General features: G+C 46.8%; 44 protein-coding genes, 1 pseudogene and 1 riboswitch (2 of these 46 running past the window's edge). Of the genes and pseudogenes, 36 read left to right on the top strand and 9 right to left on the bottom strand.

What is annotated here, in order from left to right; all coding sequences use genetic code 11:
* The 8 genes from ppc to ACFQZE_RS14530 all read left to right on the top strand — a co-directional run.
* On the top strand, positions 1–2,087 hold the 3' portion of the coding sequence (gene ppc, locus ACFQZE_RS14565) for a phosphoenolpyruvate carboxylase (RefSeq protein ID WP_379358150.1). Its footprint begins 718 nt before the window's first position; the window shows 2,087 of its 2,805 coding nt (coding positions 719–2,805); its start codon lies beyond the left edge, outside the window; it ends in the stop codon at positions 2,085–2,087.
* A 225-nt stretch (positions 2,088–2,312) separates the two neighbouring features.
* Positions 2,313–3,398: a S1C family serine protease gene (locus ACFQZE_RS14560; protein ID WP_379358147.1), complete on the top strand. Its 1,086-nt coding sequence runs from the start codon at positions 2,313–2,315 to the stop codon at positions 3,396–3,398.
* A gap of 382 nt (positions 3,399–3,780) precedes the next feature.
* The gene (gene sigW / locus ACFQZE_RS14555) at positions 3,781–4,347 is read left to right on the top strand and encodes an RNA polymerase sigma factor SigW (protein ID WP_379358145.1); all 567 of its coding nucleotides are present in this window, start codon (positions 3,781–3,783) and stop codon (positions 4,345–4,347) included.
* 107 nt (positions 4,348–4,454) lie between these two features.
* The gene (locus ACFQZE_RS14550) at positions 4,455–5,093 is read left to right on the top strand and encodes a zf-HC2 domain-containing protein (protein WP_379358142.1); all 639 of its coding nucleotides are present in this window, start codon (positions 4,455–4,457) and stop codon (positions 5,091–5,093) included.
* A 174-nt stretch (positions 5,094–5,267) separates the two neighbouring features.
* The gene (cdaA, locus tag ACFQZE_RS14545; protein ID WP_379358140.1) at positions 5,268–6,101 is read left to right on the top strand and encodes a diadenylate cyclase CdaA; all 834 of its coding nucleotides are present in this window, start codon (positions 5,268–5,270) and stop codon (positions 6,099–6,101) included.
* Positions 6,102–6,105: 4 nt separating this feature from the next.
* A complete protein-coding gene (locus tag ACFQZE_RS14540) occupies positions 6,106–7,587 on the top strand; it encodes a CdaR family protein (RefSeq protein WP_379358138.1) in 1,482 nt (493 codons plus the stop codon).
* A gap of 80 nt (positions 7,588–7,667) precedes the next feature.
* The gene (glmM, locus tag ACFQZE_RS14535) at positions 7,668–9,008 is read left to right on the top strand and encodes a phosphoglucosamine mutase (protein ID WP_379358136.1); all 1,341 of its coding nucleotides are present in this window, start codon (positions 7,668–7,670) and stop codon (positions 9,006–9,008) included.
* 308 nt (positions 9,009–9,316) lie between these two features.
* A complete protein-coding gene (locus tag ACFQZE_RS14530) occupies positions 9,317–13,756 on the top strand; it encodes an S-layer homology domain-containing protein (RefSeq protein WP_379358134.1) in 4,440 nt (1,479 codons plus the stop codon).
* A gap of 147 nt (positions 13,757–13,903) precedes the next feature.
* Here ACFQZE_RS14530 and ACFQZE_RS14525 read toward each other — a convergent pair whose 3' ends face one another.
* Complete coding sequence (locus tag ACFQZE_RS14525; RefSeq protein ID WP_379358132.1) at positions 13,904–15,085, bottom strand: NAD(P)/FAD-dependent oxidoreductase; 1,182 nt, start codon at positions 15,083–15,085, stop codon at positions 13,904–13,906.
* A 733-nt stretch (positions 15,086–15,818) separates the two neighbouring features.
* Here ACFQZE_RS14525 and glmS point away from each other — a divergent pair.
* On the top strand, positions 15,819–17,651 hold the full coding sequence (glmS, locus tag ACFQZE_RS14520) for a glutamine--fructose-6-phosphate transaminase (isomerizing) (protein WP_379358130.1): 1,833 nt from the start codon (positions 15,819–15,821) through the stop codon (positions 17,649–17,651).
* A gap of 444 nt (positions 17,652–18,095) precedes the next feature.
* Positions 18,096–18,455 (top strand): DUF7674 family protein, encoded by a 360-nt coding sequence (locus ACFQZE_RS14515; protein ID WP_379358128.1) that lies wholly within the window; start codon positions 18,096–18,098, stop codon positions 18,453–18,455.
* A 534-nt stretch (positions 18,456–18,989) separates the two neighbouring features.
* Here the strand turns inward: ACFQZE_RS14515 and ACFQZE_RS14510 are convergent.
* Together ACFQZE_RS14510 and ACFQZE_RS14505 are read right to left on the bottom strand one after the other, a co-directional pair.
* Positions 18,990–19,769: an alpha/beta fold hydrolase gene (locus ACFQZE_RS14510; RefSeq protein ID WP_379358126.1), complete on the bottom strand. Its 780-nt coding sequence runs from the start codon at positions 19,767–19,769 to the stop codon at positions 18,990–18,992.
* A gap of 372 nt (positions 19,770–20,141) precedes the next feature.
* Positions 20,142–20,744, bottom strand: a complete 603-nt coding sequence (locus ACFQZE_RS14505; RefSeq protein WP_379358239.1) for an FMN-binding negative transcriptional regulator — start codon at positions 20,742–20,744, stop codon at positions 20,142–20,144.
* 527 nt (positions 20,745–21,271) lie between these two features.
* On the opposite strand from ACFQZE_RS14505, the pseudogene ACFQZE_RS14500 reads away from it, so the two are divergent.
* Positions 21,272–21,696: pseudogene (locus ACFQZE_RS14500) on the top strand (dihydrofolate reductase family protein).
* 311 nt (positions 21,697–22,007) lie between these two features.
* Here the strand turns inward: ACFQZE_RS14500 and ACFQZE_RS14495 are convergent.
* Entirely contained in the window at positions 22,008–22,925 is a 918-nt protein-coding gene (locus ACFQZE_RS14495) for an SRPBCC family protein (protein ID WP_379358124.1), read from the bottom strand.
* A gap of 4 nt (positions 22,926–22,929) precedes the next feature.
* Complete coding sequence (locus tag ACFQZE_RS14490; protein ID WP_379358122.1) at positions 22,930–23,445, bottom strand: MerR family transcriptional regulator; 516 nt, start codon at positions 23,443–23,445, stop codon at positions 22,930–22,932.
* A 323-nt stretch (positions 23,446–23,768) separates the two neighbouring features.
* Positions 23,769–23,868: riboswitch (purine riboswitch) on the top strand.
* 58 nt (positions 23,869–23,926) lie between these two features.
* Here ACFQZE_RS14490 and ACFQZE_RS14485 point away from each other — a divergent pair.
* The 5 genes from ACFQZE_RS14485 (at position 23,927) to ACFQZE_RS14465 (ending at position 34,961) form a co-directional block, all read left to right on the top strand.
* On the top strand, positions 23,927–25,261 hold the full coding sequence (locus ACFQZE_RS14485) for a 5'-deoxyadenosine deaminase (RefSeq protein ID WP_379358120.1): 1,335 nt from the start codon (positions 23,927–23,929) through the stop codon (positions 25,259–25,261).
* A 75-nt stretch (positions 25,262–25,336) separates the two neighbouring features.
* Complete coding sequence (locus ACFQZE_RS14480) at positions 25,337–25,699, top strand: VOC family protein (RefSeq protein ID WP_379358118.1); 363 nt, start codon at positions 25,337–25,339, stop codon at positions 25,697–25,699.
* 65 nt (positions 25,700–25,764) lie between these two features.
* Positions 25,765–26,235 carry an ASCH domain-containing protein gene (locus ACFQZE_RS14475; protein ID WP_379358116.1) on the top strand — a complete coding sequence of 157 codons (471 nt, stop codon included), beginning with the start codon at positions 25,765–25,767 and terminating at the stop codon, positions 26,233–26,235.
* A 279-nt stretch (positions 26,236–26,514) separates the two neighbouring features.
* On the top strand, positions 26,515–30,798 hold the full coding sequence (locus ACFQZE_RS14470) for a discoidin domain-containing protein (RefSeq protein WP_379358114.1): 4,284 nt from the start codon (positions 26,515–26,517) through the stop codon (positions 30,796–30,798).
* Between the two features lie 35 nt (positions 30,799–30,833).
* Positions 30,834–34,961, top strand: coding sequence for a DUF4855 domain-containing protein (locus ACFQZE_RS14465; protein ID WP_379358112.1), 4,128 nt, complete (start codon positions 30,834–30,836; stop codon positions 34,959–34,961).
* Positions 34,962–35,057: 96 nt separating this feature from the next.
* On the opposite strand, the gene ACFQZE_RS14460 is transcribed toward ACFQZE_RS14465, so the two are convergent.
* Entirely contained in the window at positions 35,058–35,420 is a 363-nt protein-coding gene (locus tag ACFQZE_RS14460; protein ID WP_379358110.1) for a hypothetical protein, read from the bottom strand.
* A gap of 632 nt (positions 35,421–36,052) precedes the next feature.
* Here ACFQZE_RS14460 and ACFQZE_RS14455 point away from each other — a divergent pair.
* The 9 genes from ACFQZE_RS14455 to ACFQZE_RS14415 all read left to right on the top strand — a co-directional run bounded on the left by ACFQZE_RS14455 (position 36,053) and on the right by ACFQZE_RS14415 (position 43,966).
* Positions 36,053–37,390, top strand: a complete 1,338-nt coding sequence (locus ACFQZE_RS14455; RefSeq protein WP_379358108.1) for an ABC transporter substrate-binding protein — start codon at positions 36,053–36,055, stop codon at positions 37,388–37,390.
* Between the two features lie 50 nt (positions 37,391–37,440).
* Complete coding sequence (locus tag ACFQZE_RS14450) at positions 37,441–37,644, top strand: hypothetical protein (RefSeq protein ID WP_379358106.1); 204 nt, start codon at positions 37,441–37,443, stop codon at positions 37,642–37,644.
* Positions 37,614–38,495 (top strand): carbohydrate ABC transporter permease, encoded by an 882-nt coding sequence (locus ACFQZE_RS14445; protein ID WP_379358104.1) that lies wholly within the window; start codon positions 37,614–37,616, stop codon positions 38,493–38,495. The genes ACFQZE_RS14450 and ACFQZE_RS14445 overlap by 31 nt, the downstream gene beginning before the upstream one ends.
* Complete coding sequence (locus ACFQZE_RS14440; RefSeq protein WP_379358102.1) at positions 38,492–39,310, top strand: carbohydrate ABC transporter permease; 819 nt, start codon at positions 38,492–38,494, stop codon at positions 39,308–39,310. Before ACFQZE_RS14445 ends, ACFQZE_RS14440 begins: the two co-directional genes overlap by 4 nt.
* Positions 39,311–39,349: 39 nt before the next feature.
* Entirely contained in the window at positions 39,350–41,113 is a 1,764-nt protein-coding gene (locus ACFQZE_RS14435) for a sensor histidine kinase (protein WP_379358100.1), read from the top strand.
* Positions 41,088–42,731, top strand: a complete 1,644-nt coding sequence (locus ACFQZE_RS14430) for a response regulator (protein WP_379358098.1) — start codon at positions 41,088–41,090, stop codon at positions 42,729–42,731. The genes ACFQZE_RS14435 and ACFQZE_RS14430 overlap by 26 nt, the downstream gene beginning before the upstream one ends.
* 213 nt (positions 42,732–42,944) lie before the next feature.
* The gene (locus tag ACFQZE_RS14425; protein WP_379358237.1) at positions 42,945–43,253 is read left to right on the top strand and encodes a PadR family transcriptional regulator; all 309 of its coding nucleotides are present in this window, start codon (positions 42,945–42,947) and stop codon (positions 43,251–43,253) included.
* Positions 43,250–43,597, top strand: a complete 348-nt coding sequence (locus tag ACFQZE_RS14420; protein ID WP_379358096.1) for a DUF1048 domain-containing protein — start codon at positions 43,250–43,252, stop codon at positions 43,595–43,597. The genes ACFQZE_RS14425 and ACFQZE_RS14420 overlap by 4 nt, the downstream gene beginning before the upstream one ends.
* A gap of 9 nt (positions 43,598–43,606) precedes the next feature.
* A complete protein-coding gene (locus ACFQZE_RS14415; protein ID WP_379358094.1) occupies positions 43,607–43,966 on the top strand; it encodes a DUF1048 domain-containing protein in 360 nt (119 codons plus the stop codon).
* Between the two features lie 77 nt (positions 43,967–44,043).
* On the opposite strand, the gene ACFQZE_RS14410 is transcribed toward ACFQZE_RS14415, so the two are convergent.
* Entirely contained in the window at positions 44,044–44,544 is a 501-nt protein-coding gene (locus ACFQZE_RS14410; protein WP_379358092.1) for a hypothetical protein, read from the bottom strand.
* Between the two features lie 357 nt (positions 44,545–44,901).
* On the opposite strand from ACFQZE_RS14410, the gene ACFQZE_RS14405 reads away from it, so the two are divergent.
* Positions 44,902–47,004: a TerD family protein gene (locus tag ACFQZE_RS14405; RefSeq protein WP_379358090.1), complete on the top strand. Its 2,103-nt coding sequence runs from the start codon at positions 44,902–44,904 to the stop codon at positions 47,002–47,004.
* Between the two features lie 515 nt (positions 47,005–47,519).
* The gene (locus ACFQZE_RS14400; RefSeq protein ID WP_379358088.1) at positions 47,520–47,795 is read left to right on the top strand and encodes a hypothetical protein; all 276 of its coding nucleotides are present in this window, start codon (positions 47,520–47,522) and stop codon (positions 47,793–47,795) included.
* 75 nt (positions 47,796–47,870) lie between these two features.
* On the opposite strand, the gene ACFQZE_RS14395 is transcribed toward ACFQZE_RS14400, so the two are convergent.
* On the bottom strand, positions 47,871–48,293 hold the full coding sequence (locus ACFQZE_RS14395; protein WP_379358086.1) for an Lrp/AsnC family transcriptional regulator: 423 nt from the start codon (positions 48,291–48,293) through the stop codon (positions 47,871–47,873).
* Between the two features lie 148 nt (positions 48,294–48,441).
* On the opposite strand from ACFQZE_RS14395, the gene ACFQZE_RS14390 reads away from it, so the two are divergent.
* The 7 genes from ACFQZE_RS14390 to ACFQZE_RS14360 all read left to right on the top strand — a co-directional run bounded on the left by ACFQZE_RS14390 (position 48,442) and on the right by ACFQZE_RS14360 (position 53,632).
* Positions 48,442–49,257 carry an alpha/beta fold hydrolase gene (locus ACFQZE_RS14390; RefSeq protein WP_379358084.1) on the top strand — a complete coding sequence of 272 codons (816 nt, stop codon included), beginning with the start codon at positions 48,442–48,444 and terminating at the stop codon, positions 49,255–49,257.
* Between the two features lie 213 nt (positions 49,258–49,470).
* Positions 49,471–50,229: a DUF6843 domain-containing protein gene (locus ACFQZE_RS14385; protein WP_379358082.1), complete on the top strand. Its 759-nt coding sequence runs from the start codon at positions 49,471–49,473 to the stop codon at positions 50,227–50,229.
* Between the two features lie 131 nt (positions 50,230–50,360).
* Entirely contained in the window at positions 50,361–50,951 is a 591-nt protein-coding gene (locus tag ACFQZE_RS14380) for a flavin reductase family protein (RefSeq protein WP_379358080.1), read from the top strand.
* 182 nt (positions 50,952–51,133) lie between these two features.
* Positions 51,134–51,808 carry an NAD-dependent epimerase/dehydratase family protein gene (locus ACFQZE_RS14375; protein ID WP_379358077.1) on the top strand — a complete coding sequence of 225 codons (675 nt, stop codon included), beginning with the start codon at positions 51,134–51,136 and terminating at the stop codon, positions 51,806–51,808.
* A gap of 81 nt (positions 51,809–51,889) precedes the next feature.
* A complete protein-coding gene (locus ACFQZE_RS14370) occupies positions 51,890–52,306 on the top strand; it encodes a GNAT family N-acetyltransferase (protein WP_379358075.1) in 417 nt (138 codons plus the stop codon).
* 179 nt (positions 52,307–52,485) lie between these two features.
* Positions 52,486–52,995 (top strand): RNA polymerase sigma factor, encoded by a 510-nt coding sequence (locus tag ACFQZE_RS14365; protein WP_379358073.1) that lies wholly within the window; start codon positions 52,486–52,488, stop codon positions 52,993–52,995.
* On the top strand, positions 52,979–53,632 hold the full coding sequence (locus ACFQZE_RS14360; protein WP_379358071.1) for a hypothetical protein: 654 nt from the start codon (positions 52,979–52,981) through the stop codon (positions 53,630–53,632). Before ACFQZE_RS14365 ends, ACFQZE_RS14360 begins: the two co-directional genes overlap by 17 nt.
* Before the next feature lie 208 nt (positions 53,633–53,840).
* On the opposite strand, the gene ACFQZE_RS14355 is transcribed toward ACFQZE_RS14360, so the two are convergent.
* Positions 53,841–56,618: a right-handed parallel beta-helix repeat-containing protein gene (locus ACFQZE_RS14355; protein WP_379358069.1), complete on the bottom strand. Its 2,778-nt coding sequence runs from the start codon at positions 56,616–56,618 to the stop codon at positions 53,841–53,843.
* 360 nt (positions 56,619–56,978) lie between these two features.
* On the opposite strand from ACFQZE_RS14355, the gene ACFQZE_RS14350 reads away from it, so the two are divergent.
* On the top strand, positions 56,979–57,362 hold the full coding sequence (locus ACFQZE_RS14350) for a nuclear transport factor 2 family protein (RefSeq protein ID WP_379358067.1): 384 nt from the start codon (positions 56,979–56,981) through the stop codon (positions 57,360–57,362).
* A 164-nt stretch (positions 57,363–57,526) separates the two neighbouring features.
* On the top strand, positions 57,527–57,671 hold the 5' end (the start) of the coding sequence (locus ACFQZE_RS14345) for a SecDF P1 head subdomain-containing protein (protein ID WP_379358065.1). 371 nt of this gene lie beyond the right edge of the window; 145 of the gene's 516 nt are visible here — the first part of the coding sequence; its start codon is at positions 57,527–57,529; its stop codon lies beyond the right edge, outside the window.

The following is a 57,671-nucleotide window of genomic DNA, read 5'->3' as shown; positions in this document are numbered from 1 at the left end:
AAGAGCTTGAGCGTTGTCTCGGCAAATATTACCCTGAAGAGCGCTGGCATGTGCCGGATTTCTTGCGCTTCGGCTCTTGGATCGGCGGAGACCGCGACGGCAATCCGTCCGTTACGTCCAAAGTGACTTGGGAGACGCTGCAGCTTCACCGCCAACTGGCGATCCGCAAGTACGAAGAGAAAATAAATAGCTTAATGGACCACCTCAGCTTCAGCACGAACCTAGTTACGGTGTCTGAGGAGCTTTTGGAATCCATTAAGCAGGACCGCGAGCACGTTGAGCTGAAATGTGTAGACCTATGGCGCAATGCAACGGAGCCGTACCGTATTAAGCTCGGCTTTATGCTGGAGAAACTCGCTAATACGCGTGACAGCTCGCTTAAAGGTTCCAAAATGCGCTACAACCACCCGAGCGAATTGCGTGAGGATTTGCTTGTGATCGACCGCAGCTTGCGCAATCACTATGCGGACTACGTAGCTGATACGGATTTGGCGCAGCTTGTACGCCAAGTGGAGCTGTTTGGCTTCCATCTGATGGCGCTCGACATCCGTCAGCACAGCAAAGAGCATGAAAACGCGATGGCTGAAATTTTGGCGAAAATGCACATTATTCCCGATTATGCATCACTCTCCGAAGAAGAGAAGACCGATTTGCTTCACAAGCTTCTAAACGATCCTCGTCCGCTGACGTCGAGCCACTTGGAGTACTCCGAGTCGACGCGCGAATGTCTGGATGTTTACCATACGGTTTACCGCGCTCAACAAGAGTTCGGTGAAAACTGCATTTCCAGCTATCTGATCAGTATGACCCAAGCGGCCAGCGACATGCTGGAAGTAATGGTGTTTGCAAAAGAAGTCGGCTTGTTCCGCAAGGAAGCAGACGGAACGGTTCGTTGTACGCTGCAATCCGTGCCGCTGTTCGAAACGATCGACGATCTTCACGCCGCGCCGGGCATCATGAAGGAATTGTTTGAACTGCCGGTGTACCGCAAGGCGGTTGAAGCAAGAGGCAACCAGCATGAAATTATGCTTGGCTACTCCGACAGCAACAAAGACGGCGGAGTGGTAACGGCAAACTGGGAGCTTCGCGTAGCTCTGAAGGAAATTACGGCTGCCGGCAAAGAGTACGGCGTGAAGCTGAAGTTTTTCCATGGCCGTGGCGGAGCGCTTGGCCGTGGCGGCATGCCTTTGAACCGCAGTATTTTGGCGCAGCCTCCACATACGATTGGCGGGGGTATCAAAATTACGGAGCAAGGGGAAGTGTTGTCTTCTCGCTACTCGATGCAGGGCATCGCATACCGCAGCTTGGAGCAAGCGACTTGGGCGCTTATTACAGCTGCTCGTCTGGCGAAGTATCCTCAGCAAGAGCCTGCCGCGGAAGCGGAATGGGACGCTATCGCACGCTCCATTTCGGAAACGGCGCTTAACAAGTATCAGGATCTCATTTTCCGCGATCCGGACTTCTTGACCTTCTTCAAAGAATCCACTCCGTTGCCGGAGGTTGGCGAACTGAACATCGGCTCGCGTCCATCCAAACGGAAAAACAGCGACCGCTTTGAAGACCTGCGCGCTATCCCCTGGGTATTCGCATGGACGCAAAGCCGCTATTTGCTCCCGGCTTGGTATGCCGCAGGTTCAGCTTTGCAGCAATATGTAAATGACGAGCCGGCAAAGCTGGAAACGTTAAAAACGATGTACGAACAATTCCCGTTTTTCCGTTCGCTGATCGACAATTTGCAAATGGCTTTGGCCAAAGCAGATTTAGTCATCGCAAAAGAATATGCGGGCATGATCAAAGAGCAAGCGATCCGCGACCGGATCTTCACGCAAATTGAAGAGGAATATGCTCTAACGTCCAAGTTGATTTTAAGCATTACGGGACAAACTGAAATTTTGGATAACGTACCGGTTATTCAAGAGTCAATTCGTCTCCGCAATCCGTATGTCGATCCGCTCAGCTACATGCAAGTGCAGTTGCTGACGGAGCTTCGTGAACTTCGTGCGAATGACAGCGATGATCCTGAGCTGCTTCGCGAAGTGCTGCTTACCATCAACGGAATTGCCGCAGGTCTTCGGAATACGGGCTAATCGTTGCGAGCCGAGATATAGATTTAACAATAGAAGCTGTCTCAACCGGTCTTGGAGGCCGGATGGGGCGGCTTTTTTGCCGTAACATTTGATTTATGCTTACTTTTGTAAACAAAGTTTTTATTTATGCTGCTTTTAGACCCTATTAAGATTGATTTAAGGTACGTCCCTCATCATAGAGACATCAAGTACTTGTCCAAACGAAACAAGGGAGGATGTTGGATAATGAGGAACGATACGAACGAACATAAAGGCATCTATTTTGCGGAAAACGGTGCAACGGAAGCGCCGCAATTTGAGGCATATTATAAGGAAGTGGCTGCGAGGAGGCCAGTAAGGAAAAAGACGAACCCGGCTTTGCCGCTGTTTGCCGCATTTTTGGCGGGGGCGCTTGTTATTGGGGGGCTTACTTATACAGCCGATAGTAAAAACTTGTTTACGGGCGGGAAAAAGAATGGCAGCATTCCAGATGTAGGTACTGTGGCTAACGGCTCGGTTGGAACAGCTGGTACAGATGCGGGTCTTCAAACCGCCTCGCTTCAAAACAGCGATGACATTGCGGCCATCTACAAAAATGCCAGCCCCGCCGTGGTCAAAATAGAAACGTATAGCCAGGCTAATAGAGGAAGCCGAATGAACGATGAATGGTTCCGCCAATTTTTCGGAAACGGCGGTTCGGGAGTTGCGCCGGAAGGCGGCGGAAACGCGGGAACGCCAGGTGGCAGTGGCGGAAGCACCGGGACGCCGGGCAATGGCGGAGAGCTTGTCCTTAGCGGCTCGGGAACAGGATTCTTTTTTGACAAAGAAGGCTATATTTTAACGAATGAGCATGTAATTTCGGGAGCGTCCCAAGTGAAAGTGACTGTGCAAGGCTACGACGAGCCTCTTGTAGCGGATGTGCTAGGCTCGAATTACGATCTAGACTTAGCTGTATTAAAGGTTGCCAATCCGGAAGGCAAGAGCTTCCCCGCCCTTAAACTCGGCAATTCCGACGAAACCAACATCGGAGACTGGGTCATTGCAATCGGCAATCCGTATGGCTTCGATCAAACGCTGACGCTCGGTGTGCTGAGCGCCAAGGAACGGCCAATTACCATTCAGGACGAAAACGGCGAGCACACTTACGAGCATTTGCTGCAAACGGACGCTTCCATTAATCCCGGCAACTCTGGCGGCCCGCTGCTGAACGAAAATGGAGAAGTGATCGGCATCAACACGGCGGTTAATGCGGAGGCGCAAGGAATCGGGTTCGCCATTCCGACGACAACGATCACGAAAGTGTTGGACACTTTGAAATCAAATTCTCTATAGGAGTCATTATGGACTGTAATGGGTGAGGTGAAAAAGCGGTATGGCTGGAGGGAGCCGTGCCGTTTTTTTATTGCAATAGCTTTGCGTATCGGAATGAAATCTCGAAGTGAATGAATGGCCAGCCGGAAAAGAAACTTCATTTTTCGCCTTTTTTCCGCATTTTCTTCCAATAAATATCCAATAACTAAGCGTTGGTCTTGCTTTTTGGGTTCAGGTCGATTACCATTTTTTTAGAGATTGATCGCAAGAGCTGCAGAGCTGTGCTGAACGACGGCATAGCGCTAAAAATAGAGACGGCATGCTGTTGAACGATTTGTCCGGTTCTATCGTCTAAGTTGGACAATGGAGCGGGGCAATCGCAACGTTTGGAGGAGTAGACAACGTGAACGTGTTGGAGAACAGGCTTGCAAGATTAGCCTTAAAGGGCGATCAGCAGGCATTCGCGGAGCTTGTGGATTTGTATCAGGACAAACTGTATCATATGGCTTATCGTATGCTGAACAATCGGCAAGAAGCCGAGGATGTTGTGCAGGATACTTTTTTGCGCGTGTATAAAAATTTGGACCGATTCGACGAAACGCTCAAGTTTTCGACATGGATTTATCGCATTGCGACCAATCTATGTATCGACCGGCTGCGGAAGCGGAGACCGACCTATTCCCTTGACGCCGAATCGCAGGATTACGACGGGTTAGACGGCTATTCGATGATTCCGAGCGATAACCGTACCCCGGAGTCGGAGCTGATTTTGTCGGATACGCAGCGAATTATTCACCAAGCGATGGAGTCGCTGCCGCCTAAGTATAAAACGGTGATGATGCTCAGATATATACAGGACTTATCCTTGCAGGAAGTCGGGGATATTTTGGATATGCCCGTTACGACAATTAAGACGAGAGTTCACCGGGGGCGCGAGTTTTTACGAAAGAAGCTTGAGCATCGTTTGTAGGCTAACAAAACCGGATTTAAAAAAATTGAAACATCCCCCTTCCTCATACGTATCCTATAACGAGATTCATGCCACTGCACAAGCTTTGAAAGAAAGGAATGGCTGCTATGGAATGCAAAGTCGCCATCGTCAAGATTCATGATTATTTGGACGGCGAGCTGCCACGCGAACATATTATTGAATTACAAGCTCACTTGAAGACCTGCTCAGCGTGCAGCTTGCGGTTCGAACAGCTGGAGAACGCTGACGCTGCGGCCTTCGCAGCTCTAGAAGCGGTCAAGCCGGCAACAAGACTGGACGGGGCCTCGTCTCAGCAATTGAAGAACCGCATCATGGCTCAGTTGCCGAAGCAGAAGAGAGAGCGAAGCCGGTTTGTTCAAATGCTTTATCGGTACCCAGGTATTACAGCCGCCGCCGTGTTTCTGCTCGTCATGATGGGAAGCCTGTTCACTTTATGGGAAGAGGATGCCAAAATGATCGTCTCCGGGGAAGATTTGCAGCATGTGGTCATTAACGGCGACACTGTTATTGTACCCGCTGGCGTTGAAGTGGTTGGCAATTTAACGGTTGAAAACGGCAAGATTGAAGTGCAAGGCTCCGTAGACGGAGACGTTACTGTCATTGATGGCTCCATGGTGCTGGCATCGACGGGACATATAGCGGGACAGAGCCGAACGATCGATCAAGCGCTCGACTGGTTTTGGTATAAGGTCACCTCCACTTTCGGCGGTGTTATTCCACAATGAGCATAGCGGCTTCCCTCCAGCAGGGAAGCATTTTTTCTATGGAGGCGCTTGTAAAACATTTTCTGAAAATAAATTAGAAATAAAGGATTTCCTTTCCCCAATATAGAAAACAATAAAGTTGAAACGTCATTTATAGAGATATGATGTGATCTGCAGCAGTTGGGGGTTTAACGCATGAGCTACTTTACGGATTCGACATGGCATGACTGGATCAAAGATATTATTGATGTGGGCATTGTCAGCTTTATTATTTATAAAATGATCCTGCTTGTTCGCGGCACGCGGGCCGTTCAGCTTCTGAAAGGCATCTTCGTGCTGGTTGCGACATGGGCGATTAGCACTTGGTTTAATTTATATACGTTAAAATGGCTAATGAATCAAATGTTCACGTTCGGTATCGTAACGGTACTGATCATTTTTCAGCCGGAATTGCGGCGCGTTCTGGAGCAGCTGGGCCGGGGCAATTTGTTTTCCCGCTCCTCTTCGCCGGACAGACTCGCTTTAAGTGAACAGCTTGACGAGGTCATTCGTGCCGTTCAGCATATGGCGAAACGGAAGATCGGCGCGCTTATCGTTTTTGAACGCAAAACGGGCGTCAACGAACTGATCGAATCGGGAATTGGAATGGAGTCGCGCATTACGTCGGAGCTGCTTATTAATATTTTTACGCCAAATTCGCCGCTTCACGACGGTGCCGTTATTATTAGAGGAAATCAAATTATGGCGGCAGGCTGTTATTTGCCGCTTTCCGAAAATCCTTTTATAAGCAAGGAACTCGGTACACGCCATCGGGCGGCTATTGGAGTGAGCGAAGTGAGCGACGCTTTGTCGGTAGTGGTGTCGGAGGAAACGGGACAGGTTTCGCTCTCTATCAACGGCATGATCGTTCGGGACATTAATGAAGAATCGCTTATTTCCAAGCTGTTCGACGAATTGACGCCAAAGGTGAACGGTAAAGATAAAGGCAAAGGCATTTTGGCTATGTTTTGGAAGCGGAAGGGAGAATGACATCATGGATAAATGGTTGAGTCATCCTACTGCGCTTAAGATTATATCCGTCATTTTGGGTCTGCTTCTTTGGGCTGTCGTACATATTGACCCGGAAACGTCTCCGCAAACGGTGACCTCCAATATCGATACTAAAATCATTGAGGCAGCCACTATTGTCCACACGGGATTGGACGAGAAAAAGTATGTGTTGACGGCTATGGAGCCAACGGTTGCTCGAATTGTGGTGGAAGGCCGAATTTCCAGCTTGCTTGCGGCATCCAATGCCGATTATGTAGTCGAGGTGGATCTATCCAATGTGCGGGCGGGCATTCAGGAACTGCCCTTGACGGTTAAGATGCCTAGAGGCATTAAGGAAGTGGAGCTGTCGCCAAGACGGGTGACGGTGCAGATCGAAGAAATTGTGCATAAGACCTTTGACGCGCAGGTTCTTACGGAAGGCAATCCGGCAGCGGGATATGTGCTTGGCACGCCGGAAATCGTGTCAGACAGCGGCAACGTTGTACAGGTGACATTACCTAAGGACGATATGGATAAGGTAGGCATTGTCGCTGTTAAACTGAATGTAGAGGGTGCGGACAAAACACTCGTCAACAAAAAGGCGAAGATTGTCGTCTACGATAAAGAAGGACAGGAAATAACGAATGCTGTAACGGATCCGGCCACGCTTCATGTAGAAGCGAAAGTGACGCTTCCGTTTAAGCAAGTGCCGATTCAAGTCCGGTATACGGGCAATTTGCCTGACCATCTGAGCTTAGTGTCCGTGACGCCGAAGATGGATCAAGTGACGGTGTACGCGCAGCAAACGGATCTCGATGCCGTTACGGTCTACGATGGTGCGGTGCTGGATTTGTCCAAGGTTGAAAAGTCGGGAACCGTGCTTGTAAAAGCGGGGCCCGTCGATGGCATTCACGCCGTCGATCCAGGGGAAATCGAGCTTGAGGTCGTTGTGGAAGCGGCGACGAAACGGAAGTTGACGGGTGTGCCGGTTACGGTAACGGGGACGGCTGCCGGGATGACGGCGAAGGTGGTGACACCAACGACGGGCTTGATGGATCTTGAAATTAGCGGTGCGGAGTCGGTGTTGTCCGAGGTGAAGCTATCGGACGTGGCCATTATTGCAAAAGCGGACGGGCTCGCTCCAGGCACCCATACGATAGCGGTGGAGCTGGATTTGCCGGCGTATGTGCAGCCCGTTATTGCCGATGGGCAGTCGCTCAGCGTGACGATTCAAATTACCGACGACTCGATTCCGACCAGCGGTGAAGGAGAGTCCGAGGAACCCGGAACGGGCGGCAATCCTACCGAACCTCCGGAAAACTCTGAAAACGCAAGTCCGGGCGGAACAAGCGGCGGTGAAGGCAGCGGTAATGCGACCGAGGCCAGCAGCGGCAATAGCGGCAACAGCTTGGCTTTGACGGACAGAAACGGCGGGGCTCGTACGAATGCAATAAGAGTATGGGGAATAGATTCTGCAACTATATAATGGAAATAAACGTCATTCGTTTCAGGGATGACTAATTTCAGGGATGACTATTACACAGGGGATAAAGGAGCATTTACAATATGGGGAAATATTTCGGTACGGACGGAGTTCGCGGTGTGGCCAATCAAGAATTGACGCCGGAGCTGGCTTACAAAATTGGACGTTGCGGCGGCTATGTGCTGACAAGAACGGCAGAGAAGCCAAAGGTCGTCATTGGGCTGGATACGCGTATTTCGGGACCAATGCTTGAGGCTGCGCTGATAGCCGGACTTCTGTCCATCGGAGCAAGCGTTGTCCGTCTTGGCGTGGTCTCGACTCCTGCCGTCGCTTACTTGACGAAAGAACTGGGAGCCGATGCCGGCGTTATGATTTCGGCGTCTCACAATCCCGTGGAAGATAACGGCATTAAGTTTTTTGCGGGGGACGGCTTCAAGCTTTCCGATGATACGGAAAACGAAATCGAAGCGTTGATCGATGCGGAGAAGGACGAGCTTCCTCGTCCAGTTGGCGGAGATATCGGTTCTGTTTCCACTTACGAAAATGCGAAGCAGCGTTATTTGGATTATTTGAAAACAACGGTGAAGGGCCAGTTTGGCGGGTTGAAAATCGTGCTGGATTGCGCTCACGGCTCCGCTTATGAGCTGGCTCCAACCGTATTCCGCGAGCTTGGCGCGGAAATTATAACGGTAGGCGCAGAGCCGGATGGCCGCAACATCAACGCCGGAGTAGGCTCGACGCATCCGGAATATCTTCGCGAGAAGGTGCTGGAGCTTGGTGCGGACCTCGGCCTCAGCTTCGACGGCGATGCGGATCGTTTGATTGCGATTGATGAAAAAGGCGAAGAGGTAGACGGCGACTTTATTTTGTGCATTATTGGCGACCGCTTGAAGCGCGAGGGTAAATTGGCTAAAGATACGGTTGTTACGACGGTAATGGCGAACATCGGCTTTTTTAAAGGGGCGGAAAAAATCGGCCTCCAAACGGCTCAAACCGCTGTCGGCGACCGTTACGTAATGGAAGAGATGCGTCGCGGCGGCTACAATTTGGGCGGCGAGCAGTCCGGCCATGTTATTTTCCTCGATTATATTACGACAGGCGATGGCATTCTTTCTGCTCTTCAGCTTGTTGAGACTGTTGCCGGATCGGGCAAAAAGCTAAGCGAGCTGAAAACGCTAATGCGCAAATATCCGCAAAAGCTGGTTAACGTTCGTGTAGCGGACAAGTCGTTGTATAACGGCAATACGGCTATTGAACAGGCTGTTAAGCAAGTGGAAGCGGAACTTGGAGACAATGGCCGCGTATTGGTGCGTCCTTCGGGAACGGAGTCTCTTATTCGCGTTATGGCGGAAGGCCCGGATAAAGAGCAGGTTGAAGCTTATGTGGATCAAATCGCTAATGTGGTGAAACGTGAACTAGGTTAACGATTAATGGCAATATAATAATGTGAACAATATTGCTTGAAAACAATAAATGTTAGATTCGTAATATGAAAACACACGTTATACTTCATTTTTGATTTGACATCTGGAATAATAACATGATCATTTGAGGCTGCCCTATATGGCGGCCTCATTTTTATTTTTATAGCGAGAATTACTGTAGTACTGGCCGTCTTGATCGTAAATTGTATACTAACGGATACTATGAACCTGTTATTTTTGAAGGATATACTTAGGTGTGGATGATTGAATCTTTTACTATGTGAAATAAAGGGAGTGGAATAGCTGAAATGAACGGAAAATGGAGCCGCCGGTGGAGAAAGAGCTTGATTCTGATGCTTACAGCGGCGTTGCTAATGAGCGCGTACCCAGTCGTTTCGGCGAACGGCAGCGGATTTAGGACGAAGCTGCCAGTAAATCATAGCTTATTAATCTATCCTTACGGCGTGGCTGTGAGTGGGAGCGGCGATATCTACGTCACAGATTCGAACAACCACCGCATACTTAAGTATTCTTCTGAGGGGGCTGTCCTGACGGAGTGGGGCAGTGCTGGCAGCGGAGCTGGACAGTTTCAAGGTCCTACAGGGATTGCAATCGATCGCGACGGAAATGTATATGTGGCGGATAGACATAACCATCGGATACAGATATTTGATTCAAACGGATTGTATCTCTCCCAAATCGGAGGAGTGTCGCTCTCTTACCCCTATTCGCTCGCTATCGATAATAATAGCGGACATCTTTACGTTGCGGATACTGATAATGACTATATTAAAAAGTTTGATCTACATGGAACCCTTGTTTTCCAATGGGGGGGTCAAGGCAGCGGGAACGGACAGTTCGATGAACCATCTGCCGTTGCGGTTGACAGCAGCGGCAACGTTTATGTGGCGGATACCAATAATAATCGGATTCAAAAGTTTACTTCTGCCGGAGGTTTTGTTCAACAATGGGGAGGACGCGGCAGTGGGAACGGGCAATTTAGTCTACCTACCGGTATCGCGATTGATGGCAGCGATCTCCTTTATGTGACGGAGCGTGGAAATGAGCGACTCCAAAAGTTCACCTCAGAAGGTAGTTTTGTTGCGGCTTGGGGAAGCTGGGGGCAAGGAGACGGACAGTTTTATAATCCGTTTTCCGTGGCCATCGGCCCCGGAAGCTTGGTTTATGTTGCAGACACGTATAATCACCGCATTCAAGTATTCGACTCAAACGGGCAATTTCTCAAGAGGCTGGGCAGCTTTGGGGAAGGCAGCGGACAAATGAAAGGGGCAACTGCAGCGGCCTTTGATCAAAACGGCAACATCTATGTAGCGGATACGAACAATTACCGGATTCAAAAGTTTTCCTCTGATGGATCGTATCTCATGGAATGGGGCGGTTTTGGAAGCGGTGACGGACAGTTTAAGTATCCTAGCGGCATTGCCATCAATGATATTGGTGAAGTCTTTGTAGTCGATATGCATAATAATCGGGTTCAGCGCTTTGATTCAAATGGCAGATTGACTGCGAAGTGGGGCGAGCTTGGTCATGGTGCAGGTCAGTTTAATGAACCGAATGATATCGCCATCGACAACCGCGGTGATGTCTATGTATTGGAAAGAGGAAACAAACGAATTCAGAAGTTCTCTTCTAACGGAGATTTTATTGGAATGTTTGTAGAAAATGACGGAATATTAGCCATGCCACAAGCGATTGCTATTGATAGCCATGATCGTATCTACGTTACAGATATTGCAACAAATCTGGTTTTGCAGTACAATCCGAACGGCGATCTTCTTGCCTCATGGGGTGGCGGCGGACCGGGAGGCGTGCAATTCAATAACCCGGTTGGTGTTGCAGTGGATGCTATAGGCAATATCTATGTATCGGAAAATCTCAGCCATCGAGTTCAGAAGCTGTCCCCGACCGGAGCCCTTTTGGCCCAATGGGGAAGCCAAGGTATAGGAGAGGGCCAATTTCGACAGCTAAACAAGGTAACGATTGACAACGACGGTCATGTTTGGGTTGCGGATACAGGCAATGCGCGTTTCCAAACATTGAGGGCGGCAGCCATACCTAGAACTAATGTGCCGACTGGAACAATAATATCTAATAATAGCGCTGTTACGCTTAATGCGGTTGGTGCGACCGTCTATTATACAACGGACGGTTCTCTGCCGACGCTGGACAGTACGAGCGGAACAAGTACAGTCATTTCGGGACAGCCCGGTGACACGATTGTACTGCGGGCAGTTGCCGTAATAGACGGGATGGCGGTTAGCCCGTTGATGCGCGCGGAATACACCATTGCTTCGCCATCCATTGATCCGGCGGCCGTCTCGTTTGATCTTAACGAAGCGGGTACGCAGCACGGAGATGTGAATATCGATGTTATCCCGAACGGTTTTGTTTTGGAGAATGTTTTGAAGGATTCCGAGGTATTGGCTTCGGGAACCGACTATAGTTATGCGGGAAATACCGTTACTTTGAAAAAGTCACTTTTGGAAAGCCTGCCGAACGGCGCGGCGACCATTGTATTTGATTTTGGAGCGGGAGGACGGCTGCCACTGACTGTTAATATTTTTGATTCCACGCCAGTACCAGACGGGCCATATTTGCAGCAGGCTATAGAGGGGAATGCTCAGGCCAGCCTATCATGGAGTCCGGTTCCAGGCTCAACGGGGTATAAAGTATATCGGAGCGTAACCGCCTCGACCTACGGGGTGGAAATTGCGTCGGTTGGCGGCTCTGTGTATGACTATACAGCGACTGAGCTGACGAATGGGACGACTTATTATTTTACGGTTAAGGGAGTCAATCATCAGGGTGAAAGCCCGCGTTCCAATAGGGTAGCTGCAACGCCGTTTACAGTATCGGACGCACCTACGAACGTTACTTCGGTTGCAGGAAATGGGCAAGCGACCGTCAGCTTTGTCGTTCCAGCGTTTGATGGGGGACGGCCTATCTCCGAGTATGTGGTCACGGCAAGTCCTGGCGGAGGGACGGCGAGGGGAAGCGGCGGTCCAATTACGGTGCCTGGACTGACGAATGGCACGGCTTATACGTTTACGGTGAAGGCGGTTAACGAAGCAGGAGAAGGAATCGAGTCGGGAGTTTCAAACTCAGTCATACCAATAGCATCGGGAGGAGTGTCACCATCGATACCATCTGAGGAGCATTCCTCTTTTATGGGCGTAGCTGTTAGTATTGGAGGAAAGCCGGTAACGGCTGGAACAATGTTTGTAAAAACAACGACTAGCGGCAGCGGTGTTACCTCGCTTGCGATTTCTTTGATTCAGAGGAAGCTTGAAGAACAGATTTCGAAGTTGGGGCCCGGGGCCGAAATGTTGGTTGAGGCAGACAAAGAAGCCGATTCGGCTTATGTGGAGCTTGGCGGTTTGCAATTGGCGTATTTATCCCAGCAACAAGCTGTATTGGAGTTTAGAACGACAACGGCCGCCTATCGTATACCTTTTCAGGCGATTGATATTGAATCGCTTTTGAAGCCATTTGGGGATTCGGGCAAGCTTGCAGAACTTCAAATACGGATTGAGATTGGGGCTCCGACAGCCGAGATGAACAATCAAACGGGAGCGGCGGCGGTAAAGCAAGCGGTAAAGACGGTAGTGGGGACGGAAGTAAAACCGGTAATAAAGGCGGCAGTGGGGACGGAAGTAAAACCGGTTGTAAGAGCGGCATTAAAACCCGCATTAAACACGGTAGTAAACCCTGAAGTAAAACCGGCAGTAAAATCTGTATTAAAAGCGGTAGTAAACCCTGAAGTAAACCCGGTAGTAAAATCTGTATTAAACGCGGGAGTAAACCTTGAAGTAAACCCGAAAGTAAAATCTGTATTAAACGGGGGAGTAAACCCGACAGTAAACCCGGCAGTAAACGAGAGCTTAGCCAGTGTTGGGGAGCCTGTAAACTTCTCGGTCCGGGTGATTCATGGGGAGAAAGAAAGCACTCTATCCAAATTCAATCGTTATATCGAAAGAAGGATTGTGCTCCCGGGAGACTTAGCGTCGAATCCGGTTACGACGATGGTTGTTGTGGAGCGTAGTGGAACAGTGAGGCATGTTCCGTCGAAGGTTGTGACTATGGCGGGCAAACGCTACGTTCAGGCACTTAGTCAATCCGCGACCGGAACCTACGCCGTGATACGCAATTCGGTAACGTTCCCGGACGTCGATGCGCCATGGGCGAAGGCTGCGGTGAATGAACTGGGGTCCCGGCTTGTTTTGAATGGAGACGACATAGGATTGTTTAATCCCAATCGTGAAGTGACACGGGCAGAGTTCGCGGCAATTCTCGGTCGAGCATTGGGACTGACGGCTGAGCCATCCGTCAATTCGCTTTTCTCCGATGTAAAGGTCGAAGCGTGGTATAGCGCTTCAGTTAAAGCCGCTTACGACAACGGCTTGATAGCGGGCTTTGAAGACGGCACGTTCTTGCCAGATAACAAACTGACACGAGAGCAGGCAATGAGAATCCTTTCCTCGGCGATGAAGCTGACCGGGTTGAAGCATAAGCTTTCTCCGAAGCCTGTGGATGAATCGCTTCAGCCGTTCGGCGATGCCGGCGAAGCTGGGAAGTGGGCTCGTGATGCCATAGCGGATTGCGTGCAAGCCGGAATTATCGAAGGACGCTGGGGAGATAAGCTTGCTCCAAAAGAGGCGATCACTCGCGCCGAAATTTCCGTGATTGTTTTGAAGCTGATGCAAAAGTCGGAATGGATAGATGGATAATCATGATTAGTTCTTATTCTGAATTCCTATTTCATTCGGCGGCATAGGTAATATAATCGTTAGCATAAATATAAAAAAGGGCAGGCGCAATGAGAAGATTTATGTCTCATGCGGCTGCCCTTATTTTTAAAAGGGAAATGCTCCGTTTTAATGCAAATAAGCGTGCAATCCACGGATATGGGTTAAATATTTGGCTTTGCTCGCTTCTTTGAGCAGAGTAGCGGGGATGCCTTTGAGCGGCGTATCCTGTTTGCCAAGGGCGGCAACGGCATCTTTTCTGCCGAGACTGGCAAGCTTGCCGTAATGAGTTGGGACAAAAGGCTGCAACGGCAAGCCGTTTAGCGCCGCGTACAGGTTGTAGCCGACCGCCTCTCCCATTTGCCATGCGAGCTGGGCGGTTGGAGGAAGCGGCTTCCCCTTGTTGTCGAAAAAGATAGCGCTGTCTCCCGCTGCAAATATATTTTGATGCGAGATGGATTGCAAATGTTCGTTGACAGCGGCTCGGCCTCCCAACGTTTCAATGCTGGAGCGGTCGACCAAGCTATTGCCTTGCACGCCGCCTGTCCAGATTAAGGTGTGCGCGGCAATAGCAGTGCCGTCTTGGAGCCCAATATACGGATAGTCGTAAGCCGTTACGGGAATGCCAACCTTAAATTGAACGCCTCGCTTCTCCAGGCTGAGTTTTGCTCTTGCAGCTAAGGAAGCGGGGAAACCAGCAAGTATTGAAGGGGAGGCTTCGATGCAGACGAGAGTGATATTGCGCTGATCGATATCGTACTGTTTGCTCCATTTTGGGACCATATCGGCCAGCTCGCCTGCCATTTCAATGCCGCTTAAGCCGCCTCCCCCAACAACTATCGTTGCATCGGCCTGATTGCCCGAAAGGCGATAACGGCTCAAAGCTTGGGCAATATGTGAGTGAATCCGATTGGCGTCGTCGATTGATTTTAAAGGAAGGGCATGCTGTTTAAGTCCCGGAATATTGTAGTAGGCGGTTTCGCTTCCCAGTGCTAGAACCAAATAATCGTATGGATGAGGGGCGAGGTCCGAGCGATTGGTATGAATTTGCTTCTGCTCCGTGTCGATAGCGGTTATTTCTTCAGTTGCAAGCCGAATTCGTTTGCCTTGTATCAGCTTGGCTAAAGACAGGCCAACAGCTTGCTCCGCCAAATTGCCAGCAGCCAAACGATGAAGCTCTGTTATTAACTGGTGAGTGGGGGTGCGGTTGATCAAAAGAATATCCGCTTCTACGTCATAAACAAACTTTCGTACGGTTAGCGCACAGAGCAAACCGGCGTAACCCCCGCCTAAAATGACGATCCGTTTCATGCGAACATCTCCTTGTTTTGAAGGATTTGATGGATTTGGTTGAATTGTGATAAAAATCACAATCTCGTTCAAATATATGTGATTAATTTCACATTTGTAGGTTGACCTCATATTAACATATCCGATCCTGAGATGGCAATAGATGTTAGCGTGGTTGTTAGAGAGACATTTTGGGCTATAGGGGCTGCTGCGGCTTATTCAGAAAAAGGTTGCGCCGAAGGGATTAAATGAATATGATAGGTAGTATGATTCTAGAAGGAAAGCGAGGGCAGAGGTTGTAAAAGTAAGAAAAGCGCCAGAGCTTGCGCGGGATGAGCGGATGGAAGGAGCCTTTTTTGGAGGGCTGCGGAGAGATGCCATACGGCAAGCTGACGAGGTGAAGGTGTTCGAAACATTCGGCGGGGACCTTCCGGTATATAGTGAGCCAACCGAAAGCCGCAACGCAAAACGATCGGGCGACCGATCCGACAACCGTTCGGCAGGCTGCTGCAAATTCAATTGCTCCCGTATGTCTACGATGCCGCCTGAGGGGCTGGCATGGGCAGGTGGGTGCCACGGTTTTTTCCATTGTCGAAAACATGGTTTTCCAAAGGGACAAAGGCGCGAGAGGGCGGCCTTTCTTTGGCCATGAGTTTTTTGAAACGGAAAGTGACAACTTCATACTAGCCTGTGCCGCACAAGCGCTGGCATCCGGGAAACGGGAAATATACCGTTAACGGAGGTCTATTTCATTATGTGTGGTATTGTAGGATATATTGGTAAACGCGACTCTCAGGATATTTTGCTGGAAGGGCTCAAAAAGCTGGAGTATCGGGGTTATGATTCCGCCGGCATCGCTGTTTTTACGTCAAACGGGCTGGAAATCAAGAAGTCAAAGGGTCGTTTGGCTGTGCTTGAGGATAAGCTGAAGAGCAGCCCGCTGGCTGGCTCGGTTGGCATTGGCCACACTCGTTGGGCTACGCACGGCAAGCCGTCCGACATTAACTCCCACCCTCACACGGACAATTCCGCGAAGTTTTCGGTTGTGCATAACGGCATTGTCGAAAACTATTTGGAGCTTAAGGAAGAGCTCGCTGCAAAAGGCCATATTTTCGTGTCGGAGACGGATACGGAAGTCATTTCACATCTGGTTGCGGACGAATACGACGGCAATCTTGTCGAAGCGGTGCAGCGCGCGGTCAAGCGGATGCGCGGAGCTTTTGCGCTAGGCGTTTTGACAGAATATGAGCCGGATCGGCTCGTTGCTGTACGTTTTGCAAGCCCGCTCGTTATCGGTGTTGGCGATGGGGAGAACTTTATCGGCTCGGATATTCCCGCTATTTTGGAGCATACGCGGGATGTGTATATATTGGACGACGGCGAAATGGCCGTCTTGACACAGAGTGGTGTCGAACTAATGACAATCGGCGGCGAAACTATTTCCAAGGAAATATTTCATGTCGATTGGGATATTGTGACGGCGGAAAAGGCCGGATTCGACCATTTTATGCTGAAGGAAATTTATGAGCAGCCTAAAGCTTATCGCGATACAATGCTTGGACGAATCTCGGATGATGGGAAATCGGTCCGTTTGAAGGAATTGTCCATGTCGGATGAATATATAAAGTCGGTGCGCAAGGTGCATATTGTCGCATGCGGTACGGCGTATCATGCCGGACTTGTCGGCAAGTCGGTTATCGAATCGCTGGCGCGTATCCCTGTCGAAACGGATGTCGCTTCGGAATATCGTTACCGCTCGCCGATTATTACGCCGGATACGCTGGTCATTGTCGTTAGTCAATCCGGCGAAACGGCGGATACGCTGGCGGCGCTGCGCGAAGCACGTCGGAACGGCGCTCGTGTGCTGGCGATTACGAATGTTGTCGGCAGCTCCGTCGCCCGCGAGGCGGACGACGTGCTTGTCACATGGGCAGGCCCGGAAATTGCGGTTGCTTCGACAAAAGCTTATACGTCTCAGCTTATTGCCTTCTACCTGTTCGGACTGCATTTGGCAGGCGTTCTTGGTACTCAGGGGCAGGCAGAGGTTGAAGGTTTGATCGAAGGGCTTCTTGCTCTTCCTGTGCAAGTGGAAAGTATTTTGGAGCAAGCTGCGGTGCTGAAGCAAGTGGCAGAATCTATGGCGCATCATACGAGCCTGTTCTTCATCGGCCGTGGGGTCGATTATGCGGTGGCGCAGGAAGGCTCGCTGAAGTTGAAGGAGATTTCGTATATTCATTCCGAGGCTTACGCGGCTGGGGAACTGAAGCATGGCACTTTGGCGCTGATTGAAGATGGCGTGCCGGTTATCGCTTTGGTGACGCAAGAAGCGTTGTATGAGAAGACGCTGAGCAACATTAAAGAGGTGAAAGCTCGCGGAGCGCATGTGCTCGCTGTCGTGAACAGCGGCTCCGAAGAGGAAGTGGCGAAGTCAGTGGATGAGACTTTCGGGATTCCGAAGACGCTGCCTTTGCTGGCGCCAGCGCTTTCCGTTGTTCCACTGCAACTGCTGTCGTACTATGCGTCGCTGGCGCTTGGGCATGACGTGGATAAGCCGCGGAATTTGGCTAAGAGTGTTACGGTGGAGTAGGGGAACGAATGGGTAAGGGTAATTGTCCGGTGACATTGAAGTTTGTGTCTGGACAATATAGTTAGTGCCTTTACAATATAGTATGTGATTTTACATTATAGTAAAGTTCTTCTATCCGATTAAATTAAATAAACAATAAAAAATCCCGATGAGCATATTTGCATCATTGGGATTTTTTGATTAGCTAGTTAATCCGGCTAGTGCAAAATAAGGGGAGTTTGGGTTGTTCAAAGAAAACATAGCATGAGACTGAAGAATAAAGTGTTAGACCGTGAAAAAAGTTGTAGACTGAGAAAATAAAGTATTAGACTGCCGCTGAGGCATTAAGCTAACGGGCAGGATAGTTTAATAACTTCGCGAAAAAGATGTTAGAAGAAATCGGTGGAAGCAATAAAACCACCATTAAAGAACAAGATATTAGACTTTTAAGAAGGTGGGTTAGGTTTGAAATTTAATGAACTTTCAAAAATATTTGTTAATGAATTCCCAAAATTCAGGCTTAATCTTATTGAACACGAAGCAAAATTTAAAGAAGTTCTTAACCATGTGTTTTTTGGTGACTTAAATGATTATTTAATCCGATTACTAAGAAAAGATATAGAAACCGAGTTGCTAGTACGATTGTTTGAATTTTATGAGAGGATGGAATTAAAGGGGGACACATTAGTTAAAGAAGTTTTGTCTTGCACTATTCTAGAGAGGCTTGGGGACGAAAGGGAAATACTAGAAATTGCTTATAAATATATGGGTAAGGAAACAAGAAAAGCGTCTGATAATATTGAAAGGGAATGGGGGAGATTATGAGAGCATCGAGCCATTCGGCAAGATTTATTACGCTAACGGGGAACGTTAGCTGAGGACAAAAGATGCTTTGAACGTGTCAGCTAAAGCGGTGTTAAAAGGGACAAAGTTATTAAAGAAATTAGATCAGCGGACGGTCAGTTCAAAGTCCAAATAGGCTTTGGTTAAATGTAGATGTATTGTATGAATTATCATATCAGGATACTATCCGGTCCTTAGATTACCAGCATAAGATGGGGAATTATGGGCTTATTTGAGGAAGGTTCCAACTTTCTTTATATGGTAATAACTAGTGGTTCCAGTCTTTTTATTTTTCGTGTTTATCACGTGCCCCGGCAAACACAGTAAAATCAACAAAATTAGTTCCCCACTTTTTTATCAACTGACAGGTAATTTTCAGAAAAAATAAAGTTCTAGACTGAGAAAATAAAGTATTAGACTGCCGCCACTTCGTTAAGCTAGCTGGAAGATCTGCTCGATCATCGGGCATTATCGGACAATATCTATGAGAAGCGCTGATGCGGATAATCCGAGCCGTTATGCAAAAGAAGATAATAATTGGTTGAATCTATCTCGCTCCTCTAAAAAAGCGCAATGACCGCTGTATTGGAACGGGACTAGCTTCGAATTTTTGATCAGCTTATTTGTTTCCTCAGCTTGGGTAAAAGGAACGACTTTATCATGAATTCCGTGAATAATTAATGTGGGTGCATCGATCTGACCGAGATCGTTGTAAACATTTTCATCTCTAAGCATGACCATAATGGCGGAAGTCGCCCAATTCGCCGCTTGTAATCCCATTAAAACGAACCAATTGGATTTGGGTTCGGAAATATACTGAAAGAAAAAAATTCTCGTTTGGTCTTGCAGCATTTGCGGTCGGTCATGATTTGTATCTTCGATGATTTTATTTGTAAATTCTTTTGGAACGCTAGATGGAGAGGCAGCGTCGATCAGAACGAGTTTAGATACCCCATACCCTTTGTAACGAGCCATATAACGAATCGAGATCGCGCCTCCGGTAGAGTGTCCGGCCAGTGTTATGTTTCTTAACTGTAACGTCTCGATGACCATGCGGACATCATCTGCTAATCTGTCGAAATTGTACCCGTGAAATGGTTTATCCGAATTACCGTATCCTCTCCAGTCCATTCCGATACAACGATATCCGAGCTTAGGAAGAAAATTGAACTGATATTCGAACTGGTTATGGTTTAGAGGCCACCCATGAATAAAAAGTATCGTTTTATTTCCCGTAGGATTGATGTCCTCTATAAATACTTTTACGCCCGGTTCCACAGTCACGAAGTATCCCAAGTGTATCGCCTCATTTTTTTAAAATGTACTTCCCCACATTAAGATATTCGCCCTAGGCAAGGTGAATGTCTAATTTCAGCGTCAAATTGGGTTTAGATAATACGTAGAGATATCTGAGGAATAGCTTGAGTGAAACAACTTCTTCAGATCATTGAGCTATCGGGACACGTTAGTTAGTTGAATGACAACAGCGGCAGCCTAATGATGCCTAATGATGACATGGTCGAAGGATGCCGATTTTTTTTGTGATCTATAGATCATCAAACACCGAGTGTGGAGTCATGGGCACATAGGACCAAGAATAAGAGAATCGTCCAAACCCGCTTTCTATTTTAAATATGCCTCGTTAATATAGAATTCATGCAGTTCTTTCTAAAGCAAAGTTTCCATGTAGCCAGCAATGCTTCTCTCATTCTCTCCCTTAGATTTCTGGAGTTCTTCAATGACTAGCTTTCTCCGTGCAACCGAGTGATTTTGACTTAGCTTAGCTTTGCCTTCCATTTTATCAATCTTAATTTTAAAACCAGTAATACCTTTAGTCATTCCTGCTAAAAATACTTCATCAACCTCGCTGAGGCGGTATGAGCTATCGGGCTCTTCATATTTATTGACGAGTTCACTTAAGGATTCATATAGCTCTATCCCATCAATAAGCTCAATTTTTCCGTATGCATGTACGGTAAGATAGTTCCATGTAGGTACAGCGTGATTAGATTCATACCAAGAGGGTGAAATATAGCAATGAGGACCATGGAAGATGGCTAACACAGTCTGGTTTTGAATGTCTTGCGATTGTGGGTTAGGGCGGGCGAAATGACCGTACAAATATCCCTTGTTTTCGTCTAGCATAAGTGGAATATGAGTCGCGAACGGTTCACCTTCGTGGAAGGAAAATAACGTGGCAAATCCGTTCTTTTTAATAATTTCATAGATCAGATCTTCATTATCAATCCTAAAATGCGATGGCACATACATCATGATCAACCTCCATACTTATCTTTGATAAACGAAAGTATACATAGTATAAGGAATAAATGGAAACATAGTAAGAGCTAGTTTTAATCATATATATAAAAGTAAAGTATTTGACGGTGGAGTGGACCATAAAAACTCCTTATAGCTTGAACCCTGTAATTGCAACTGATTACGGGGTATTTTTGTTTTCTGGAGCTTATGCAGTTGAATCTAAATGAGGAAGTCAGCTTCGGACAAGAATGGAGTCTAACAAGGGACACCTAGTGAAAGTGAGCGCGGTGTTTGCTTTTCGTCATGCGAAAGGATTATTAAACTCAGAAATTAATTCAAATACGCTTTGATTTGGCAAATAAGCAATTCGAAGTATTTCGTAGTATGCATTGCTGGGCGCCTCCGTTAATGGGGGACTTAAGGGGATCTCCAAAACATTGTAAATACTCCTTTACAAGAATATTCATGTTTAGATATTTTATGGATATAAATTAAAAACAGTAAAAGTATCGATGTATGTGACATTGGATGGTTTTATGGACAATCTGGCTTGGACAGCGCCTTACTTCAATGAAGAGGTAGGAAAATTTCAAACCGATTTGCTATTTTCCAGCGACACTCTTTTATTGGGGAGAGTGACTTACGAAGGGATGGCAGCAGCTTGGCCAACGATGACGGATGAAGTGGGTTTTGCCGACAGAATGAACGGATATCCTAAGTATGTTGCCTCTACAACCTTAGAAGAAGGTCCGTGGGATGCAACGATGATCAAAGGTGATATTGCTTAATGGAGCATGATCTCATCAATGAATATCATTTTATGATCCAACCAGTCGTACATGGAAGCGGGAAGCGGCTTTTCAAAGACGAGAGCTATACAAAACCCTTGAAGCTTGTTAGAGTACAAGCAACCTCTACCGGTGTAGCCATTCTTTCCTATCAACCAGAAAAAAAGAGTTAAATCCATTGCCACAATGATGAACCATGAATGCTAACGTCATGGGTGCCTTGGCAGAGCCTACGCGCATGCAGATTGTTGAGCTTTTGCGAGAACGTCCGCTAACCGTAGGGGAGGTAGTCTTGGACTTTGTTTTCTGTGCAAGGCTACCAATGGTTTTATTTATGGGTAAATCTATTTTTTTCCTGTTACAGATGGGTCAAAAGAAAATAATGTGTTAGAGTGATGTATCAACCCCAACCCCAAAAACGGCCTAAGAACGCTCCAACGTTCTTAGGCCGATACTGTTTACACGACATTCTTCGCCGCAGTTTCTATACGCGCTGTCCCTCTAGCACGGCCTGAAGACGGTCCAAGTTCTGCTCGTTGCATTCCGGGCAAAAAGATTTCACTTGCTCGAATTCCTTCTCGTCTTTGAACTGTTGTCGGAAAGTGACACGCGTCCGACCGCCCTTTTCGTTAAATGTCGCCGTCAACCGGAACCCATGATGGACATCTTGATGCTCCAGCACAATACGCTGTCCAGGCTCGATCTCGATGAACTTATTCTCGTTCGGATAATCCTTGCCGTCCGGTCCGTGGAAGGTAAACCGCCAGACGCCGCCTTCGCGGAAGTCGAATTCACTGAACGTGCTCGTGAAGCCGTTAGGTCCCCACCACTGCGTCAGCAGTTCCGGCTGGGCCCAAGCCCTGTAAACCTCTTCCTTTGGGAAGTCGTACCAGCGCGCATGGGCAAACTCCAATTCGCCGGGAACAAGGTCGGCGTCATCCTCAGCGGAAACAGCTTCCTCGCTTTGAACAGCTAGCGAATTGCCCAGCAGCTCCAGCAGCTCCCTCGACCCGTGTTCCCGATTCTCGACCGCATCGAGCCCATCGAAGAAGGTGCCTTGCTCTGTAAAGGTCAGCTTCGTGCCGCCATCCGTGTCTGCAAGCTCGATCGTAGTAATGGATACGGAGAATCGCACGCTGTTAAAGTCTAACACGTACGTATAAACAATTCGTTCGAGCGGAACAATTTCCTGATAAGTCGCGTCGAACGTGAATAACCCACCGTCTGGCGCTTCGCCGCTGCTAAATTCCCGTCCGCCTACCCGGAATTCAAACACTTCCGGCTTCGTGAACCAACGCGCTTTGGCTTCAGCGTCAGCCATTGCTTTGTACACCTGCTCCCTGGATGCCGGATACGTTTTTTCAATGACGAATGTTCCGTGGTTTACAAATTTTTCTTTCATGATCTTAATCCTCCTCAGATTCTTCTTTATTATGGTTTGTTTTGTTATCACCGCCCGCTAAAAACATCCCCAGCAGGCCAAAGCGTTGTTCCCAGCTTTTTTGACGATTCAGAATCGGCTTCTCATAGTCATTTTTCATCGCTTGCAGCAAAGTGGTAAAATCGTCGACCGTCACCTGTTCCTTGTCTTTCATCAGCTTCGATACGTGTCTTAGTTGATCTAGTAATTTCTGCTGGCGCCGAATTTGCTCCTGCACCCGCTCCATTTGCAGGCCGACGACCTCGAGCGGGTCAATTCCGCGGCCCGTCAGCGCCGCCTTCACTTCGTCGAGCGACAGGCCCAATTCTTTTAGCGATACGATTCGATAGAGTCGAGACACATCTTCGTTGTTGTAGAGACGATGTCCCGACTCCGTGGCGCCTGACGGCGAGAAAAGCCCAATTTGGTCGTAGAAGCGCAGCGTGCGCACCGTTAAACCTGTCAGCTTGGCCAAATCACCGACCTTCCAATATCGTTTCATGGATCCTCTCCGTTCTTTTTCGCTAGCTCGATCACCGGTAGCCTCATTATATAACCTTACGTAACGTAACGTTCAAGCAGTTTGTTCAATCTTTTTTTAAAATAAAAAGAAAATAAAATTTTCCAGATTGTGACGAACGAAGCGACAGGTGCGATGAGAGGTAATGCCTAAGCAGTTCTAACTCATTTACGATAAGAGGATTTGAAGATATGTCATAATACATAACACAAAATAGAATTCAGCATTCAAAATTGATGAAATTCATTGAAAATCCTAAATACATAACCTGTATTGACAACTTATCTAACACAAGTTATTATTCAATTAATTGAATATTCAACTTTCGTATATCCTTAACAATTGGGTCAAGGGTCTCTACTTAGAAACCGTAAATTTCTAGCTACGAAATAAAATGTGCTTTCGGCATATTTTATTCGTAGCTAGTTTTTTTATATTCATCAAACAAAGGGGAAAAACAGACATGTCAAATCTGCTTATCAAAAATGCGCAAATCGTAACTATGAACGCAAACGAGGACATTATAACTGGCGATATTCGAGTCGTGAACGGGCGAATAGCTGAGATTGGCTCACACCTTGAACCAACGAGCGGGGAGAAAGTGCTTGATGCTACGAATCGTACTGTCATCCCTGGTTTTGTCCAAACCCATATTCATTTGTGCCAAACATTGTTTCGCGGAAAAGGCGATGACTTAGAGCTGCTTGACTGGTTGAAAAAACGGATTTGGCCTCTAGAGGCTTCTCATGATGAGGAATCCATTTACTACTCGGCCTTGCTCGGTATTGGAGAACTGCTGCAAAGCGGAACAACAACGATCGTCGACATGGAGACGGTGCACCATACAGACTTCGCCTTTCAAGCTATCGCACAAAGCGGCATTCGCGCGTTATCCGGGAAGGTCATGATGGATAAGGGAGCTGAAGTCCCCCTCGCTTTGCAAGAAAAAACAGCGGATTCCATTAGACAAAGCGTTGAACTCTTAGAGAAGTGGCACGGCTATGACAACGGCCGCATTCAGTATGCATTCTCACCGCGATTTGTTATTTCTTGTACTGAAACACTGCTTCGCGAAGTTCAAAAGTTGTCCGAACATTATCAAGTCAAAGTCCACACGCATGCATCGGAAAATCAAGGAGAGATTGCAATCGTTCAAGCTGAAACGGGCATGCGGAACGTCGTTTATCTGGACCACCTCGGACTCGCAAACGACCGGTTGATACTTGCGCATTGCATTTGGCTGGACGCTGAAGAGAAACGTATCATTCGCGAAAAAGGCGTTCACGTCAGCCACTGTCCCGGCTCCAACTTGAAGCTCGCTTCTGGCATTGCAGAAACTCCTGATATGCTGGATCTCGGTATCTCGGTTAGCTTAGGCGCTGATGGAGCTCCATGCAACAATAATTTGGATATGTTTAACGAGATGAGACTAGCGGCACTCATTCAAAAACCTATTCATGGTCCAACAGCGATGAATGCAAGAACCGTTTTCAAAATGGCTACGATAGGCGGGGCAAAAGCGGTTGGCATGGGGGATGAGATTGGAAGCATCGAAGTAGGCAAAAAAGCGGACCTCGCTATTTTAAATCTGAATACCTTCCATACGTACCCTTCTTACGATGTGGATCCCATTTCACGTATCGTTTATTCTGCCACCAGAGCAGATGTAGAAACGACTATCGTTGACGGTCGAATCGTTATGGAGAACGGGATTATGAAAACGATTGACAAAGGTATTATTTTGCGTGAAGCGGATCGTTCTATCAAAAGGCTGTTGTCTAAAACTCCGATTCATTAAAAGAAGAATTACGTACTTAAATGTCGAATGTATTTTATATTGAAGGACAATCCCTTTAGGACTGGGAGGTTTGTAATGAAGGTCAAACGAATCGTCGCCAATATAAATACGAAGGATATGAATGCAGCTAAATGCTTCTACCAGGATGTACTTGGCCTTGATTTAATGATGGATCATGGTTGGATTAGAACGTATGGTTTAAATGAGGAAATGGGAATTCAAATTAGCTTCGCGTCACAGGGCGGCTCGGAAACGTCTACGCCTGATCTATCGATTGAAGTCGATGATGTCGATGCTGCATTAGAAGGCATGAAGAGAGCTGGATTTCCGATCGAATATGGGCCTGTTGATGAGCCTTGGGGTGTTCGAAGATTCTATGTCCGCGATCCATTTGGCAAGCTAATCAACATTCTTGCTCATGTACACCATTTGCATTAGAAGGCGAGGCTGGACGAGAAGCTGGCGGAGGCAAACATGGAGGACCAAAACAGGGAGAAGACATCATGGCAACAAATATAATCGAACAATATTGGCAGTCGTATGCTCAAAAGGAAAATCTACATTTAGGAGTTTCTGCCGCTTGGATGTTTGGAGATGGCTCTAAAGAAATGGGCGATGAATTAGCGAAGCTTGTTGTGGATGGCATAAAAACGGCAACTTGTTCTGCGCACTGTGCATACGAATTTGAAAACGAGGAATTGCCGAAACAGGGACAATACGACATTATATTAGACGGAAGCAATTACCCTGTAGCTATTATTCAATACACCAACGTCGAACTTTGCAAAATGAATGAAGTAACGGCCGACTTTGCAAAAAAAGAAGGCGAAGGCGATTTAAGCTATACCTATTGGTATGAAGAGCATGTCAAATTTTTCACTTGGGAATTAGGTTTATACAATCTTACTTTTAGTGATGACTTAATGCTGGTGTGTCAAACTTTTCGAGTGGTTGATATTTATCAACAATCATAGATGAGATTTGAGTTAGGAACTATTTTTAAGTGAAGCATTAACAATTCCCTATCGCTGAGCCGAACGAAAAACAGTTAATTGTTGACTGATTTTCGCTCGGCTTTCTTTTTTTTTAAGCGAAATAAAGGTGAACAAGACCAAAAGTCCACATTTGTATATGCAATGTAAACACAAGTATATCGATGAGAGATTGCCCCCCTACTTATAATGAAAGTGCCGCAACAACTAAGCGTGGAAGCTAGTGCGGTAAACTATGCGCAATTTCAAGGGGGGTTCTTAGTGTATTTAAGGCATAGGGTTGTTTTTTTAATCTTTTTTGTTACCGCTTTCATAGCGATTGCCATTCCTGCGGATAGGTGGTCGAGCGCAGCAACAGGCAATTTGGCTCTAGGGAAGACGGCTTATTCGTCGTCAAATGAGGTAGATTTTTTTGGGCCTGAGAAAGCGGTTGACGGCGGTACCCAAAATGCGAGCCGATGGTCTTCGGAAAGAACGGATGACCAGTGGTTCTATGTTGATTTGGGCGAACCTGTAGAAATCGGAAGGGTGGTCGTCAACTGGCAGACTCCGGCGGAGCAGTATCAAGTTCTCGTATCCGACGATACGGTTTCCTGGAGGAACGTATTCACGGACAACCGGGTGCTCGTCGCCTCCGGGCCGGGTCAAGATACGGTCGTTTTCGAGCCGACAGTGGCGCGATACGTCAAGTTCCAAGGAGTAACGCGACGTCCTATTGAAGGCGTTTATTACGGATATTCCTTTTGGGAATTTGAGGTTTACAAAGGCAGACCGCTGCTGCCGCCGATGATGGAGGCTGTCAAAAACGGCATCGTCGTAGCGGAAGGAGACACTGTGCTTAATTTGCCGCCCGTGCCAGCCGGTTTTACGCTAACGCTGGTGAACACGGACAGCCTGCCGGTCATCGATGCGCAGGGCAATATCCATTCGCCGCTTGTCGATACTCAAATTCAGTTGCTGCTGCAAATTAAGAGCGACAGCGATCCCGCCTATCAACTAACGGATAATGCGCTTGTTACTGTGCCTGGCCTTTATAAGCAGACGAGCGACCGGAATCCTGAACCGCGCGTCATTCCTTCTTTGAGAGAATGGTTGGGCGCAACCGGCGATTTCCGCCTGACGGAGAGTTCAAAAATAGTTATTCGCACGGAGGATGAAGCGGCTCTTGGGGGGACAGCCGACATTTTGCAGCAGGACGTGCTTGATTTAACGGGGTTGTCGCTGGCGGTGACGGTCGGCTCTCCTGGGGCAGGAGACATCTATTTGGCGCTGGATGCCGCGCAAGCGAGATTGGGAGCGGAGGGTTATGGACTGAATATCGGCGAATATGCTTCCGTTGCTGCTTCCGATCAAACGGGAGTCATGTTCGGCACAAGAACGATTTTACAGCTGCTCGGTCACGCTGCTGATCATAAGACGATGCCCCAAGGGCAATCGCGCGATTATCCGAAATACCCGGATCGGGGCTTTATGCTCGATGTGGGCCGGAAGTTTTATACAATCGAGTTTTTGCGGGACTACGTCAAGCTGATGTCCTACTATAAGATGAACCGATTCCAGATTCATTTAAACGATGATGTCGGCGATGTCGGCTACTTCCGGCTGGAGAGCGAGAAATTTCCGGGAGTGACGAGCAAGGACGGCTTCTACACAAAGCAGCAATTCAGAGAGCTGCAGCTGCTTGGGATGGAATACGGCGTAAACGTCGTGCCGGAAATCGATACGCCGGGTCATTCCGGTGCTTTTATCGCCTACGATCCCCAGTTAGGAAGCCGTAATCAGCTAAATATCAATCGTCCGGAGACCATTGAATTTATAAAGGCTCTTTTTGACGAATATTTGGACGGCAGCAATCCAACCTTCGTCGGCCCGGACGTACATGTCGGCACGGATGAATATTTCGGCAGCGATAAGGAGGCATTCCGCAAGTACACGGATTTACTTCTTAATCATATTAACGGAAAAGGCAAGCGCGCCCGTCTGTGGGGCAGTCTTTCCGCATACGAAGGTACGACGCCGGTCAGCAGCAATGCGACGATGGACATCTGGTATGAGCCGTACGGAAGCGCCAAGCAGGCTATAGAACTCGGCTACGACATTATTAACACCAACACGAATTTACTGTATATCGTTCCGCAATTATATCGCAACTACTTGAATTATGATTTCATTTACAACGAATGGGAGCCTAACGATTGGCTGGAGACTAAGCTTCCTTATGCGCACCCGCAAGTAAAAGGCAGCATGTTTGCGCTTTGGAACGATGTGTCCGTAGAAAAAGGCGTCTCCATGGCGGATTCGCATCAGCGAATTTTGCCATCTATGCAAGCGTTGGCGGAGAAACTGTGGAGAGGCAACCGCATTGACCACAACTTCGCAAGCTTCCAGGCGGATGCAGCAAAGTACGTGGACCCGCCCAATGTTCATCTGTCCCATAAGCTCCAAGTCGGCAATGAGCGTCATATGGTGCTGGATTATACATTCGACGAAGGCTTCGGGGACGCTTCAGGCAACGGCTTTGACGGCAACGCGGTGAATGCAAGCGCGGAAAAGGGAGTTTTCGGTCAAGCCGTGAGACTAAACGGCGGGGCTAGCTACGTGGAAACACCGCTTCGCACGGTCGGGTTTGGGTGGACGATGTCCATGTGGATCAAGCCGGATGCCGACAATCCGCAAGGGGCCGTACTGTTGGAGTCTCCGGACGGACAGTTGAAATACAACATCGGGGGCAGCGGTAAAATAGCAATCACAAAAGAAAATTATGTAAGCGAATTCAATTACAGGCTGCCGACCGACCGTTGGACGCATGTGGTTATGACCGGCGACGACACAGGAACCTCCATCTTTATTAACGGCAGCGAGTATTCGGCTACTTTAAAGGATGGTTCTAAGCTGGAAACGTTCGTTTTGCCCGTCGCGAGGCTCGGCAGCTCAGCGCAAGCTTTCAAAGGCTTGATTGACGAGTTCACAGTATGGAACACCTACATGGACTTGCATGGAAACTTGGCTTTGCTAAAGCAAGCTGAATCGTCGCAGCCGGAATCGTCGTCCTACACGGCGGACAAAGCGATAGATGGCAGAGGGGATACGAGATGGTCCAGTGATTGGGTGGACGATGCTTGGTTCACGGTGGATTTGGGCGAAGTGAAAAACATTGATACGGTATCTATTTTGTGGCAAACCGCTTACGGATCGAAATATCGCATTTACGTATCTGAGGACAAGGTGAATTGGACGAACGTTGTGAAGGACAACAACGGCGAGATTAACGGCAAGCAGGGACGTGTCGTTACGACCTTCTCCAAAATGCCGGCCAGATATGTGAAATTCGAGGGCGTATCCAGAGCCACCATGTTCGGATATTCCTTTGAGGAATTTGAAGTGTACGGCGAGCAATATAAGCTGGGCAACAAACGGCCGATTATCGATCTGTTGACGACTATCGAGGCCGATAAGCTCGTGGAAACAAAATACTCCCCGGAGGGCTGGGCACAGCTTCAACAAGCGATGAGGCAAGCGATTGCGGCCATTCAGAACACTCAGCTGGCCCGAACGGAAGCCGAACAGGCCTATGATGGACTGAGCCTTGCGCGCGATCGTCTTACCATCGAAGATGTGATGGACCTGATCGAGCTTAACGTGAACGGAAGCATTGCATCGAATCTCTATCTTCCGCAGAAAGGACAGCTAGGCACGCGTATCGTTTGGAGCAGCTCGAAGCCCGATTATTTGAATGCCAACGGACAGTTGTTGAAACGTCCGCCAAGCGGGGCGAGCGACATGGAGGTTGTGCTGACTGCGACGATCAGTAAAGGAGCCGCTACTGCGGAGAAAACGTTCAAGGTCAAAATCAAAGCGCTATCCGGCGGCGGTGTATGGGTTCCGAATCCGGATATTCCAAGCCCGGGAGAGGGGCAAAACGGCGGTTCAAATCCGGGCGGCGCAGAAGAAGGCGGCGGCAACGGAGCAGAGCCCGGCGGATCGACGACGGTCCGACTAAACGATATTGCAAGCCATTGGGCCGAAGCTTCGATTAAGCGGGCCGTCAAGCTTGGATTTGTAGCCGGCTATACGGACGGGTCGTTCAAGCCATATCGGGCGGTTAGCAGAGACGAATTCATCGTCATGCTAGTCAAAGCTTTGAAGCTGCAAGGAGCCGATCATTCGCTGACCTTCGCGGACGCAGGCACGATACCAGCCTGGGCGAAGCCGCATATTGCTCAAGCCTTGGAATCCGGTCTGCTCAGCGGTTATGTGGATGGAACTTTTCGTCCGAAAGCTTCGATCAGCCGCGCGGAGATGGCTGCCATAATCGTACGCGGCTTGGGTGTGAAGCCTGCGGAAGGGCTTGAACTAACGTATGCCGACGCGGATCAAATTCCAGCTTGGGCGAGGCCTTATGTGGCGGCAGCTCAGATGGCGGGGGTCATGAACGGGCAAGGGGACAACCGATTTGCGCCGGCCGTATCGGCGACGCGAGCAGAGGCTGTGGTTGTCATTTTGAATATGGTGGACGCGCTTGAGAAGCTGAACGGGCAGAAGTAAAACTAACTTTGCATAGAAAGAGAGCGTGAGCTTAGATGAAAATAAGACGAAGTTTGACCGCTTTGCTGCTTGTCCCGGTTATGCTGTTATCGTTAATATCGTCCGTTTATGCCGAGGAGCCGGTCTTAGAAAGCAATGGATTCTATAATCTGGCTCAAGGGAAACCGTATGTTTGGGCGGAACAGCCGGAAGACGCTTTCCCGGACGACGGGACGAAGCTGACAGACGGCAATGCTGCTGATCCGTCGCGCGACAGCGGCAACTGGGTGGGCCACCGCAACAATAAATCCCGTTCGGTTGTATTTGATCTAGGCGCTAAAAAGACAGTCCAACAGGTGAGCGCCCGCTTCCTGCACGATTGGCCGGACAAGGATACGCTCGTACCGCTTACCGTTTCTTTTTACGTGTCGGACGATGGGGCGAACTGGGGCGTATTGTCCCACAATGCGACTAAATTGTTATGGGGCGACCAGACCAACATGGAGACGTATAAATGGGACGGCAGCGCGGAGACGGGAGTCGTCAAGCGAGGCGATTATGCGGAAGGACTAGTGTACGCCCGGTATGTAAAAGTGGTGTTCTCCATGCATTCAAAGGCATGGAGCATGATTGACGAAGTGACGATTACCGGCGCGGACGGTTTGATCGCCGGAGCTCAGACGGTGCCGCCCGAGCCTTATGCGCTTCAGCAAACAGGGGATGCTACTGGCGGGATTCAAAACCTGGGCTTGTTGTATAACGGACATTATGCGGACGGCACAGGAACTTGGACGAAGGAGCGGGTTATCCCTAATATTAGCTATGTGAACAAACAGGGTGAGCCTGTGGATTGGCTGTTCGACGGCGTGCTGTATCTGGGGCTGACGTCGGAGAACGGCAGAGGCTTCGGTGCGACTGAAGCGCCCGGCAAAGCTAGAAAAGCGGAATGGGAATGGTATTTGAATAAAACGTTTAACGTCGGCGGCGATATGAGCGCGTTGAACGAAGCGACGGTTGAGACGGGAGCGAAGCTTGGCCAGCCTAACCATAAGACGAAGGTTGTTTTGATGATTCCGGAGCCGGGTGAATATCAGTCCGACTTCGGCAGCATTAACGGTGAAAATCTGAACTTCAATGTGAGCGCGGTCGGCAATGCTGTATCGCTGGACAATCGGACAAAAGCGATTCAGTGGTGGATGGATGAAGTGCAGGCCAGATGGACGGCTGCTAATTACTCAAACCTAGAACTTGTCGGAATGTACTGGCTGGAAGAACAAATCAGCACTCATGCCACCGGCCCGGAAATGGTCAAGAGAGCAAGCGACATCGTTCATAACGCTGGCCTGAAGATGTTCTGGATTCCTCATTTCCTAGCCTATAAGGCATTCATGTGGAAGGATGTCGGCATTGATGCCGTATCTCTTCAGCCGAATTATTTTTTCGAAGAACTAAACCCCTCGCGTCTTGAAGATACGGCAGATATGGCGAAACGGTACGGAATGTCGCTGGAGCTGGAATTCGACGACCGAATGATCAACGACGCCGTTTTTCGCGAGCGGTTCATTGAGTATTTGAACAGCGGAGTGGATACAGGGCTGATGCAGCAAGGGTATAAAGCCTATTATCAGGGCAACAACGCCGTTTACAACGCGGCGAAAAGCGCGGACCCCGCTACCCGAGTGCTCTACGATTGGCTGTATCAATTCGCGAAAGGCACTTATCAAAAGCAAGACGCCGCTCCGCCCGACGTTGTCGCGCTCATGAACGGGCAGCCGATCTCGGAGCATTCGATTGTGCCCGATACGACCCAGGCCGCCTTTACCTGGACTGTTCCGGAAGATAACGGAAGCGGGATTGTCAAAGTAACGGCCAAGTATGATGGTAAGCCTTATACACAAGGAACTGTAGTGGATCTAACGGGCAAGCCGGGCAAGCATGTCTTGGAGTTGACGGTGGCGGCCGCCAAATCCAAGACGGTTAAGTTTGTGATCGAAGCTCGCTTAGGCGCCGACGGCTTGCTTGCTCTTGTTGACAAGTACGCAGGCAATAATCAGCTGAGCCATGCCGACACGAACCGCGCTATGCGCAACGCTTTGATTATGATGGGGCGTACGCAAGAGAGCGATCCTGAGCAAGCCAAGCGGTATTTGAAGGCATTCAATGCGAAGCTGGAAGAGGCCAAAAGCCTTGGGTTTGTATCGGAGGGAGCTTATACGGCGATGAAGGAAGGCGTTTATTTCGAGATTGGAAGCATCGCTGAAGACAAACATGCAGAGGCTTCCTCAGTGGAAGCGACAGGTTTGGAGGCGGCGAAAGCGCTGGACGGAGCACCGGCTACTCGCTGGGCGAGTGAGGTGCGGGAGACGGCATGGTTCCAGGTCGATCTGGGGGGTCTGCAAACCTTCGATACCATTCGTATGGATTGGGAATATGCGCGAGCGGACCAATACCGTCTAACCGTCTCGGAAGATAAGCAGAGTTGGCGTCCCTTGAGCGTCGGCAACAATGGCGTGGTTAAAGCGGCCGATGGCAAAAACACGCTAGTATTCCCGGCAACGACGGCACGATATATTAAGCTTGAGGGACTGAATCGGGCAACGTTCTACGGTTATTCCTTTTATGAATTCGGCGTGTACGATCTTGCCCTGGAGCAAGAGCTTAAGACGCTGGACGGCATACGAGCCGCCGCGGATGCCGCTACGAAAAAGGTCGCCATCGACGGGCTCGTTATGAACGGCAAGAAGGAACATTTGTATGTCAAAGTGCTCGACCCGAGCGGCAGCATTCAATATGCCGGCCAGACGAACGCCGGGGATGATGGAAGCTTCCGGATCGAGTTTACGCTTAACGGAGAAGCGGAGGGACTTTATACAGTCGAGCTCGAAACCGATGACATGACGACACCCGAACGGACAACTTTCGAATATCGTAAGCCGCCTTCCAACGGCGGGGGCAATGGAGGCAGCGGTGCAGGAGGCAGTCCGACACCGAATCCGTTTACCTCGCAAGCGGACGGATCAGTCAAAGCCGTTCTCGTCCCTACGCTGGATGGCAAACAGGCTGTAGCTTCGGTCGGAGCGTCGGATCTGAACAACGGCATTAGCAAGTCATCGGCCGACAGCAACGGCGACAAACATGTTCATATTGAATTGAAGCCGTCGAATGCGGCAGGCAGTTATGCGCTGGAACTTCCCGCGTCCCGGATGATGGATCATTCTAATTTGATCCTGCATGTTACCACGCCATACGCCCAGCTTATTTTGGCCGGCGACATGCTGGCTGGAATGAAGGCGAATGCCGGGAAGCTGCTCGTTACAGTAAGCGATCAATCGGGCGAGTATCGCGGTAATGAAGCGGCAGGCCGTATCGGAAACAGGCCGATCGTGCAAGTTGCGCTGCAACTGGACGGGAAGTCTTTGGCGTGGAGCAATTCGAAGGCGCCTATCCCAATTGCGATTCCGTATTCACTGAAGGCGGGAGAGCAGGCGGCTAAGCTGCAAGCCTACGAGTTGACGACGGGAGGTCGCGCAGCGGCAATCCAAGGCGCATCTTATGATCAAGACAAGGGTGTGCTGCGGTTCTCCATTGACCATGTCGGCGTCTATGCCGTCGGCGGAACAAAGCCAGCTGCGTTCACCGATTTGGGCAAGCATGAATGGGCGCGCGAGGCCATTGAGGAGTTGGCTGAAAGAGGGGTCGTCAAAGGCACTTCGATCGAAAACGGCACCTTCAGCCCTGCAAGCCCGGTAACGCGTGCGGATTTTGCTCTGATGGTGGTGAACATGCTTGACCTTCGCGCCGATATTACCTCGACTTTCACAGATGTGCAGCCGAAGGATTATTATTACGATGCGGTTTCTATCGCCAAGCAACTGGGCATTGTATCTGGAGTGAATGAGGTCCATTTCGCCCCTCGCGATCCGATCAGCCGCCAAGACGCTATGGTTATGCTAATTCGAGCGCTGCAAAAGACTGGCGCCATCAAGCCGTCTGCATCCGGTTCATCGCTTGAAGGCTACAGTGATCTGAGCCAGATCGAGCCATATGCTGAAGATAGCGTGGCAGCGATGCTTGAGCTTGGGCTGGCCGCGGGCTCCGACGGCTATATGATGCCGAAGAGGATGACCAGCAGAGCGGAAGCGGCGACGTTCCTGTATCGTGCTCTTCAACTGGTCGAGGGGTAGCAGTCTACTAACTTATAAACTATTTAATCAAAAAAAGTGCTGAGATCGTTGCTTGACGGCATACGATCTCAGCACTTACATATATCAAACTAAAAATTATGGGAGAAATGCTGTATCGAGAGTATGAATCGTAGTAAAAGCATGAGCTAAAACGACAACCGTATACGTACCATAAGGGAGGCTCGGTACAGTGTATCTGTCTAACATATTATTGGACTCGAAAACAATTTGTCCACTGCTATTTTTAATTTCGACTCCCCACCATATAAAACTAGAGCTGTAATGAGTACTTCCAGTAACATCGACGATTAGCTGTCCCCCGCCGGTAATGCTTTTTGTTTCAGCGGTATACCAAGGAAAACTAGGTGCAACATTCGCAACTGGCGCTGCTGCTGATATTGGCACAACCGATAGCAGTAACGCACAGCTTAACAACGTAGAAAACCACACTTTTTTCATCTTTGTCACGCTCCTTTTTAATTTAGCTCACAACGAACGCCTTAACTACCCTCCATTTCTCTTATAAAATTGTAAATATATGTTTCGTCGTCATTTTAACATAAACGATTTCCATATGTATCTAGTGCCGTTTAGCTATTTAAGAGGTGTTTAATTGATTCTTTTGTCGACTAGAACGTATATGGATATGGTGTTTGGTTAGGGTGCCAACTGCCCCGAAAGGAGTTTATAAGGGTGTTTTAGGAAGTTAATTTCCCCATGAACAAGCTTCCAATCACTTCAATCCGATAACCGATCTAATTTATCTAAATAAAATAGGATTGCCTTACTATAGTTTTGAATCCCTTCATTTTCGCTTGTTTCTGTTGTTAAGCTTGTCTACCAAGAAGACTAACCTTGGAGGCGGGCTTTTTGACTTTCAGAGAACAAAATTTATTTACTTACCGACATACGGAAATGGCCCATCCATCTCATTAACACCCATCTCATCCATTCATCCTCAGTTATCAATGTTGAATCTGCGTTATATCCACTGGGGACGAAATCCATTACGCTAGACATACAGCAAGAGGGCATTACTTGACAGCGCTTTCGAGATACCGAGTTCAATGATAAATGGGAGGGATCTACTCATGAAGTTGTCTTTCAGAAGGATAATAAGCCCCGCAATTGTAGCCGTGATGACAGCTGCGCTATTGAGCGCTTGCAGCACGTCGGAGCCTGCTAAACCATCGACAGGAACTACCGACGCACCAAGCGCGAGCACCAAACCGTTCGAAGGTCAGAAGCTTTCTATTATTACAGCCAACCATCCTTGGGGAGACGCCATCAAAACGTTGGTTCCACAATTTGAAGAAAAAACGGGGATCAAGGTAGACATCCAAAGCTTCTTCGAAGATCAGCTCACCCAAAAGCTCACTGTACAATTCACCGCAGGCTCTAATACTCCGGATGTGTTCATGTTCCGCCCGATGCAGGATATTAAACTCTTTTATCAAAATGGCTGGGTTCAAGCTGTAGACGAGTTTGCGAAAAGAGATGCGAGCTACGATTTAGCCGACTTCTCGAAAACATCCATCAGCTCGACTACTGTCGACGGCAAACTGGCAGGCATTCCGATTATAACGGAACAGCATATTCTCTACTACCGCAAGGACCTGCTCGAGCAGGCTAATATTCCAGTACCGAAGACGATGGATGAGTTAAAAGAAGCGGCTAAGAAGCTGCATGATCCCAAAAATGAAATGTACGGTTTCGTTTCTCGCGGCCAGCGCTCTCCGTTAGTCGGGCAAATCTCCTCGTTTATTTATTCCGAAGGCGGCGATTTCACGAGCGGCGACAAGGCTACCGTCAATACGCCTGAAGCGATTAAAGGGATGACGACTTACGCTAATTTGCTGAAAGATTTTGCACCGCCAGGAGTGTTGAATATGTCTTGGCCGCAAGCCATCGGTATATTTGCACAAGGTAAAGTCGCTTTCTTTGCAGATGCCAATTCAATTTATCAAAATGCGATTGATCCTGAGAAATCGACGATAGCCGATAAAGTGGGATACGCTCAGTTCCCAGCCGGCAGTGCGGGCTCCCAGCCTTTTAACATTACCTCGTGGGGGATAGCGATGAATGCCAAGTCGGAGGTGAAAGATGCAGCATGGGAATTCATGCAATGGGCTACGAGCAAAGAGATTGTACTCGCTACGCAGAAAAAAGGGAATCCAGGCCCACGATTATCCGTGTGGGGAGACCCGGAAGGCATTACCGCTTATCCACAGCAGCTCGCGGAAGTGACAAGAGAAACGCAGAAGGGCGGAGTCGATCACTCCTTGCCGCAAATCAAAAGCGTGACTGAAGCTCGCGATATTATAGGCTCAATCGTACAAAAGGCGATTAGCGGCGAAGACATTAAAGCGGCAGCCGATCAAGCCAATCAAGAGCTGCAGACGTTAATGGACAAAGATAACGGGAAATAACCGAAACGAAAGCGGGGGGTTATTCCAAAAGTAAATATGGCTGACAACAATTGAGCAGGACATATGCTGGAGAAGCGCTAGCGTTCGCCTTTGTACCTGGATACAACAGCGATCGGAAGCATATGTCTTGCGCAGTTTGGTTTGCAGCCATACAAGCTTCTGGGGCAGCCTCTTTCTTTTTGGAGAAGTATACCTACACCCATGAGAAAGGATTTGATCGGAAGTGGCGACCAACTGGTTCGATCGCAATTTGAAATGGATTTATACCCTCCCTGCGGTTTTGTTCGTGCTGCTTATGATGGTGTTTCCCATCCTATACACCGTAAGGATCAGCTTCTTTGAATGGAGTATGTCGGCAGCATCGCCGCCGAAATGGGTCGGATTAGCCAACTATATCACGTTGCTGACCGAGGAACGATTTTGGAAATCGGTCCAAAGCACATTTACATTCACGCTTGGCGCCATCATTATCGAAACCTTTTTGGGCGTCGCCATCGCCTTGCTGCTTTTCAGAAACTTCCGCGGTAAAAATGTAGCCAAAACGATCTTTCTACTTCCAATGGTAGCAACGCCCGTCGCGATGGGACTCGTATGGCTGCTTATTTATGAACCAACGATCGGCGCTGCCAACACCTTTCTAAAGGGAATAGGATTGGATCCGCAGCTGTGGATTGCCTCCCCTACGCAGGCATTGCCTTCTTTGATTTTGATTGACGTTTGGCAATGGACGCCGATGATTTCATTAATCGTTATGGCCGGCTTATCTACACTGCCTTCGGAACCTTACGAAGCGGCGGATGTCGATGGAGCATCGAAGTGGCAAAAGCTTATTCACATCACCTTGCCTATGCTGAAGCAGACCATTATCGTAGCAGTAATGCTGCGGCTTATCGACGTGCTCAAAACATTCGATATTATTTACGCGACGACACAAGGCGGGCCAAACAATGTATCCGAGACGCTCAATATTTATGGCTACACGCTGGGCTTCCAATATTTTAAATTAGGGACGGCTTCATCGCTGCTCGTTCTGTTCTTCGCTTTAGTCATGGGCGCTACCCTTCTTATGATCTGGATCCGCAAGCGGATGGAGGCATCGTCATGAAACAACAAAAAAGAATGTATGCGATTATTTTTTCGCTCACTACGTTGGTCGTGCTGCTAGCCTTCTCCTTCCCGTTCATCTGGATGCTGCTCGCATCGTTTAAGACGCAAGCGCAAATTATGTCCACGGAGCAGTTTTTTGTGTTCAAGCCTACTTTTAACAACTATATCAATGTATTTAAGGAATATGATTTTTTGAAATTCGTAAACAATAGTTTTGTTGTCGCGGCAGGCTCAACGATTGGCTCGCTTATTTTAGGGCTGCCAGCCGCTTATGCCATCGCTCGTTATCGACTGCACAGCCTTGGTTTAATTATATTGGTTGCCCGAATTGTACCGGGGATTTCATTCTTGATTCCTTGGTTCATCATCTTTTCAAAAGTGGGGCTTGTGGACACGTACACGGCACTTATTTTGAGCCATATGCTTGTAGGTTTGCCTTTTATTATTTGGGTCATGATTTCCTTTTTTGAAGGACTGCCGCAAGAAATTGAGGAAGCGGGCCTCATCGACGGATGTACTCGTTCAGGTGTGTTCACACGGGTTGTACTGCCCATATCGGTTCCAGGAATCATTACTTCATCGCTATTATCGTTCATTTTCTCTTGGAACAACTTTATGTTTTCGGTCATCCTGGCCGGAGACAAAACAAAAACGCTGCCGATAGCCGTATTTAATTTTTTATCTTATTCGGAAATCAATTGGGGAGCTTTGATGGCGGCGGCTTGTATCATTACATTGCCCGTTCTTATTATTGCCTTGCTCGCTCAACGATATATTGTAAGCGGTCTTGCGTCAGGCGCAGTGAAGGGATAAGCTAATCCTCATAGACCACTGGGATAAGAGGCGGTAACGATGACGACTGGCAGACCGACGATCTTTAGTAAAATCATTGTGTTAATTGTAGTGTTGGTCACTCCCGTGCTTATTCTTTATATTTACACCAATAGGGTCAGCGTGGACGTCGTTCAAGACGAAATTCAGTCGTCAAACCTCAGCCAGCTGTCCTTTTTTCTGCAACAATTTGATACAACCGTAGAGCAGCTTGCTATGTTTCCGGGTATTTTAGGTTCGGATCCTTACTTGCGCGATTTTTTGGAAAATCGTTCCGACAAACCGTTCGACCGAATTACGGAGCAGACTCGAATTACCGAAAAATTAAGCTTGCAAAGCGTTTCCAGCGCTTGGACGAATGATCTTACGGTCTATATGCCGAAGGAAAAACAAGCCGTATCCTCCAATTTGCTGATGAGCTATAACGAAGAGGACATTAGAACCTTTGCCCCTCTGCTGGGCTGGACCTATGACTCTAGCAAACGTGAAGAAGCTAGGCAGCCGGGAGCGCGCTTTGTTCGGCAAATCGTCGAGCCCTATGGAGCTACATCCATCTCCCAAATCCGCACGATGATCCAAGTCAGCTTTTCCGACAGCAATATAACCGCCATGCTGGATCAGGTGAAGTCAGGAGGAAAGGGAGACCCTTTCTTTTACCGCTTTGGCAAGCCGTCTATTGGAAGCAGCACAAAAAATAACGCTAGAATCGAGGAACTGATTCCTTTCTTAAATGCTAAGCATTTGGGGGATTCGGGCAGCTTATTTACGAAGCTGGAAGGCAAACAGCATGCCGTCTTTTATGTAAAATCCGCCCAACTAGACTGGTATTTAATTAACTACGTTCCTGTACAGGATATATTAGCCCCAATTAAACAAACGAATATACTCTTCTATACAACAATCGTATTGCTTCTCGTTATGAGTTTCCTAGTCGCTTATTTCTTATATCGCAACGTTCAGCGGCCGATTCGTAAACTCGTACAAGGTGTTCAGCGCCTGAAAAAAGGCGATTTATCGGCAAGGCTCCGTTTTCAGCCGCATAACGAATTTGATTTCCTCTTCGATCGATTCAATGAAATGGCGGAGCAGATTCAGGATCTGATTGAGCGCGTATACGCAGAAAAGCTAAGGCTGCACGAAGCAACCGTGAAGCAGCTTCAAGCGCAAATTAATCCGCATTTTTTGTACAACAGTTTGTTTTTTGTCATCAATACGGCCAAGCTTGGAGACACTCCCGCTGTTGTCGCTATGGCTCAAAATTTAGCCGAATACTATCGATATTCTACTCGTATGGAATTGCAAACGACCGCTTTTCGCGAAGAAATCAAACTCATTGAAAATTACTTAACGATCCATAATTTACGGATGCAGAGGCTCTATTACGAAATTAATATTCCAGAATATATGTTGGATGTTCAGGTTCCCCGCCTTTTAATACAGCCGATAGTGGAGAACGCAATAGTACATGGTGTAGAAAAAAAACCGGGCGAAGGCATTATTCTCATTACAGGGGACCAGCGTGACGACTACTATACGATTACGATAGAAGATAACGGCCCCGGTATGGAACCTGCCGATCTGCATGAATTGGAAAAACAATTGACAAGACCGATGGACACCGAAGCCAGTTGCGGAGTATGGAATGTGCATAAACGCCTTCATTATATGTATGGGGACGGAGAGGGTGGCGGGATTACGCTTGCTTCAAGCAAGCTCGGCGGACTAAAAGTCACATTGACATGGAAAAGGGGCGAAGGGGATGTCACAGCTCTTAATCGTGGATGATGAGTCGCATGTCGTAGAACGATTAGCAGAACTTGTACCTTGGGAGCAGGTCGGAGTGGTTACCGTACACAAAGCCTATTCCGCTGATGAAGCTATCGAAAAGCTGCATGAGCATCCCATTGATGTGGTCATTACCGATATTCACATGCCTGGTATGACGGGTCTTGAGCTGTCCGCTCTGATCAAAATAAAATGGAAAAAGATCCAGTGCATTTTGCTGTCGGGATATGCTGAGTTCGAGTACGCCAAGGAAGCGATCCATCAAGGCGCTTCGAGTTATTTGTTAAAACCGGTTACCGACGAAGAATTGCTCGCTACTGTCTCTGCGGCTTTGCAGAAACTTAAGGCCGAGTGGGAGCAAGTGCTCTCCAGCGGCAAAGTGTCACGTACCTTGCGTGAGAACTTACCCCAGCTTCGTGCCAACCTGCTCAATGAGCTGCTGCAGGGAAGAAGGCTTAATGATTCCGAGCTGCAGGATAAATTGAGTATGCTACAGCTGCCTGACTTTCATGGGGAAGCGTTTTGGTCCATGCTGGTGCGGCTCGAAGAACCCTTTTACGGCTATGATTCCCGAAATCTTGCACTTGTAGAGTATGCGGTTGGAAACATTGCCGAGGAGCTGTTTGCTCCCCAATTTGAGTTATGGCACGGGAAAGATTCGCATGATTATCTCGTCTTCCTAGTAAAGCTTCGAAACAAAAAGGAAGATAACGTGCTGACTCCTATGGATGAAAATGATTCTTTACATGTGATGGAGCTTGTCGCTACACAGCTGCAAACCGTGATTCATACCCACTTAAAAGGTTCTGCTTCCATTCTAATAAGCCGTAAAGGGGTTTTTCCAGATGATTTATCCGAGCTTTACAACAGCACCCTTACGACACTAAGAAAACGGATTGGCACCGAACAGGACTTAATTGTGACCTTTGCGGAGGAACAGGCGGAATGTATGGAGATGCGATCTATTCCTTCCCTTTATGAGATGCCTACGCTCGCACAATTGTTGGAAGCAGGACAGTGGACGGCAGCACATGACCGTTTAGAGCTCATTATGAGGGAGCTTAAAGGCAAACGAGTGGAGCTGCAGGAACATTTGCTGGAAGTGTTTGTTGCGATTGCATCAGCCGCTTCCTATTTTTCGCATAAAAATGGGCGCCCTTTATCCGAATTAATCGGCAAGAGCTACAATAAGCTCGTTCAAGGCACTCCACACCGATCCTATCAACAGCTTTATGAATGGTCTTTCGATGTACTGAGTTGTTTGCGCTGTTGTAATGAGGTAGAGGTGCGGGATTCTAGAGCGAAGCTCATTGCTGAAGTGAATCAATTTATAGAACAGCATTTATCGGGCGATGTGTCTTTAACGGCGATCTCCGAGCATGTATTTATGCATCCGGTGTATATCTCAAAAATTTATAAGCTGGAAACCGGCGAAAATTTAAGCGATTATGTATATCGAATCCGAATCGAAAAAGCGGCGCATATGCTCTTATCCTCCTCAGACAAAGTGTATGAAATCGCAGCGCAAATTGGTTATCAGCGAGCTCACTCCTTCATTAATGTGTTCAAAAAGCATACTGGCTTAACTCCACAGGAGTATCGGGATGCTTATACTTAAATCAATCACATAAACGAACAGAAGGAAGCTGCCAGTGCTCATTGGCAGCTTCTTTGCGTTAACGGCAGGCTAGAGGGAAATGTGAAATGAGTGTTAGAGCAAATGCCATTGACAATTTTACTACTACGTGTTACTTTATAGCTGTAGTAAGTATTACAGTATACCGGCTGTGCAGAATTACAAGGAGTGATTGTAGTGGAAAACCTAACGGAAATGTTAAAAGGGTCGCTTGAGGGCTGCGTCCTTGAAATTATAAGCCGCAATGAAATTTACGGTTATGAAATTACGCGGCGGCTGAACGCTCTCGGCTTCACAGATGTGGTGGAAGGAACGGTGTACACCATTCTGATTCGGCTAGAAAAAAACAAGTTGGTCGATGTCACCAAAAAGCCGTCCGACATGGGACCGCCGCGCAAATTTTTTGTGCTCAACGACGCAGGGCGCGAGGAACTACGGAAGTTCTGGGAGAAATGGGAATTCGTTTCATCAAAGATTAACGAGCTAAAGGAGGAGAACTCATGAGTTTTTGGGATAAAATTACTGGTAACGATATGACTAGAGAAATGAAAGCTTTTGATTCGCGAGCCAAAGAGCTTCCGGCTGAATATCAATTGGCATGGGAAGAAATGAACATCGATCTTTGGCAGCGCGCGGATTTCACCGGCCGCAACCTTATGCCCATTTTTGACGGTGTGCTTGGTCTGCTTGAACAATCGGCGGCGGACGGCCAGAGTATCCAAGAGGTTTTGGGTGACGATATTAAAGGCTTCTGTTCAGCGCTGGCTGGAGAAGAAGGGGCAAAGTCTTTGCGCGACAAATGGCGCGAGCAGCTCAACAATACTATCGCTAAAAAATTAGGCAAATAGGGGGATAAAATGAGCATACAAGATATCATTCAAGGCAAAAAAGAGTGGCGAGCGCATGTGGCGCGTGTCAAATTACTCCCGCAAGATTATCAAATCGTTTATAAAGAAATTCAAAAATATCTTTTTAAGGTTGGCCCTGTTGAACTCACCGATGAGAAGGGTCTGCTCTCCGGAATTGTCGATTTTTTTGAAGAAGGAGCGGCTTTGGGGAAAGGCGTGCTCGAAGTAACGGGCAGTGACGTAGCTGCTTTCTGCGACGAACTAATCAAAGATTCAAAAACGTACGCTGACGTCTATCAACAATCCGTTGACCAAGAAGTGAAAAAGGCTATGGAAAAGGTTATAAAAAAGGTTAAGAATAAAACATAGTAACAGGGGATGCCGGATGAAAAAGGCATTGAAAAAAGCAACGTTGTGTTTAAAAAACACAACGTTGCTTTTTTTAGTTACTTCGGCAGAACAACGCCAGTGTATTGGGCTGTGAAGTTATCGTGTTGAACAAGGTTGGGAACCCAAACGTTTCTGGTTAAGGGGCCTTGATAGTAAAGCGTATATTGATGAGTAATGACTTGTCCCTTCGGACCATAAATGGGGGTAACTGTAATGCTCTGAAGAGGAATGTTTCCACTGAATCCTCCGCTATTAATATAATATTGGTTTGGTCCAGGAGCTCCATAGGTAACCATTTGATAAGCAAAGCTTTGAGTTTCTGTTATGTAATAGCCTTTATCCACGTAATAAGGGTTGTTAACGACGTTTACCCGATTGAGCAAACCGCTATGAGTGCTATCCTCGTAAAAGAGGGTATCGGCTGGATATTGACCGCCTGTACCGATAGAAATAGTGATGCTTCTTGCTTCCGCAGCATAAGCTGACCCGCTAAACGCCAAAATCATAGTAAGAGATAGCATGAGAGATAAAACGAGTTTGTTCATTTTTGCTTTCAATAGTGACACTCCCCTATATTTTTATATTTCACTATATATTGTAAGTAACATCTATTCTATTTACAATACATTTTCCAATTAATTGGATCATTCCTCCTTAGATTATTATTTAGAATAATAGATAGAGCGGCCATTAAAAAAGAGTCTATTCATTTTTATATTGGAAACCATTGCACCTTCGTAATACTTCCGCCCTGTTCGCTCCCCTCCAAACATGGCATGATGAGTCTATCAGCGCTCGGGGCTAACGGCCGCGAGTTCTGGTCTTCAGGCTATTGCGATCCTTCCTTCTATGACAAATTGGGTGAATTAGGGTCGCAGCTTTCCTGAAGATTTTTTTATTTGGGAGAATTGACGATGATAAATACGATTTATATGCGCCGACAGAGCAAGATGATTGTGGACCAGAAGCCAAGCTCCGAACCTGTTTCAAAAGCATGGATGGCTACCGCAATAAAAAATATCGAGGCTCTAGGCTATCGCTTATCCCCTCGCTTGATGCAAGAGGTTAGCCACCTCTCCAAAGAGCAATTCGAAGCGTTTTACAACGCGACAATTGCCGATCTGAAAGTCATGATTGGCGACCATGTCCAGTACTATCCCATGTATCCAGGGTTTCCTGAACAAGTAATGCAGGAATCAGATGCGATCCTTTATTTAAACGCCCTCTATCACTACTACACTTTGGACCTCCCTAATTACGAAATAGAAAATAGAACGTCTCTAGAAGATGAGGGACTTCCACTCAAGGTCATCGATCTGGGATCGAAAGCGGAATTTCATGTTTTGATCTTGCAGCTAATTGAAGCAAAAGGGTCTATTTCTGAGACCGACAAAGAAGATATCGATACGGCGATTAAATACGCTGAAATCGAGGAATTAACGGAGATTCTGCCTGTCGAAATTCCGTTTAAGGAAAATGCGGCATTTGTGGTGGGATCGCTATTAAAGCATTGCAAAGCGGATACTAAAACAATCGGACGGTATATTAAAACAGCAACCGACGTTCTGCGTCTGGCCGCTGCTTGGTCTGACGGCGATACGAGCCTTGCCGAGACGACCAAATTTCGTAAGTTTACACGTCCCGAGAGGAAGCTGCTGCTTTCCCTGCTAGAACAAAGCTATCCGATGACGGAGGACATGCTGCGATACAAGCAGCGCTGGATTCGCTTGGGAGAAATCCTTCACCCATCCGAATATAAGCTCCGATTCCCGAATTCTCAGGAAGCTTTCGACATTTTACGCAACAACAAGCCTTTTTTTACATACAACAGCAGTGTAGAGCTCGCATTTCAATCAAATCAGGTTTGGACGCTAATTGATTTGTTAACGCAACGGCCGGGCGAATTCGCCCGACGACTGGATCAACTGACGCGTTCGACGGATCAGGCCGAGTACGTCGTGCTTGGATTCGGTGAAGTTGTGGGCCATGTATCCACGCCTGTATTGTTGCAGGTAAAATCGCATTTCACTTATCGTCAGGAGCCTTGTGAGCAGCGCACTTTTTTCCCAAAAGGCAATGTGGCGAAGGCATACTCGATTCCTAACGCACTGCCCGCAATCCCAAGAGCGATATGCGAGGCTATCGTGGACGTATGCGAGCAGGAGCTGCTTCGACGCTTCGCTTTGTTGTCTCCGCTCGGGAAAACGTTCGTTGATCCGCGCTTAAAAACGTATCTCGTTCCATTTTCCCAGCGTTCGGCGAGCAAGTCTCTGCGCACAATCGTTCGGGGGAGCCGGGTTCCGATGCCGGAAGGGGATACCATTCGGTTTTTTAACTGGTGGAGAGAGGGAACTGTGAATGGCCAGCCGACGGGGCGGGTTGATATTGATCTATCTGCCGTTCTATACGATAGCAATTGGCAAAATATCGAGCATATCTCATACATGAACCTGCGCTCTTCGAAATACCTAGCCGTCCATAGCGGGGATATTGTGTCAGCGCCCCATGGCGCTTGCGAGTTTATCGATTTGCATATCCCTTCAATAGTGGAATATGGAATGCGATACGTAGTAGCCTCTCTTCAATCCTTTACAGATCAGCCGTATTGTGATTTGCCGGAATGTTTTGCGGGATGGATGATGCGGAAAAAACCGGGCTCCGGTGAAGCCTTTGAACCCTCTACCGTAGTCGATAAAATCGATTTGACGGCAAATACGCAAATTGCGATTCCCGTTATTCTGGATTTGGTAGAACGGAAGGTTATATGGACCGATCTTGCTCTGACTAAACATCCTAATTACCACAATAACGTCGAAGGGAACAAGCGAGGTATTTCTCTGATGGGTCAAGCGATGACCGAACTACGAAAGCCAGATTTATATGAGCTATTCCGCTTGCATGCGAAGGCGAGGGGCGAGCTTGTTGAGAACCTGGAACAGGCGGAGTCGGCATTCGCAGTTGATCGGGGAGTGACTCCATTTGACATTGAGAGAGTGATGGCCGAGTTTTTGGCGTAGCGAGAAGGGTATTAACAATTTCAAAATAATAGAGGAAACGCAGCGGAGGTTCAGGGTGATTTTATTAGTCCAGAATGCTCCGCTGTTTTGATGATGGGATTTGACTTCTTGCATGAAAGTGAGGGAAAACCTATTATAAATATTGTTGTTAAAGAAATAAAATCATCCAATGGAAAATATAAAGTTCAAATAGTAAAACGGGCTAAGGATGGTCTATTTCAACCGGAAGCTTATAAATGGTATGAGTAGATGACGAGATTAAAGAAATATTTAATGAGGTTGGACACTGGGGAATAATGTATTCCCCTGCAACGTTAACCGATTCAGAGTCTAATTGTTCAAAAGCAGCGTTGGAGGATTTGTTCATTCTCTCAGGTGAGTGGGTTAAAGAGTAGGCATCATAGAGGCATATTAACACATTAGGGGTGGCGGAAATTCAAAGATCAATTAGACGAGGCTATAAACATAAAAGAACAAACACAAAGAAAACCAAGCAACCAATAGAATTCAAAGAAATGATGGCAGGCTGGGTGGTTTGGATTGCTGGAATCTCTATAATCACATTTGTAGTGGCGTTAATAGTGGGTTATGAGAATCTATGTAAGCTTTCGATAATCGTGGTTATAGCATGTATTGTAGCCGGAATAGCAAATGCTTTTTGCCCATTTGACGGAAAGAGCCGGAAGAGCCAACTGAAAGCAATACTATTTGTAACACTGCCAGCAATTTTATGTTTTTTATGGGAATACTACACGATTTTTATTTTAGGTTGGGAAATTGGCAGGAGATAAGGCAAAGCGTCATCATATCGGAAAAAACAAACCATCATCCTGTTTGGAGTGATGGTTTGTTTTTTATATCCGTTGCTACACCAGACTTTTATTCTCGAATCGAGTGGAAAGGACAACAAGGGTCGTTGAAAATCCGAATGCGTGGCAAGCTTCAAGAAAAGTTTCGAGCGTTTCGCTAGTTTCGGTTACCACCTTCAACAAATAATTGAATTCCCCGCTGGTCCTGTATAAGTCAATAATTTCAGGGGCCGTTTCGCTGAACGCTTCGAATTCTTTGCAATTATTTGATTTGAACAGCACAAACGCTGTTGTATACTTGCCCAGCTTGGATGGAGAAATGTTGGCCCGATAACCCGTTATGATCTCCCGTTCCTCAAGCTTTCTAAGCCTTTCGGTTACAGCCGGTTGAGACATAGCAATGATACGGCTCATTTCGGATACCGTAGTTCTGGCGTTGCTATGAAGAATGGACAATATTTGTGAATCGATTTGGTCCATGAGCGAATCACCTCAAATTTATAAAGTTTGATTCCAAAATAACAATAAAAATGAGGTTTTAAGCCCCAAACTCCTTAATCTTCTTATTTAAAGGATAGAGCAGATCAAATAAAATGTCACTATAAACCAAAAAGGGAGAAGGATGACTATGACAGGGTCTGAAACGAAGACAACGGCAGGGCTGCGCTATTTTACAACTGGAGATGGAGTTCGGATTGCTTATCGGCTAGAAGGAGGAGCTGGCAACCCGGTACTTATGCTGGCGAACTCCATTGCGACGACAATGGACATGTGGAATGGTCAAATTTCTGAGCTGTCCAAGCATTTTCGAATACTTCGCTACGACTATCGGGGACACGGCAATTCGGATACACCGGGCGGTCCGTATTCGTTCGACAGATTGGGCCGGGATGTTGTGGAACTGCTCGACGCGCTGCAAATCGAACGTGTCCATTTCCTTGGGCTTTCTCTTGGCGGCATCGTTGCACAGTGGCTAGGCATATATGTTCCAGAGCGTGTTGATCGGCTCATTCTTAGCAATACCGCTTCTTACTTGGGACCAGCCGAGCAGTGGGAAGGCTTGATGAACTCCGTGCTGATGCCGGGGAAGCTTCCTGAATTCGCCGATATGTTCATAAGAAATTGGTTTCCCCCGCATATGCTGGAGTCTTCAATCGTTGCTTCGTTTCGTAAAATGGTGCTTGCCACCCGTCCGCAAGGAATTGCGGGAAGCTGGGCGGCAATCCGCGACATGGATATGCGCCGAACAGCCGCACTAATCAACAGTCCAACGTTGGTTATCGCAGGGCAGTATGATACGGTCACTCTGCCTGAACATAGCGAGTTAATTGCCAGAACCGTACCTGATGCGAGGCTGCTCGTATTGCCCGCAGTTCATTTGACGAATGTGGAGTATGAGGTCGAATTTTTAAGTGCCGTTCTTGAGTTTCTGAAAGTGAATTAAAAAGGGTATGCTTACAACCTGTCGAAATGGCAGGTTTTTTTGCTAGACAATAACTTGAATACAAGTCTGATTGAGCAAATCATTTTTTCGCATATCAAATAAAACACTTTATTGAAAATAATGGGCAGGATAATCGAGAAATGGTAACATAAGGACAAGGATTATGAAATTCTATTATAATAATAAACTTTTAATCTTTAAGGAGATGTACATATGGCTCATTTTGGGTGTATCTGTGGTGAGAGACTTTGGAACGGTTTAGCCCCAAATGATATTGAAATCAGTGTGTATAAGGGTGAGACATTACCGCAAGAACAGGGTTACATCTTTAATCATTATGATATTTGGAAGTGTCCAACATGCAGCAGAGTATATTCTTTTAAAAATAATAAATTGGATAAAATGTTTATGATTGAGGACGTTGAGATAAACGTATTTAAGAGTTGCTTATGTGGAGAACAGGATTTTCAGCACTATTTAGCATATACTGATTTTGAAGTGGAACAACATACCAGCGATTTCTATTTTGCTAGCGATTATCCTAAGCCGCCCAGAGACTTGTGGAGCTGTAATAGTTGCAACAGGTTCTACCTAGAAGAGTTTCAGTATAACTCCATTCAAACATTTAAAGAGATTGATTATTATAGTGCAGTGATGATACCTGAGGAGGAAACTCGGCCTCGAATTATTTATCTAATCCCCAATGGGTTTGTTGGAAAGATTGAAATTTATTATGGAAAGGATTCATATCCTTTAATTGAAGAACAAAATAATGAGTATGTCTTTGAAATTCCTAACTCGGGTGTTTTGAAAATTGCCAATCAGGAACCCGATGATGGATGGGCAGACGATCAATATTATTATGTCGATTTGGATGGAAATAGGGTTGAAGAGTTAGATTTAGAAAACAACCATCAAATATTCCAAGAGGAAGATGGTACATTAAAAGAAGTCATTATTGTTGAAAGCTAACGAAATGAGGCTGCTACGGCAGTCTCTTTTTTTATTCGTGTATCAAGCACGCAGAAAATGAAGAAGGACAACTCCACAAATTTCATGTATAATCCAAAACAGAACATACGTTTCTATTTGGAGGAGTTAACATGCATCAAGAGATTAAGCCGAAAATATTGTATTACGGAACGCCAGTCATCTTGTTGACGACATTAAATGAAGACGGATCAACAAACATAAGTCCCTTATCTTCATCTTGGGCTTTGGGGAACTGTTTAGTATTAGGCATTGGCTTAGAAGGTAAAGCTTACGAAAATGTAAACCGTCATGCTGAATGTGTTGTAAACGTGCCTAGTCCCGATCTTTGGACGAAGGTGGAAGCTTTAGCCCCGTTAACAGGTAAAAATCCAGTACCGGATTATAAATTAAACAATTCCTTTCGTTTTGAAAAAGATAAATTCGATGCAGCCCGCTTAACGGAGCAAGCCTCCGAACAAGTTAGGCCTTCGAGAATATTGGAATGTCCGCTTCAAATAGAAGGGGCAGTCAAACATATCCGAGTTCCGGAGCACAGTCCGCATTTTGCCATTGTTGAAGTAGAGGCTTTGAAAGTACATGCGCATCAGAAAATTATATTAAATGAAGAGCATATCAATACAGCGGAATGGAGTCCGCTCATCTATAATTTCAGGCATTATTTTGGCCTTGGAAAAGAGCTGGGCAAGACGTTTCGAGCATGATTAAGACATATTGATGCAAAGTTGTTTAGCAAAGGGCTCGGCCGCTCGAATTTAGCCGTTGAACAACTGGACAGCTTTTTTTGCCGAAAACCTGAAGTATTATATAATTAAGGGAATAAAAGAAGAGCAGCCGATTTTCCTAAGCCGGAAAAGTCGATTATCTTCGATTGGAGTGATATCGGTTGAACATTATCATTTTTGGAGCTACGGGTATGGTAGGTCAAAGTGTATTGCGTAAAAGTTTAGGGAGCAGCGAAGTTCAGCAAGTGATGACCATTGGCCGAAAACGTACATACCATAAGCATCACAAGCTGCAAGAGATCGAGCTTGCCGATGTATTGGAATTATCGTCGATCGAAAGCGAAATCACGGGATTTGATGCTTGTTTCTTCTGCCTTGGCGTTTCGTCTCAGGGGATGAACGAAGCGGAATATGAAAAAGTGACGTACGATTTAACGTTAGCCGCCGCCAAAACGCTCGTTAAGCTAAACCCGCAAATGACATTTATATATGTATCCGGCAGCGGGACGGACAGCACAGAGCAAGGACGGATCATGTGGGCTAGAGTAAAGGGGAGGACGGAAAACGCACTGTTGCGGCTGCCTTTTAAGGCGGCTTATATGTTCAGGCCAGGGCTCATTATCCCGACAAATGGAGTGAGATCAAAAACGAGGTTGTATCGAGTCATGTATCAGGTGATGAGACCTTTTTATCCACTGCTAATGAAGCTCAGCAGCACTGTAACCTCCGACCAATTGGGAGCTGCGATGATAAAAGTAGTCAGGGACGGATATTCTCACCCAGTCGTTGAAAGCCAGCAGATTAAGTTGCTGGGGCAGAGCGCAGGTAAACTATAGTTTAAATCGATTTTGATGAACAGCGCTTTAGTAAGATCGGCTAAAATAACATCAGATTCTTATGATGGTGGAGGAACTATTTTGAAAATCGAATTTGCAACCGAGACAGACTACAAATACATATTAGAGCGTGACCGCCATCTCCATGAAAGCTTAATCCTTCCTAAAATTAAGGGCAATGAAATCTATATCTTTCGGAACGACGAGGGAGAAGAAAGCGGATGGATGAGGTACGGCTATTTCTGGGACAACATTCCCTTTCTGAATTTGATCTGGGTCGATGAATCGCACCGAGCCAAGGGAGCGGGAAGGGAAGCTGTACTATTTTGGGAAGCGCAAATGAAAGAAAAGGGTTACGAGATGGTGATGACCTCTACTCAAGCTGATGAAGAAGCTCAGCATTTTTATAGGAAACTAGGGTATAAGGATTCGGGATGTTTAGTATTGGATACGCAGCCGATGGAAATTATTTTGATTAAGAAGCTGTGTATTGCTTAAGAGGGTTAAGTTCAACGAAAGAGCCCATTGAGCCTATCATTAGGAATATGGCCAGAAATAATTGAAACAACAATTGAGGCTGCTTAGGGCAGTCTTTTTCATATTGTGGGCAACCATTATTTTTCAAATGAAACAATTTCCCTAGTTTCACAGTGTTAAGGGTAAGAGGAGGGGAGCTATTGGAAAGCAGCCTTATGGAAAAAGAAGAATACGTAGTCATTTTGTTGAACAAGTATGCCGATATGGTTTTGCGATTGGCACTGGCTCATCTCGGAAACTTAGCGGATGCTCAGGATGTGTGCCAAGAGGTTTATATAAAGCTGTTAAAAAACCAACGCTCCTTTAAAGACAAAGAGCACGAAAAAGCATGGATCATTCGAGTGACAATTAATACATGCAGGGATGTCCACAGAAGTCCATGGAGGAAGTGGTTTTCCCCCGTAGAGGAGGTGCCGTTGCCTATCGATCAAAGCAACAATAGCCATATGGAGATCATGCCGTTTGTTCTTAGCCTTCCACAAAAATATCGTGTGGTTATCCATCTTTACTATTATGAGGGCTACAAAACGGCGGAAATGGCTGAGCTTTTGAATCGCAAAGAAGGGACAATCCGGACACAGCTGAAACGGGCAAAAGAGCTTTTGAAATCAAAGATGGCGGGAGGCGTGATCAATGACGATAATAGCTAAGTATGCAAAAGAGATGAACGAAATAAAGGCGAGCGATGAGCTCAAGCAATCTATAATTAGCAAATCGAACATAAATTCCAGTACCGCTCAAACAAAAGCTCAGTCATTCCGCAATAAGACCGCTATGATTTCCGCTGCTTGTGTAATTGTGTTCCTCCTTGTTTTTGGAGGATCGCTTTTCCTAAACGATGGGAATCATACGGGAGACAGCCATTCTACGTTGTTTAATGGATTTGTAATAACTGCGTATGCGACAGATGGAACTCCTTTTATGGTTAAACCGGAGGTGGATTTTCCGCTTGGCCAATACTCTCCCTTGATGAGCAGCGTTCCAGGCTTTCCTATAAAAGTTGTTTCTACGGATACAGACCAGATCAGCTTGCGAGCATCGGATGGGCAATTGTTATTTTGGAACCCGGCGGATTCAAAGGTAATCAATCAAGGGAAAGAAGCTATAGTAAAGCCCGGCGATATAATCTACTGGTCGCCTATTGTTGCGGGAGAACATGGGCATGCGGCAGAAGAGGCAGAACTTGAGATCACTGCCTATAAAGACAAGAAGAAGATTGGCAGCAGTAAAATCGAGATTAAAACTGAAGGGAACGGGTGGTATAAAGGAAAAGCAACTGATCATTAAGAGAGTTACGCTCAATAAAATGTCTAGCTCAATAAATTAGACTTACGATAATAGAACTAGAAGTGATATAGGGAAGAGTAACTATACCGGAGGGCGAGCCTACTGCTCCTAAAAATACCTATAGTCCAAAACACTTCAAAGAGTGCCGGGACTATAGGTATTTGTGCGTTAAAAGGTTTAAGTTAATTGTTCAACGAAAAAAATGAAATTAAGAAGCTATAAAGCCAAACTCTTTAAAGATGACTAAAGGAGCAACGTATATCCACGAATAGCCGTCCGCATAAGCGACCGCAGAGGAGGATGTTCCCAGTGGCTGATTTGAACTGCTGCTCCCGCCTGTTGCTGTGCATTTGTAAACATTCCCGCCAGCGTGGATAAAAGCGTGAATCCCATAGCTTGCGCCGGTTGTCCATGCTGTGCCATTGGCAGCTCCGGCTTTGGTGCAGATCCACCCGATATATCCGCCTGAAGTCGGCGCGGCATGATACAGAATTTGACCAAGGGCATAAGTGCCGGTTTGTGGGAGGGTAGAAAACCGATCGGTAGAACCTACAACGGCAATGGCCTCTAAATCCGTTAAACCGTCGCCAATCGATTTTATTAATTGCGAAGAATACGTGGGATGCAGGAGAAATGCATATTTAGTCATTTGGTTTTTATCTATAAAAGCGTTCAGCTTCGGGATAGGCAGCGTATATTCAGCGTTCCTAAAAGCTCCAAACAGTTCTAGCTTGTTCTCGGAATTGGCCGATTCGAAAAAATTGTTAACCAGTTTTAAATACTTTTCAGCATAGACGGTTAACGCCCTTGAAACGACAGCAGAATTCGGCATAAATGATTTATTGTTTTCAATAAAGGCGTTTTCGAAATTGGAGATCCAAACCCCTTCGTTATTTTCCCCAAATACTCTTACTGTTCGATTCAAATACAGCCGGTTTTCAATAAAAAAGATAGATTTGGACAACGAGTTGGCATTTCCTCTGCATTTGATTGCCAGGTTATGAAATACACAATTCGATATCTTCAATTGGTTGGCAAAGAAATAAGTAGGAGAAGAGCTGATGGAGTCCGATCTGCCAGTAAATGTGGTGCCGACAAAAGACACTTTGTCTCCTTTAATGGTTCCAATATAACTAGGGCTGTCAAATTCGCAGTTTGTAAATGATAATGAATTTTTTCCGGCATAGTCAAATGTGGTAGAGCCATCTGAAAAATAACCGCTTGTATTATTCAGATCAAACTTGCAGCTATCAAACTCCACGGCTCCTCTGCGTGTAATCCAAGGAGTAGCTTGCTCAATTTTATTGTAGTTAAATCGGCAGTTTTTAAATGTAAGGACATCATAAACGGGGGTGTATGCATGGGCTCTCCAGACGTTGCCTGCACTATCTATTGTATCCGTACCATCTGTATGCCAGATCGGCTGAACGGCCGTTGCACCGCTTCCTTTTGCTATACACACATAGTAGTATCCATTCTTCACGGTTGGGAAAACAGCATTCGTCACTTGATAGGTCGATCCTGCCGAGAAATTGTCATGGGTATATGTTTGCAACAGAAACCCCATGTCTTCAAACAAACAATTTTCGTAAGTCGCCTCATATTGAAGTTGGATCGTGGAATTTACGAAGGTGTCGCCTCTGAATAAGACATTCCCTTCGCCTGTTCCAACCACACAATGGTAATAATTGTTCTGCGACAATAAGTTAGATCCCCTTGTGCCTTGAAAAACAACGCCGCTGCTGAGTCCGCTGGAAGTGGAATCAAAGAGATTGTTTTCTAATATTAAATTTCTAGTATGCACTGCGCTAATATGCAAGCTTTCATTATCTCTAAACACATTGTTTCTAATGGTAATGGTTTGATTTATATTAGCTCCATCTTCAATATCAATGGCCATGGGGAACGGGTATAACCGCTTGCCGATTTTGGTCAAAGCATTTCCTATGTTATACATTTCGCAGTTTTCAATAACAATTTGTTGTGCGCCAGTAATCGCTACGGCCAGGGAATAAGAATCATGGATTTTACAATTCCTTAATTCAATAGCTTTAGAGACAGTGAATCCATTGATTGTAAAATCAAGTGTACTCGGTATGATTTGAGTGATATCGTAACGAACGGCTAACTTGAATTTAGTTGTGCCTGCGGGCAATGCGCTCAAATGTATGGCGTCTACACTTCTTTTTTGAATTTTTCCTTTAAATACGTCGTTGTCGTCGTAGCAATAAAGGTGAAATACGGCTTTGCTTAAATTAACAGGTTTTCCGTCATATCTAAACCCAAATGATCCATAGCCATTGCCCCATATAACAAAATGACCGCCATTCGTTAACGTACTAACTGTATTATTTGGAGGCGGTATCGTTAACGAATGGAGCGTTATAAATTTTTTTAATCTCATTAAATTTGAATTGGCGACCGGCGACCCAGTAGTGTCATGAAATGAACCTGCTTCCCAATCTGCCGATATTGTTCTTGCTAATTGTGAATATCTGCCCGTTAAAGAGGTTGAATATCCCGGGAACGATGTAATTTCCATATTTTCCAGCTTAACATTGCTTGATCCATTTTCCACGCTGACCCCGACACAGCCCTCAAAAATAGTGTTGGGCAGGGTGTCGAAATCGTGAGTTTCCCGATCCCCTACAATTGTTCCGCCAAGCAAAGTGACATTATCCTTGTCATTGATAATGATACAAGCGTAATAGTCCCAGCCATTTGTTTCTTTTTGTATCACACATCCGTACAAGTCCAACACCATATTGCTTTGCAGTTGTATGGATGCATCCGAGCTATAATCTTTTGGAGCAAGCCCTTTTGCAACGGTATACGTTCCTGCTGGCAGTTTAACATTTGTATATCCGTTTGCATTGGCCCATATCAAAGCGTTATTAATACCGCGGGTCGTATTTAAGGGATTGCTTCCATCATTGCTTATTCCCCAACGTGATAATTCAATGACATATCCATTTGCTATCGACATTTACACACACCATCCCTCTCCGGTAGTTGTTCTCTAACATATAGCCCAAACGTATAGCTTATACTCCCGCTTTACAGAAGTCCGTTGACGAGCCTCCTTGTGATTAATGTATCTAACGTATTCATATAATAGCACGTATGTTCCCATATTCAACATATATTTACCTTTAATTTACATTAAATATACAACCTCGATTACCGGGTTTGGCGTTCAGCATCTGGAGATTTTGAAAAATAAGTATGGTTAAGCCGCGCTGTGGGATGCGGGGGACATACAAAAGTGCTCTTGGTTTTTCTCCATTCCTTTGTTGTTTCTGATAATATAAAATATAGAAGATATTTCAAGAGGAGGCGGAAGCAAATGAGCGTTAATAAACGTAAGGAAATCGTTGAAAAATATATCGGGGCTTACAATGCGTTTGATGTAGACGGTATCGTTCAGCTTCTGCAAAGGGATATTCGATTCAGAAATTACTCAGGCGGCGAGAAAAACGCCGAGACGAATGGAATAGATGAGTTTAAACAATTGGCGCAACGATCAGCGCAACTATTTTCGAGCCGTCGCCAAACGATTACGGAATATACGGAAACAGGCGATCAGGTAGAGGTGAAGATTCAATATGAAGCTGTACTCGCCGCCGATTTATCGGAGCAGCTTAAAGCAGGCGATCGTCTTCAAATAGCCGGGAAGTCAGTGTTTGAATTCGACCAAGGAAAAATAGCTCGAATAGATGATTATAGCTAGCAAGGCCATTCCACCTCAGATGGGGACTTTAGTATGATGAGAAGAACAAGTATTGCTCGGTTGTTGATCCTTATATTCATCATTGTTATATGCACAGCTTGTGCGGGTACGGAAGGGAAATGGAAGGTGTCTATAAAGTAGAGATCGTTGAGAGTGGGCAGGTTGTGACCAAGGAGCTACTTATGGACATGGCCTCTTTCTTGAATCATCAGATCAAGGATATGGGGATAAACGACTACGATGTTAGGATCAACGATAGAAAAAATACGATTACAATCATTCTGCCAGATGGAACGAATGAGGTGGAAG

This window comes from Paenibacillus sp. GCM10027627 (assembly GCF_042675505.1).
Taxonomy (GTDB): domain Bacteria; phylum Bacillota; class Bacilli; order Paenibacillales; family Paenibacillaceae; genus Pristimantibacillus.
Note: the sequence above shows the minus strand (reverse complement) of the source record. Positions and strands in the feature narration are given on the sequence as shown.

What these genes read in the sequence shown, in the direction of transcription:
- ACFQZE_RS14560 (WP_379358147.1), top strand. Translation starts at nt 2,313, where the DNA reads ATGAGGAACGATACGAACGAACATAAAGGCATCTATTTTGCGGAAAAC.
- ACFQZE_RS14550 (WP_379358142.1), top strand. Translation starts at nt 4,455, where the DNA reads ATGGAATGCAAAGTCGCCATCGTCAAGATTCATGATTATTTGGACGGC.
- cdaA (WP_379358140.1), top strand. Translation starts at nt 5,268, where the DNA reads ATGAGCTACTTTACGGATTCGACATGGCATGACTGGATCAAAGATATT.
- ACFQZE_RS14540 (WP_379358138.1), top strand. Translation starts at nt 6,106, where the DNA reads ATGGATAAATGGTTGAGTCATCCTACTGCGCTTAAGATTATATCCGTC.
- glmM (WP_379358136.1), top strand. Translation starts at nt 7,668, where the DNA reads ATGGGGAAATATTTCGGTACGGACGGAGTTCGCGGTGTGGCCAATCAA.
- ACFQZE_RS14530 (WP_379358134.1), top strand. Translation starts at nt 9,317, where the DNA reads ATGAACGGAAAATGGAGCCGCCGGTGGAGAAAGAGCTTGATTCTGATG.
- ACFQZE_RS14525 (WP_379358132.1), bottom strand. Translation starts at nt 15,085, where the DNA reads ATGAAACGGATCGTCATTTTAGGCGGGGGTTACGCCGGTTTGCTCTGT.
- glmS (WP_379358130.1), top strand. Translation starts at nt 15,819, where the DNA reads ATGTGTGGTATTGTAGGATATATTGGTAAACGCGACTCTCAGGATATT.
- ACFQZE_RS14505 (WP_379358239.1), bottom strand. Translation starts at nt 20,744, where the DNA reads ATGTATGTGCCATCGCATTTTAGGATTGATAATGAAGATCTGATCTAT.
- ACFQZE_RS14495 (WP_379358124.1), bottom strand. Translation starts at nt 22,925, where the DNA reads ATGAAAGAAAAATTTGTAAACCACGGAACATTCGTCATTGAAAAAACG.
- ACFQZE_RS14490 (WP_379358122.1), bottom strand. Translation starts at nt 23,445, where the DNA reads ATGAAACGATATTGGAAGGTCGGTGATTTGGCCAAGCTGACAGGTTTA.
- ACFQZE_RS14485 (WP_379358120.1), top strand. Translation starts at nt 23,927, where the DNA reads ATGTCAAATCTGCTTATCAAAAATGCGCAAATCGTAACTATGAACGCA.
- ACFQZE_RS14480 (WP_379358118.1), top strand. Translation starts at nt 25,337, where the DNA reads ATGAAGGTCAAACGAATCGTCGCCAATATAAATACGAAGGATATGAAT.
- ACFQZE_RS14475 (WP_379358116.1), top strand. Translation starts at nt 25,765, where the DNA reads ATGGCAACAAATATAATCGAACAATATTGGCAGTCGTATGCTCAAAAG.
- ACFQZE_RS14465 (WP_379358112.1), top strand. Translation starts at nt 30,834, where the DNA reads ATGAAAATAAGACGAAGTTTGACCGCTTTGCTGCTTGTCCCGGTTATG.
- ACFQZE_RS14460 (WP_379358110.1), bottom strand. Translation starts at nt 35,420, where the DNA reads ATGAAAAAAGTGTGGTTTTCTACGTTGTTAAGCTGTGCGTTACTGCTA.
- ACFQZE_RS14455 (WP_379358108.1), top strand. Translation starts at nt 36,053, where the DNA reads ATGAAGTTGTCTTTCAGAAGGATAATAAGCCCCGCAATTGTAGCCGTG.
- ACFQZE_RS14440 (WP_379358102.1), top strand. Translation starts at nt 38,492, where the DNA reads ATGAAACAACAAAAAAGAATGTATGCGATTATTTTTTCGCTCACTACG.
- ACFQZE_RS14435 (WP_379358100.1), top strand. Translation starts at nt 39,350, where the DNA reads ATGACGACTGGCAGACCGACGATCTTTAGTAAAATCATTGTGTTAATT.
- ACFQZE_RS14430 (WP_379358098.1), top strand. Translation starts at nt 41,088, where the DNA reads ATGTCACAGCTCTTAATCGTGGATGATGAGTCGCATGTCGTAGAACGA.
- ACFQZE_RS14425 (WP_379358237.1), top strand. Translation starts at nt 42,945, where the DNA reads ATGTTAAAAGGGTCGCTTGAGGGCTGCGTCCTTGAAATTATAAGCCGC.
- ACFQZE_RS14420 (WP_379358096.1), top strand. Translation starts at nt 43,250, where the DNA reads ATGAGTTTTTGGGATAAAATTACTGGTAACGATATGACTAGAGAAATG.
- ACFQZE_RS14415 (WP_379358094.1), top strand. Translation starts at nt 43,607, where the DNA reads ATGAGCATACAAGATATCATTCAAGGCAAAAAAGAGTGGCGAGCGCAT.
- ACFQZE_RS14405 (WP_379358090.1), top strand. Translation starts at nt 44,902, where the DNA reads ATGATAAATACGATTTATATGCGCCGACAGAGCAAGATGATTGTGGAC.
- ACFQZE_RS14400 (WP_379358088.1), top strand. Translation starts at nt 47,520, where the DNA reads ATGATGGCAGGCTGGGTGGTTTGGATTGCTGGAATCTCTATAATCACA.
- ACFQZE_RS14395 (WP_379358086.1), bottom strand. Translation starts at nt 48,293, where the DNA reads ATGGACCAAATCGATTCACAAATATTGTCCATTCTTCATAGCAACGCC.
- ACFQZE_RS14390 (WP_379358084.1), top strand. Translation starts at nt 48,442, where the DNA reads ATGACAGGGTCTGAAACGAAGACAACGGCAGGGCTGCGCTATTTTACA.
- ACFQZE_RS14385 (WP_379358082.1), top strand. Translation starts at nt 49,471, where the DNA reads ATGGCTCATTTTGGGTGTATCTGTGGTGAGAGACTTTGGAACGGTTTA.
- ACFQZE_RS14380 (WP_379358080.1), top strand. Translation starts at nt 50,361, where the DNA reads ATGCATCAAGAGATTAAGCCGAAAATATTGTATTACGGAACGCCAGTC.
- ACFQZE_RS14360 (WP_379358071.1), top strand. Translation starts at nt 52,979, where the DNA reads ATGACGATAATAGCTAAGTATGCAAAAGAGATGAACGAAATAAAGGCG.
- ACFQZE_RS14355 (WP_379358069.1), bottom strand. Translation starts at nt 56,618, where the DNA reads ATGTCGATAGCAAATGGATATGTCATTGAATTATCACGTTGGGGAATA.
- ACFQZE_RS14350 (WP_379358067.1), top strand. Translation starts at nt 56,979, where the DNA reads ATGAGCGTTAATAAACGTAAGGAAATCGTTGAAAAATATATCGGGGCT.